The organism is Aestuariimicrobium sp. T2.26MG-19.2B (genome assembly GCF_950101875.1).
GTDB classification, from domain to species: Bacteria; Actinomycetota; Actinomycetes; order Propionibacteriales; family Propionibacteriaceae; genus Aestuariimicrobium; species Aestuariimicrobium kwangyangense.
In genome coordinates this window covers 1,147,333-1,202,747 of sequence record NZ_CATNLW010000001.1, presented here as the reverse complement: position 1 = coordinate 1,202,747, position 55,415 = coordinate 1,147,333, and the positions used below count along the sequence as shown (strand labels likewise).

Annotated in this window: 55 protein-coding genes, 1 tRNA gene and 2 pseudogenes (1 of these 58 running past the window's edge); 34 read left to right on the top strand and 24 right to left on the bottom strand. The window is 68.4% G+C overall.

Features of this window, described 5'->3' with window-relative positions:
• Window positions 1-145 precede the first annotated feature (145 nt).
• On the top strand, window positions 146-1,615 hold the full coding sequence (locus QQZ11_RS05345; protein WP_022908862.1) for an MFS transporter: 1,470 nt from the start codon (window positions 146-148) through the stop codon (window positions 1,613-1,615).
• Window positions 1,616-1,843: 228 nt separating this feature from the next.
• Here the strand turns inward: QQZ11_RS05345 and QQZ11_RS05340 are convergent, their stop codons facing one another.
• The 4 genes from QQZ11_RS05340 to QQZ11_RS05325 all read right to left on the bottom strand — a co-directional run bounded on the left by QQZ11_RS05340 (window position 1,844) and on the right by QQZ11_RS05325 (window position 6,222).
• Window positions 1,844-2,677, bottom strand: coding sequence for a sugar phosphate isomerase/epimerase family protein (locus QQZ11_RS05340; protein WP_284549119.1), 834 nt, complete (start codon window positions 2,675-2,677; stop codon window positions 1,844-1,846).
• Window positions 2,674-3,864, bottom strand: coding sequence for a dihydrodipicolinate synthase family protein (locus QQZ11_RS05335; RefSeq protein WP_284549117.1), 1,191 nt, complete (start codon window positions 3,862-3,864; stop codon window positions 2,674-2,676). Before QQZ11_RS05335 ends, QQZ11_RS05340 begins: the two co-directional genes overlap by 4 nt.
• A 2-nt stretch (window positions 3,865-3,866) precedes the next feature.
• Window positions 3,867-5,051: a Gfo/Idh/MocA family protein gene (locus QQZ11_RS05330; RefSeq protein ID WP_022908865.1), complete on the bottom strand. Its 1,185-nt coding sequence runs from the start codon at window positions 5,049-5,051 to the stop codon at window positions 3,867-3,869.
• Between the two features lie 115 nt (window positions 5,052-5,166).
• Window positions 5,167-6,222, bottom strand: coding sequence for a LacI family DNA-binding transcriptional regulator (locus QQZ11_RS05325; RefSeq protein ID WP_284549115.1), 1,056 nt, complete (start codon window positions 6,220-6,222; stop codon window positions 5,167-5,169).
• A gap of 315 nt (window positions 6,223-6,537) precedes the next feature.
• Here QQZ11_RS05325 and trxB point away from each other — a divergent pair, with 315 nt between their 5' ends.
• The 4 genes from trxB to QQZ11_RS05305 all read left to right on the top strand — a co-directional run bounded on the left by trxB (window position 6,538) and on the right by QQZ11_RS05305 (window position 9,050).
• Window positions 6,538-7,488, top strand: a complete 951-nt coding sequence (gene trxB, locus QQZ11_RS05320) for a thioredoxin-disulfide reductase (RefSeq protein ID WP_022908867.1) — start codon at window positions 6,538-6,540, stop codon at window positions 7,486-7,488.
• A 137-nt stretch (window positions 7,489-7,625) separates the two neighbouring features.
• Window positions 7,626-7,952: a thioredoxin gene (gene trxA / locus QQZ11_RS05315; RefSeq protein ID WP_022908868.1), complete on the top strand. Its 327-nt coding sequence runs from the start codon at window positions 7,626-7,628 to the stop codon at window positions 7,950-7,952.
• 155 nt (window positions 7,953-8,107) lie between these two features.
• On the top strand, window positions 8,108-8,593 hold the full coding sequence (locus QQZ11_RS05310; protein WP_026377597.1) for a hypothetical protein: 486 nt from the start codon (window positions 8,108-8,110) through the stop codon (window positions 8,591-8,593).
• A gap of 19 nt (window positions 8,594-8,612) precedes the next feature.
• Window positions 8,613-9,050, top strand: coding sequence for an OsmC family protein (locus tag QQZ11_RS05305; protein WP_022908870.1), 438 nt, complete (start codon window positions 8,613-8,615; stop codon window positions 9,048-9,050).
• Here the strand turns inward: QQZ11_RS05305 and QQZ11_RS05300 are convergent.
• Window positions 9,003-9,689 (bottom strand): GNAT family N-acetyltransferase, encoded by a 687-nt coding sequence (locus QQZ11_RS05300; RefSeq protein ID WP_284549114.1) that lies wholly within the window; start codon window positions 9,687-9,689, stop codon window positions 9,003-9,005. The two genes, QQZ11_RS05305 and QQZ11_RS05300, sit on opposite strands and share 48 nt — an antisense overlap.
• Between QQZ11_RS05300 and QQZ11_RS05295 the strand changes: the two genes are divergently transcribed.
• The 4 genes from QQZ11_RS05295 (at window position 9,688) to QQZ11_RS05280 (ending at window position 13,366) form a co-directional block, all read left to right on the top strand.
• Window positions 9,688-11,067, top strand: a complete 1,380-nt coding sequence (locus QQZ11_RS05295) for an aminotransferase-like domain-containing protein (RefSeq protein ID WP_446698816.1) — start codon at window positions 9,688-9,690, stop codon at window positions 11,065-11,067. The genes QQZ11_RS05300 and QQZ11_RS05295 overlap by 2 nt on opposite strands.
• A 26-nt stretch (window positions 11,068-11,093) precedes the next feature.
• Window positions 11,094-12,059: a D-alanine--D-alanine ligase family protein gene (locus tag QQZ11_RS05290; RefSeq protein ID WP_284549111.1), complete on the top strand. Its 966-nt coding sequence runs from the start codon at window positions 11,094-11,096 to the stop codon at window positions 12,057-12,059.
• Complete coding sequence (locus tag QQZ11_RS05285; RefSeq protein WP_284549109.1) at window positions 12,056-12,805, top strand: SURF1 family protein; 750 nt, start codon at window positions 12,056-12,058, stop codon at window positions 12,803-12,805. The genes QQZ11_RS05290 and QQZ11_RS05285 overlap by 4 nt, the downstream gene beginning before the upstream one ends.
• Before the next feature lie 75 nt (window positions 12,806-12,880).
• A complete protein-coding gene (locus QQZ11_RS05280; protein ID WP_284549108.1) occupies window positions 12,881-13,366 on the top strand; it encodes a DUF3817 domain-containing protein in 486 nt (161 codons plus the stop codon).
• A 79-nt stretch (window positions 13,367-13,445) separates the two neighbouring features.
• Here QQZ11_RS05280 and QQZ11_RS05275 read toward each other — a convergent pair whose 3' ends face one another.
• The 8 genes from QQZ11_RS05275 to rpmH all read right to left on the bottom strand — a co-directional run bounded on the left by QQZ11_RS05275 (window position 13,446) and on the right by rpmH (window position 19,058).
• On the bottom strand, window positions 13,446-14,375 hold the full coding sequence (locus tag QQZ11_RS05275; RefSeq protein WP_284549106.1) for a ParB/RepB/Spo0J family partition protein: 930 nt from the start codon (window positions 14,373-14,375) through the stop codon (window positions 13,446-13,448).
• A gap of 28 nt (window positions 14,376-14,403) precedes the next feature.
• A complete protein-coding gene (locus tag QQZ11_RS05270) occupies window positions 14,404-15,261 on the bottom strand; it encodes a ParA family protein (protein WP_446698834.1) in 858 nt (285 codons plus the stop codon).
• Window positions 15,262-15,534: 273 nt separating this feature from the next.
• On the bottom strand, window positions 15,535-16,191 hold the full coding sequence (gene rsmG / locus QQZ11_RS05265; protein ID WP_284549103.1) for a 16S rRNA (guanine(527)-N(7))-methyltransferase RsmG: 657 nt from the start codon (window positions 16,189-16,191) through the stop codon (window positions 15,535-15,537).
• A 37-nt stretch (window positions 16,192-16,228) separates the two neighbouring features.
• A complete protein-coding gene (locus QQZ11_RS05260) occupies window positions 16,229-16,858 on the bottom strand; it encodes a Jag family protein (RefSeq protein ID WP_446698833.1) in 630 nt (209 codons plus the stop codon).
• Window positions 16,859-17,015: 157 nt separating this feature from the next.
• Window positions 17,016-18,110 carry a membrane protein insertase YidC gene (yidC, locus tag QQZ11_RS05255; RefSeq protein ID WP_026377601.1) on the bottom strand — a complete coding sequence of 365 codons (1,095 nt, stop codon included), beginning with the start codon at window positions 18,108-18,110 and terminating at the stop codon, window positions 17,016-17,018.
• A 5-nt stretch (window positions 18,111-18,115) separates the two neighbouring features.
• Entirely contained in the window at window positions 18,116-18,592 is a 477-nt protein-coding gene (yidD, locus tag QQZ11_RS13595) for a membrane protein insertion efficiency factor YidD (protein ID WP_342395077.1), read from the bottom strand.
• The gene (gene rnpA, locus QQZ11_RS05245) at window positions 18,532-18,912 is read right to left on the bottom strand and encodes a ribonuclease P protein component (protein ID WP_284549102.1); all 381 of its coding nucleotides are present in this window, start codon (window positions 18,910-18,912) and stop codon (window positions 18,532-18,534) included. Before rnpA ends, yidD begins: the two co-directional genes overlap by 61 nt.
• Window positions 18,913-18,920: 8 nt before the next feature.
• The gene (gene rpmH, locus QQZ11_RS05240; RefSeq protein WP_022908883.1) at window positions 18,921-19,058 is read right to left on the bottom strand and encodes a 50S ribosomal protein L34; all 138 of its coding nucleotides are present in this window, start codon (window positions 19,056-19,058) and stop codon (window positions 18,921-18,923) included.
• Between the two features lie 498 nt (window positions 19,059-19,556).
• Between rpmH and dnaA the strand changes: the two genes are divergently transcribed.
• Window positions 19,557-21,017 (top strand): chromosomal replication initiator protein DnaA, encoded by a 1,461-nt coding sequence (dnaA, locus tag QQZ11_RS05235; RefSeq protein WP_284550169.1) that lies wholly within the window; start codon window positions 19,557-19,559, stop codon window positions 21,015-21,017.
• A 401-nt stretch (window positions 21,018-21,418) separates the two neighbouring features.
• Here the strand turns inward: dnaA and QQZ11_RS05230 are convergent, their stop codons facing one another.
• Window positions 21,419-23,758, bottom strand: a complete 2,340-nt coding sequence (locus QQZ11_RS05230) for a RecQ family ATP-dependent DNA helicase (RefSeq protein ID WP_284549101.1) — start codon at window positions 23,756-23,758, stop codon at window positions 21,419-21,421.
• Window positions 23,759-23,991: 233 nt separating this feature from the next.
• On the opposite strand from QQZ11_RS05230, the gene dnaN reads away from it, so the two are divergent.
• The 7 genes from dnaN to QQZ11_RS05195 all read left to right on the top strand — a co-directional run bounded on the left by dnaN (window position 23,992) and on the right by QQZ11_RS05195 (window position 30,739).
• Window positions 23,992-25,149, top strand: coding sequence for a DNA polymerase III subunit beta (dnaN, locus tag QQZ11_RS05225; RefSeq protein ID WP_284549100.1), 1,158 nt, complete (start codon window positions 23,992-23,994; stop codon window positions 25,147-25,149).
• Between the two features lie 154 nt (window positions 25,150-25,303).
• Window positions 25,304-26,215 carry a phosphogluconate dehydrogenase (NAD(+)-dependent, decarboxylating) gene (gene gnd, locus QQZ11_RS05220; RefSeq protein ID WP_284549099.1) on the top strand — a complete coding sequence of 304 codons (912 nt, stop codon included), beginning with the start codon at window positions 25,304-25,306 and terminating at the stop codon, window positions 26,213-26,215.
• Window positions 26,216-26,305: 90 nt separating this feature from the next.
• Window positions 26,306-27,463 carry a DNA replication/repair protein RecF gene (gene recF, locus QQZ11_RS05215; protein ID WP_284549098.1) on the top strand — a complete coding sequence of 386 codons (1,158 nt, stop codon included), beginning with the start codon at window positions 26,306-26,308 and terminating at the stop codon, window positions 27,461-27,463.
• Complete coding sequence (locus tag QQZ11_RS05210; protein WP_284549096.1) at window positions 27,460-28,071, top strand: DUF721 domain-containing protein; 612 nt, start codon at window positions 27,460-27,462, stop codon at window positions 28,069-28,071. Before recF ends, QQZ11_RS05210 begins: the two co-directional genes overlap by 4 nt.
• 69 nt (window positions 28,072-28,140) lie before the next feature.
• Window positions 28,141-29,553 (top strand): hypothetical protein, encoded by a 1,413-nt coding sequence (locus tag QQZ11_RS05205; protein WP_284549094.1) that lies wholly within the window; start codon window positions 28,141-28,143, stop codon window positions 29,551-29,553.
• Entirely contained in the window at window positions 29,550-30,131 is a 582-nt protein-coding gene (locus QQZ11_RS05200; protein ID WP_284549092.1) for a hypothetical protein, read from the top strand. The genes QQZ11_RS05205 and QQZ11_RS05200 overlap by 4 nt, the downstream gene beginning before the upstream one ends.
• Complete coding sequence (locus tag QQZ11_RS05195) at window positions 30,128-30,739, top strand: hypothetical protein (protein ID WP_284549090.1); 612 nt, start codon at window positions 30,128-30,130, stop codon at window positions 30,737-30,739. The genes QQZ11_RS05200 and QQZ11_RS05195 overlap by 4 nt, the downstream gene beginning before the upstream one ends.
• Before the next feature lie 41 nt (window positions 30,740-30,780).
• Here the strand turns inward: QQZ11_RS05195 and QQZ11_RS05190 are convergent, their stop codons facing one another.
• On the bottom strand, window positions 30,781-31,500 hold the full coding sequence (locus QQZ11_RS05190; protein ID WP_284549088.1) for a hypothetical protein: 720 nt from the start codon (window positions 31,498-31,500) through the stop codon (window positions 30,781-30,783).
• 301 nt (window positions 31,501-31,801) lie between these two features.
• Between QQZ11_RS05190 and gyrB the strand changes: the two are divergent.
• The 7 genes and pseudogenes from gyrB to QQZ11_RS05160 all read left to right on the top strand — a co-directional run.
• Window positions 31,802-33,748, top strand: a pseudogene (gene gyrB, locus QQZ11_RS05185) (DNA topoisomerase (ATP-hydrolyzing) subunit B); the annotation flags it as partial.
• A 179-nt stretch (window positions 33,749-33,927) separates the two neighbouring features.
• Complete coding sequence (locus QQZ11_RS05180) at window positions 33,928-34,239, top strand: DUF2853 family protein (RefSeq protein ID WP_284549086.1); 312 nt, start codon at window positions 33,928-33,930, stop codon at window positions 34,237-34,239.
• A gap of 380 nt (window positions 34,240-34,619) precedes the next feature.
• Window positions 34,620-37,367: a DNA gyrase subunit A gene (gene gyrA / locus QQZ11_RS05175; protein ID WP_022908896.1), complete on the top strand. Its 2,748-nt coding sequence runs from the start codon at window positions 34,620-34,622 to the stop codon at window positions 37,365-37,367.
• Entirely contained in the window at window positions 37,364-38,125 is a 762-nt protein-coding gene (locus QQZ11_RS13590) for a DUF3566 domain-containing protein (RefSeq protein WP_342395060.1), read from the top strand. Before gyrA ends, QQZ11_RS13590 begins: the two co-directional genes overlap by 4 nt.
• Before the next feature lie 157 nt (window positions 38,126-38,282).
• Window positions 38,283-38,356: transfer RNA gene (locus QQZ11_RS05165), tRNA-Ile, on the top strand.
• A gap of 127 nt (window positions 38,357-38,483) precedes the next feature.
• Window positions 38,484-38,663 (top strand): annotated as a pseudogene (locus QQZ11_RS13635) (cold shock domain-containing protein); the annotation flags it as partial.
• Window positions 38,664-38,720: 57 nt separating this feature from the next.
• Window positions 38,721-39,071 (top strand): DUF1294 domain-containing protein, encoded by a 351-nt coding sequence (locus QQZ11_RS05160; protein ID WP_284549084.1) that lies wholly within the window; start codon window positions 38,721-38,723, stop codon window positions 39,069-39,071.
• 12 nt (window positions 39,072-39,083) lie between these two features.
• Here the strand turns inward: QQZ11_RS05160 and QQZ11_RS05155 are convergent, their stop codons facing one another.
• Entirely contained in the window at window positions 39,084-39,647 is a 564-nt protein-coding gene (locus QQZ11_RS05155; protein ID WP_284549082.1) for a dihydrofolate reductase family protein, read from the bottom strand.
• Between the two features lie 111 nt (window positions 39,648-39,758).
• Window positions 39,759-40,751: an aldo/keto reductase gene (locus QQZ11_RS05150; protein WP_284549081.1), complete on the bottom strand. Its 993-nt coding sequence runs from the start codon at window positions 40,749-40,751 to the stop codon at window positions 39,759-39,761.
• Window positions 40,752-40,933: 182 nt separating this feature from the next.
• Between QQZ11_RS05150 and QQZ11_RS05145 the strand changes: the two genes are divergently transcribed.
• Window positions 40,934-41,344 (top strand): (R)-mandelonitrile lyase, encoded by a 411-nt coding sequence (locus tag QQZ11_RS05145; RefSeq protein WP_284549079.1) that lies wholly within the window; start codon window positions 40,934-40,936, stop codon window positions 41,342-41,344.
• 10 nt (window positions 41,345-41,354) lie between these two features.
• Here QQZ11_RS05145 and QQZ11_RS05140 read toward each other — a convergent pair whose 3' ends face one another.
• The gene (locus tag QQZ11_RS05140; RefSeq protein WP_284549077.1) at window positions 41,355-41,840 is read right to left on the bottom strand and encodes a YceI family protein; all 486 of its coding nucleotides are present in this window, start codon (window positions 41,838-41,840) and stop codon (window positions 41,355-41,357) included.
• Window positions 41,841-41,899: 59 nt separating this feature from the next.
• Window positions 41,900-42,235 carry a hypothetical protein gene (locus QQZ11_RS05135; RefSeq protein ID WP_284549076.1) on the bottom strand — a complete coding sequence of 112 codons (336 nt, stop codon included), beginning with the start codon at window positions 42,233-42,235 and terminating at the stop codon, window positions 41,900-41,902.
• 207 nt (window positions 42,236-42,442) lie between these two features.
• On the opposite strand from QQZ11_RS05135, the gene QQZ11_RS05130 reads away from it, so the two are divergent.
• Together QQZ11_RS05130 and QQZ11_RS05125 are read left to right on the top strand one after the other, a co-directional pair.
• Window positions 42,443-45,247: a helix-turn-helix transcriptional regulator gene (locus QQZ11_RS05130; protein ID WP_284550165.1), complete on the top strand. Its 2,805-nt coding sequence runs from the start codon at window positions 42,443-42,445 to the stop codon at window positions 45,245-45,247.
• A 20-nt stretch (window positions 45,248-45,267) separates the two neighbouring features.
• Window positions 45,268-45,861, top strand: a complete 594-nt coding sequence (locus QQZ11_RS05125; protein ID WP_022908943.1) for a YdeI/OmpD-associated family protein — start codon at window positions 45,268-45,270, stop codon at window positions 45,859-45,861.
• 104 nt (window positions 45,862-45,965) lie between these two features.
• Here QQZ11_RS05125 and QQZ11_RS05120 read toward each other — a convergent pair whose 3' ends face one another.
• Together QQZ11_RS05120 and QQZ11_RS05115 are read right to left on the bottom strand one after the other, a co-directional pair.
• Complete coding sequence (locus QQZ11_RS05120) at window positions 45,966-46,463, bottom strand: DUF2231 domain-containing protein (protein ID WP_022908944.1); 498 nt, start codon at window positions 46,461-46,463, stop codon at window positions 45,966-45,968.
• Window positions 46,464-46,466: 3 nt separating this feature from the next.
• Window positions 46,467-46,796 (bottom strand): COG4315 family predicted lipoprotein, encoded by a 330-nt coding sequence (locus tag QQZ11_RS05115; RefSeq protein ID WP_284549074.1) that lies wholly within the window; start codon window positions 46,794-46,796, stop codon window positions 46,467-46,469.
• On the opposite strand from QQZ11_RS05115, the gene QQZ11_RS05110 reads away from it, so the two are divergent.
• The 4 genes from QQZ11_RS05110 (at window position 46,795) to QQZ11_RS05095 (ending at window position 49,361) form a co-directional block, all read left to right on the top strand.
• A complete protein-coding gene (locus QQZ11_RS05110; protein WP_284549072.1) occupies window positions 46,795-47,100 on the top strand; it encodes a hypothetical protein in 306 nt (101 codons plus the stop codon). The genes QQZ11_RS05115 and QQZ11_RS05110 overlap by 2 nt on opposite strands.
• A gap of 224 nt (window positions 47,101-47,324) precedes the next feature.
• Window positions 47,325-47,909 carry an RNA polymerase sigma factor gene (locus QQZ11_RS05105; protein WP_022908946.1) on the top strand — a complete coding sequence of 195 codons (585 nt, stop codon included), beginning with the start codon at window positions 47,325-47,327 and terminating at the stop codon, window positions 47,907-47,909.
• Window positions 47,902-48,606 (top strand): zf-HC2 domain-containing protein, encoded by a 705-nt coding sequence (locus tag QQZ11_RS05100; protein WP_284549068.1) that lies wholly within the window; start codon window positions 47,902-47,904, stop codon window positions 48,604-48,606. Before QQZ11_RS05105 ends, QQZ11_RS05100 begins: the two co-directional genes overlap by 8 nt.
• A 113-nt stretch (window positions 48,607-48,719) precedes the next feature.
• On the top strand, window positions 48,720-49,361 hold the full coding sequence (locus QQZ11_RS05095) for a dihydrofolate reductase family protein (protein WP_284549066.1): 642 nt from the start codon (window positions 48,720-48,722) through the stop codon (window positions 49,359-49,361).
• Between the two features lie 208 nt (window positions 49,362-49,569).
• On the opposite strand, the gene QQZ11_RS05090 is transcribed toward QQZ11_RS05095, so the two are convergent.
• Window positions 49,570-49,935 (bottom strand): VOC family protein, encoded by a 366-nt coding sequence (locus QQZ11_RS05090; protein WP_284549065.1) that lies wholly within the window; start codon window positions 49,933-49,935, stop codon window positions 49,570-49,572.
• A gap of 107 nt (window positions 49,936-50,042) precedes the next feature.
• On the opposite strand from QQZ11_RS05090, the gene QQZ11_RS05085 reads away from it, so the two are divergent.
• Entirely contained in the window at window positions 50,043-50,690 is a 648-nt protein-coding gene (locus tag QQZ11_RS05085; RefSeq protein WP_284549064.1) for an NADPH-dependent F420 reductase, read from the top strand.
• A gap of 84 nt (window positions 50,691-50,774) precedes the next feature.
• Here QQZ11_RS05085 and QQZ11_RS05080 read toward each other — a convergent pair whose 3' ends face one another.
• Window positions 50,775-51,434 carry a hypothetical protein gene (locus QQZ11_RS05080; RefSeq protein WP_284549063.1) on the bottom strand — a complete coding sequence of 220 codons (660 nt, stop codon included), beginning with the start codon at window positions 51,432-51,434 and terminating at the stop codon, window positions 50,775-50,777.
• A 559-nt stretch (window positions 51,435-51,993) separates the two neighbouring features.
• Here QQZ11_RS05080 and QQZ11_RS05075 point away from each other — a divergent pair.
• Window positions 51,994-53,340, top strand: a complete 1,347-nt coding sequence (locus QQZ11_RS05075) for an anaerobic sulfatase maturase (RefSeq protein ID WP_284549061.1) — start codon at window positions 51,994-51,996, stop codon at window positions 53,338-53,340.
• Window positions 53,341-53,350: 10 nt separating this feature from the next.
• On the opposite strand, the gene QQZ11_RS05070 is transcribed toward QQZ11_RS05075, so the two are convergent.
• Complete coding sequence (locus QQZ11_RS05070; protein ID WP_022908952.1) at window positions 53,351-54,253, bottom strand: undecaprenyl-diphosphate phosphatase; 903 nt, start codon at window positions 54,251-54,253, stop codon at window positions 53,351-53,353.
• Window positions 54,254-54,398: 145 nt separating this feature from the next.
• Between QQZ11_RS05070 and QQZ11_RS05065 the strand changes: the two genes are divergently transcribed.
• Window positions 54,399-55,415: the 5' portion of an MFS transporter gene (locus QQZ11_RS05065; protein WP_284549060.1), read on the top strand. 225 nt of this gene lie beyond the right edge of the window; 1,017 of the gene's 1,242 nt are visible here — the first part of the coding sequence; its start codon is at window positions 54,399-54,401; the stop codon falls past the right edge of the window.

Sequence of the window (55,415 nt, the reverse complement as noted above, 5' to 3'; positions counted from 1 at the left end):
CTGCGGGCGCTCCCCCGGGCGCAGCCGGGGCCCTCGGGGCAACAGTTGGCACGGCCGGAGCAACAAGTGGCACGGGGCCGGTGACCCACCGCGGCCGGGGTCAAGCTGATGCAAACACCTCCCGCTGAGGAGACAGAGGAGAATCATGACCAACCCCACCACCCCGGCCGGGCACAACACTCCCGGACTGGTCCAGGCACCTGACGGTGACCTGATGACCCTGGGCGAGGACGGCGTCCGTCTCGTCCGTGAAGGCGAGAACAGCCAGGACGACCCCACTTTCGTCGCGCCGAAGGGTCGCACCGCGGCGACCGTCACCCTGGGCATCTCGCAGTCGATCGACAACTCCGAGGGTGGAGTGTCGAAGACCTTCTTCCCGCAGATCATGACGGCCTTCAACGTCGGCACCACCGAGGCCGGTCTGCTGAACGCCCTGGCCTCGGCCGCCCGCATGGCCTTCGGCCCGGTCTGGGCGATCGCCGCCGACCGCTTCGGCCGCAAGAAGGTGCTGTTCATCGTCACCGGCCTGTGGGGCCTGTGGACCCTGGCCACGGGTTTCGCCGGTTCGTGGACCCAGTTGCTGGTGCTCTACGGCATCGCCCTGGTCGGCACCGTCGCGGGTGAGCCCATCCTCAACGGGTTGCTCGGTTCGATGTACAAGGCGTCCGAGCGAGGACGAGCCTTCGGCCTGGTGCGCTCGACGTCGTCCGCCCTGGGCATCGTGATCACCCCCATCCTGGGTCAGTTCGGTGACAACCCCGACGGCTGGCGCTACGCCATGTACGCCATGGGTGGTCTGTCGGTGCTCTCGGGAATCCTGATCCTGATCTTCGTGAACGAGCCGAAGCGCATCTCGTCGTCCGAGATCGCCGAACTGCGCGAGGAGGCGGGGTTCTTCCGTCCCTCCGACGTGCCGAAGCTGTTCAAGATCCCCACCCTGGTGGGCATGGCGCTGATGCTGCCGCTGGTCACCTCGCTGGTGCTGTTCGGCTTCATGAACATCGTCTGGGCCCGCAACCTCGGCTACGGCGTCAAGAACGGTTCGTACCTCTACACCGCGTTCGCGATCGGCTCGACCCTGTCGGCGCTGCTCGGCGGCTTCCTGGCCGACCTGTTCACCAAGAAGTTCGGCAACAAGGGCCGCATCATGCTGTTCCAGCTCTACGCCGTGGCCTTCGCGACCATCGTCGCCCTCACCATGTACTTCGCCCGCTGGTGGGACTCCGACGTCAGCCCCCTGCCCAAGGGTGCGGTGTCGACCAACAACCCCAGCGTCACCTACTACCTGATGGTGTTCCTGATGGGTCTGATCTTCTCGATCGGCTTCTCGGGCTGTGTGTTGCCGATGGTCTCGTCGGTCGCCCCCCGGCAGCTCTCGGCGACCACCTTCGCCCTGCTGTTCTCACTGATCCAAGGTGCCCTGACCACGGTGTACAGCCTGGTCGTCGGCAAGGTGGCCGATGTCATCGGCGACCTGCAGCTGACGCTGTTGATCGGTGTCTCGGTGCCCTACCTGTTGAACGCCCTGGTCTGGTTCATCTTCTACAAGACCTATGACAAGGACGTGAAGCTGCAGGCCGAGCGCACCCGCCTGATCGAGGAGGGCGCCTTCTGATCGGCTGAGCCCTCCTGGCAGGGCGCGGCCTCACCGGCACCGTGAATGCGGGTGCCTCCGGATGGTTCGGGGGCACCCGCTCTGCTTGGTGCGAGCCGCATGACCTGCAGCGAGTGCACCCGAGAGGGCTTTCGCGTCCCGTTCGGGACGCGATGGCCGTTTCAGATGCACTGGCTGCACATGCACCGCCCGGCGGTCCGCCGCGGTGCCACGGAGAACTTCGGCAACTCAGCGGCCGGAGACCACCAGGTCGAGGTAGCGCTGCTTCATGGAGGCCACGACCTCGTCGGGATCGGATGCCCAGACATCGGCATTGAAGATCTCGACCTCGATGTCGCCCCGGTAGCCCGCCTGCTCGACCAGGCGCCACTGGGCGGCGAAGTCGATGTGGCCGTCGCCCATCATCCCCCGGCTCAGCAGGGTGTCCGCGGCCAGGGGCAGCACCCAGTCGCACACCTGGAAGCTGACGATCCGCTCACCCGCGCGGTTGACCTGCCGGGCCAGCTCCGGATCCCACCACACGTGGTAGCTGTCGACCACCACCCCCACCCACTCGGCCGGGAACTGTTCGGCCAGGTCGAGTGCCTGGCCCAGGGTCGAGAGCACCCCACGATCGGCCGTGAAGATGGGGTGCATCGGCTCGAGCCCCAGGGTGATGCCGTGATCGGCCGCAGCGGGAGCGAGCGCGGCGATCCCCTCGGCCATGCGATCGCGGGCACCGTCCAGGTCCTTGGAACCAGCCGGCAGGCCGCCCACCACCATCACCAGGGTCGGGGCCCCGATGGCGGCCGCGTCGCGGATCGCGCTGAGGTTGTCGTCGAGGGCGCGGCGGCGCTCCTCCGGGTCGTCCGAGGTGAGGAAGCCACCCCGGCACAGGGACGACACCCGTAGCCCGGCCCCCTCCAACAGCCTGCGGGCGCGGTCGACACCGATCTCGGCCAGCGGCTCACGCCAGACCCCGATCGACCCCAGGCCGTGCCGGACGCACAGTTCGATCGCCTCGGGCAGGGTGAGCGTGTTGGTTGTCTTCTGGTTGAGCGAGAGCCGCTCGAGCCCGGTCATCGCGCCCCGCCGGCCGGCTGGATGTCGAGGTCGATGCCCTGCACGGCGGCGAGCCGGGCGAACCGGTGGGCCGCGAGGTCGGGGTCGGGGATGAGCCCGGCTGCGGCGGCCAACTCCAGCGTGATGGCGTAGTGCGGCAGGCTGCGAGCCGACTGCAGTCCCCCCACCATGGTGAACGAGGGCTGGTGGCCGGTGAGCCAACTGAGCAGGGCGATCCCCGCCTTGTAGTGGTAGGTCGGTGCCGAGAAGATGTGGCGCGACAGGGGCACGGTGGCCGCGAGCGCGTGGTCGTAGGCGTCCTCGTCCCCGTCGTCCAGGGCGGCCAGGGCCGTCGCCGCAGCGGGTGCGATGGCGGCGAAGATGCCGAGCAGGGCGTCGGAGTGGTGACCCCCCTCCCCCTTGATCAGTTCCGGGTAGTTGAAGTCGTCACCGGTGTAGAGCCTGACGCCGGTCGGCAGCGCAGCGCGCAGCCCTCGTTCGTGGTCGGCGTCGAGCAGGGAGACCTTGATGCCGTCGACCTTCTCGGGTCGGCTGCGGATCAGGTCGAGCACGGTCGCGGTGGCGTCACCGACCTCGGACGAACCCCAGTACCCCGCCAGCGCCGGGTCGAAAGCGGGCCCGAGCCAGTGCAGCACGACCGGCTGGTCGGCGCGGTCGAGCAGGTCGGAGTAGACGCGCAGGTAGTCGTCGGCGTCACGGGCCACGGCGGCCAGCTGCCGTGAGGCCATCAGGATCGCCTGCGCCCCCGTGGACTCCACGAACTCGAGTTGCTCGAGGTAGGCGTCGCGCAGCTGGTCGACCGAGCGGGCGGGGCCGGTGAGCTGGTCGGTACCCACCCCGGCAGCGATCCGCGCCCCGGCCAGCCTCGCCTCGTCCGACGACCGGCTGACGAGCTCTCGGGTGGTCGCCCAGTCGAGTCCCATGCCCCGTTGGGCGGTGTCCATCGCCTCGGCCACGCCCAGGCCGTGGCGGAACAGGTGCCGGCGGAAGCCCAGCGTCGAATCCCAGTCGACGACTGCCGGTGCACCCGGGGTGTTGTCACCGTAGGGGTCGGCCACCACATGGGCCGCGGCGAACGCGACCCTCGTCCGGAACGGTGCGGTGGGCACCACCCAGCCCCGCGGATCGCCGAGGGTGACCCGTTCCAGACTCCCGTCGGCCCGCGGGAGATTGAGCCGTACGCCCATCGTCAGGCTCCGACTCGGTCGAGCAGGTCGTTCCCGGCATCGAGTCGCAGGTCACCCAGCTCGATCCGGCGACCCTCAGCGTGGGACTGCAGCGCGGCCTCGGCCAGACGGACCCCGCGGGCCCCGGCCATGAAGTCGTAGGGATGCTCACCCTCCCCCGCCCGGGACTTGAGGAACTGCTCCCACTGCGCCTTGAAGCCGTTGTCGAAGACCTCGTTGTCGGGCACCTGCGACCACTGCTCCCGGAAGGGCATGGGTTCGGCCACGTCGGGATTCCAGACGGGTTTGGGCGTGACCGAACGGTGCTGGACGACGCACTGGTGCAGCCCCGCGACGGCCGAGCCCTCGGTGCCGTCGACCTGGAACTCGACCAGTTCGTCGCGGTGCACGCGCACCGCCCAGGAGGAGTTGAGGGAGACGACGACGCCTCCGGCCAACTCGATCAGGGCGTAGGCCGCGTCGTCGGCAGTGGCCTGGTAAGGGCACCCCTGCTCGTCGACACGTTCGGGGATGTGAGTGGCGACCCGTGCGGTGATGGCGGTGATGGGTCTACCGAACACGTTCTCGAGCACGTAGCTCCAGTGCGGCATCATGTCGACCGCGATCCCACCGCCCTGCTCGGACCGGTAGTTCCACGACGGACGCTGGGCGGTCTGCCAGTCGCCCTCCCAGACCCAGTAGCCGAATTCACCCCGCACCGAGAGAACGCGACCGAAGAACCCGCCCTCGACCAGGCGACGGAGCTTGCGCAGCCCGGGCAGGAACAGTTTGTCGTGCACCACGCCCACCCGCACCCCGGCCTGCTCGGCCGCGCGGGCGAGCCGGAGCGAGGCCTCGAGCGACTCGGCGATCGGCTTCTCGGTGTAGACGTCCTTGCCCGCGGCGATGGCGCGGAGCAGGGACTGCTCGCGCACGTTGGTCAGTTGCGCGTCGAAGTAGATCTCGTCGTCGGTGGCCAACGCCTCGTCGAGGTCGGTCGTCCACCGCTCGATCCCGTGCCTGCCGGCGATCTCGGCGAGCTTGTCGGCATTGCGCCCCACCAGGATCGGGTCGGGCATCAGACGGGTGCCGTCGGCGAGGGCGACGCCGCCCTGTTCACGGATGGCGAGGATCGAACGGACGAGGTGTTGGCGGTACCCCATGCGTCCGGTGACGCCGTTCATGATGATGCCGACTCTGGTGACCATGCTGCTCCCTGGTTCCGGTGGCCCTCCGCTGTGGGAAAGCGCTTACCGACAGCCTAACGAGAAGCATCGCGTCGACACAACAGGTTCGGTCAAAGGTGTCCACCGGCCGTGCGGGTCAATCGCGGACGAGCGTCCGGGTGCTCTGTCGGAGGACGACCCGGCCGGTGATCGGCACCGTGCGCGGTGCCCCGGTCGAGGGCTGCAGCGCGAGGGCGGCGGCTGCTCGTCCGGCCTCGAACATGGGCAACGCCACCGTCGACAGGTGCGGATGGATGTCACGCAGGGTGGGCACGTCGTCGAAACCGGCGAGCGAGATCTGGTCGGGCACCCCGACCCCGGCCTCACGGCAGGCCGTCAGGGCACCCACGGCCAGCGCGTCCGCGGCGGCAAACACGCAGGTGACAGGATCGGACGTGGCCGAACCCGGCCCGTGCTCGGCCAGCAGGGTCTCCATCGCCGACGAGCCACCGTCACGGCTGAACGCCGAGTGCACCACCACAGGGGCAGGAGCCCCGGCAGCCACCACGGTGTCGACGAATCCCTGGGTGCGGTCGACCGGGGTGTGCAGGTGTTCGGGGCCCGCGAGGATCCCGAACCGTCGGTGCCCCAGGTTGAGCAGTGCGGCGGCGAGATCGGCGGCGCCCTCCCGGTTGGCGATCACCACGGCGTCACCACCCAGCATCGACTGGCCGAGACTGACGACCCGTCCCCCACTGGCCTCGACGGCCTGCACCTGCTCGATCAGGGCCTCGTTGAGCGAGGCGTCGATGGCCCTGGACCCCGCCAGCACCACTCCCCGCACCTGCTGGGCACCGAACATGCGCAGGAACTCCTGCTCGCGCTCGGGCGACCGGTCGGTGATGGCCAGGTTCACCAGGCATGACGACGCGGAGGCCTCGGCGATCACACCCGAGGCAATCGTGGCGAAGTAGGGATCGACGATGTCGGCCACCACCAGCCCCAGCACGTTCGTCCGCCCCCGCGCCATCGCCTGGGCCTGCACGTTGACGACGTAGTCGAGCTCGGCGGCGGCCTGCAGCACCTTCTCAGCCAGTTCGGGGTTCACCTGCCGGGTGCCCGAACCGTTGATGGCTCGCGACGCGGTGGCCAACGACACCCCCGCGCGCTCGGCCACCTGCTTGAGGGTGGCTCGTCCGGCCGATGTGGTCATCGGGCTCCTGTCAGAGGGCGGCACCCTGGATGGGTGGCATCGGGTGTGTGGGATCGGGGCAACGGGGGGATCCGCGCCAGATGGGGCACGTGAGCCGCCTCGCCGTCACCTGGCGTGACGAGAAGGCCTCTGGTGTGCCCCGATTGGCGCGGTTGGCAGCGCGAACATGCGCCAGCAGCGGGAACAATACGCGCTGTCGAGCGCCGGGGAATGAGGGGCCACGACAAGGTGTTGGCCTCAGTAGACTGATGCGCGCATCCGCGCATCCACCGCGGCCCTCCGCCACGGCACCAACGACCCTGAGGGAACCTCCACATGAGCGACGACATCCGCGACGTGATCATCATCGGATCGGGACCAGCTGGCTGGACCGCTGCCGTGTACGCGGCCCGGGCTCAGTTGAAGCCGCTCGTGATCGAGGGCTCGACCGATGCCGGCGGCGCGCTCATGAACACCACGGAGGTCGAGAACTTCCCCGGCTTCACCGACGGCATCATGGGCCCGGAACTGATGGCGAACATGCGCGCCCAGGCCGAGCGGTTCGGCGCCGAGGTCATCACCGATGACGTCACCGAGGTCGACCTGACCGGCCCCGTCAAGCTGGTCACCGACGGTGAGGGCACCGTCCACCGCGCCCACGCCGTCATCCTCGCCACCGGCTCGGGCTACCGCCGACTCGGCATCCCAGCCGAGGACACCTTCTCGGGCCGAGGCGTCAGCTGGTGCGCCACCTGTGACGGCTTCTTCTTCAAGGACAAGGAGATAGCGGTCGTCGGCGGTGGTGACTCCGCCGCCGAGGAGGCCACCTTCCTCACCCGCTTCGCCAAGAACCTCACCCTGATCCACCGTCGCGACGAACTCCGCGCCTCGAAGATCATGGCTGACCGAGTCGCGAACGACCCCAAGATCGACATGGCCTGGAACTCCGAGATCGTCGACCTGCAGGGAGAGGGCTCGCTCAAGTCGCTGACCCTGCGCGACACCAGGACAGGTGAGACACGACAGCTCGAGGTGCAAGGGCTCTTCGAGGCGATCGGCCACGACCCCCGCTCCGAGCTCTTCGTGGGGCAGGTCGACCTCGACGACGCCGGCTACGTCAAGGTCGCGCACCCCAGTACCCGCACGAACCTCACCGGGGTCTTCGCGTGCGGTGACCTGGTCGACCACACCTACCGCCAGGCGATCACGGCTGCCGGTTCGGGCTGCCAGGCTGCCCTGGACGCCGAGAAGTTCCTCGCGGACCTGCACGACGCCGCCCTCGCCTGAGGGCTTCCGCCACGTCGGGCGGCTTCGGTCTTCGTCGAGGTCGCCCCCGGTTTTGACAGACTCACTTGACAGACTCACTGGGCAGACTGGGACACACCACTCCCGGCTCCCCTCCCCCATCCTCCGGAAGGAATCCGATGTCGAACATCACCGAGGTCACCGACCAGACCTTCGAGCAGACCGTGCTGAAGTCGGCCAAGCCCGTGCTGGTGGACTACTGGGCCGACTGGTGCTCCCCCTGCAAGCAGATGTCCCCCATCCTCGACGAGCTGTCGGCGGAGTTCGGTGACCGGGTGTCGTTCGTGAAGATGGACACCAACACCAACCCGGTGGTGCCGGCGTCGCAGGGCGTCATGAGCCTGCCCACCCTCCAGGTCTTCGTCGACGGCCAGGTCGTCAAGCAGGTCACCGGGGGCAAGACCAGGAATGCCCTCGTCAAGTTGTTGGACGAGTTCGTCAACTGACGATGGCCGAACCCGGTCACCGCTCCGGCGGTGGTGAGCCTCCCCTCGTCCGACCCGTGCCGTCGGTGCGTCCAGCGCCGCTGGGCGGACGGAGGCGGCGTCCCGCGCGTGCGCTGCGGGAGGAGGAGCCGAACCGCCGCCGCACACTGGCCGTGATGCTGGTCGCGACGGTCGTGCTCGCCCTGGTGGCAGCCGCCGGGGCCTATCTCGTCAACCGGTGGACGCCGACGGCGACCCAGACGACCACGGTCACCCCTCCCCCACCCCGGGCAACCTGGGCGCTGGAGCTGCCGGTCACGGTCGGGGCCTATTCACGTGATGCCTCCGAGGGGGCGACCCCCAGTCTGGGGACGGATGGCAAGACCACCATCTCGGCTCGCTACTCCAAGGAGGGGCGGCAGGCGGCTGTCGTACTGATGAGCCGCCCGTACAAGAACCTCAAGGAATTCATGACCGTGGCGAACATGAACGCGGTCACCCCGCAGGGAGAGGCGTTGTGCGGCTTCTCCGGCGACTTCAACACCGAGGGCTGCGCGATCCAGCGTGACGACACCGTCATCCTGACCGTCGCCGTGGGCGACACGACCCGCACCGAGTTGCTCGCACTCGCCGACAACGTCGCCGCCCAGGTGGCCAGATGACCGACCGACAGGAGTCCCGATGACCAACGACCAGACCGCCAGCAACCGACGCAGCATCGACCTGACCCGGATCGAGAAGGGGCGATATCGCGCCACCAACTCCCGCGGCGGCAGCCTCGAGTTCGGTTCGGGTGGCACTGGGGAGTTCACGCCCGTCGAACTTCTGCTCGCGGCGATCGCCGGGTGCTCGTCGGTCGACGTCGACCTCGTCACGTCGCGCCGATCGGAACCGACCACCTTCCAGGTGACCACCTCGGCCGAGAAGTCCAAGGACGAGAACGGTGCGGCGATGCTGACCGACGTGCAGGTCTCGTTCACGGTTGACTTCCCCGATGACGAACAGGGACGCCGGGCGGCCGGCATGGTCGACCGCCTGATCCAGCTGAGTCACGAGAAGGACTGCACCGTCTCACGCACGGTCGAGCTGCCGACCGAGGTGACCTTCACCCGCGCCTGAGGGCTCGGGACGAGGCTGCTGCACCCACTCGGCCACCCGCGTCATCGCCTTGCGCCACTGGGGCTCGACGGCCACGGTGCGGTTCAGGTCGATCCGATGCCGTCGCGGGAGGTCGGTGGGCACGAATCCGACCGCTCCGAGGAATTCTGCCGACGGTTCGCAACAGGTGGGCGCCGTGCGTGCCGCGGACGCCTCGATGCAACGCACCTGCCCGGTCAGGCGCGCGGTTAGCGCCTGCACCAGGTGCCGTCCCCAGCCCAGCCGCGCATAGGAGTCGTCCACCCACAGCGCCAACAACGCCGCCGCGTCGGCAGTGCGGGGCGGAGCCGCCAGGGGATGACCCTCGGGGACGGCGAAACTGGGAGCCACCAGGGCATACGCGACCACCTCACCAGACTGGTGGGCTGCCACCCCGCACATGCCCAACCGATCCATCGCCAGCCGGGGCCAGCTGAGCTCCGCCACGGTCACGTCGAGGTGATCACCCGGGCACGAGGGGAGATCGGCCAGATCTGCGGGTGTGAGCGTGCTGATCCGCCTGACCATGTGCCTCCCGTTCCAACCATCTGCGGGCCCCTCCGACGGCGGGACGGTTCCTCGTCCCAAGCCCGCGAGGCCCATCGTATGTCGCTCACTCATGCGGCAGAGTGGACATGTGACTGACGACGACCTGACGACCCTGCCCGCGCCGACCCCTCGTGGGGGCGCCGCCGCAGCCGCCGGGCGTCGTCAGGACACCCGTCTCGACAACTATGTCGACAAGTACGCCGACCGCACCCACAGCATGCAGGCATCGGCCGTCAGGGCCCTGTTCGCCGTCGCCAACCGCCCCGAGGTGGTCTCGCTGGCCGGGGGGATGCCCAACATCGCCGACCTGCCCCTCGACGTGGTGGCACGCTCGATGTCGAACCTGGTCATGACCAAGGGCGCCCAGGCCATGCAGTACGGCTCGGGGCAGGGTGAGCCCGGCATCCGTGAGGCGATCACCGAGGTGATGGCGCTGGAGGGAATCCGCGCCCATCCCGACGACGTGGTGGTGACCTGCGGCTCCCAGCAGGCCCTCGACCTGGTGACGAGGATCTTCTGCAACCCCGGAGACGTTGTCATCGTCGAGGCACCCAGCTACGTGGGGGCACTGACCACCTTCCGCAGTTTCCAGGTCGAGGTCGTGCATGTCGCGATGGACGACGACGGTCTGCAGCCCGACGCCCTCGAGGCGGCGGTCGCGAGTGTGCGGGCCGCGGGCAAGGAGCCGAAGTTCCTCTACACGATCCCCAACTACAACAACCCCTCGGGCATCACCCAGACCTGGGAGCGGCGCACGGAACTGGTCGACCTCGCCCGGCGACTCGACCTGCTGATCGTGGAGGACAACCCCTACGGCCTGCTGTCACTCGACGCGGAGCCGATCCCCGCCATCCGGTCCATCGAGGACGAGCGGGTGCTCTACCTCGGCTCGTTCTCCAAGACCTTCGCACCGGGCTTCCGCGTGGGATGGGTGCTCGCTCCCCATGCGGTCCGCGAGAAGATCACCCTCGCCCAGGAGTCGGCGACGCTGTGCCCGCCGGTGTTCAGCCAGTTGGCGATCGCGGCCTACCTGAACGACCATGACTGGCAACAGCAGATCGTCAGCTTCAAGGACATGTACCGCGCCCGTCGGGACGCCCTGCTCGCTGCCCTGCAGGAGCACATGCCCGAGGGCACCTCGTGGACTCACCCAGCCGGAGGGTTCTTCGTCTGGGTGACCCTGCCCGATGGTCTCGACTCGCAGGCGATGCTGCCGCGGGCGGTCACCGCGAGGGTGGCCTACACCCCGGGAACCGCCTTCTACGCCGACGGTTTCGGGTCGGGTCACATTCGCCTGTCGTTCTGCTACCCGACCCCCGCCGACATCCGCGAGGGGGTGCGCCGCCTCGCCGAGGTGATGAACCGTGAACTCGACCTGCAGCGCACGTTCGGCGTCCATCGCCCGGCGCGGCACGGCATCGATCCCGGTCCGGCACCGGACCTCGCGTGAGCGACCACCAACCGTCAGGAAGCACCATGAGTGGAGGAACCATGACCGATCGTCCCGATGTGATCGTGTTGGCCGGCGGACTGAGCCACGAACGGGACGTCTCGCAGCGGTCGGGGCGTCGGGTCGCGATCGCGCTGCGCCAAGCCGGTCACACGGTGATCGAGTCCGACGTCAACGCCGGGGTGGTCGACCTGGTGCGCTCACACCCGGGCGCCGTGGTCTTCCCCCTGCTGCACGGCGGTGTCGGTGAGGACGGGGCCCTGCGCGAGGTCTTCCAGCTGCTGGGGGTGCCGTTCGTCGGAGCCACGGCCTCCTCATCCCGGGTGACGTTCGACAAGTCGATCGCCACCCCCGTGGTTGCAGCACACGGCGTTCGGACCCCGCGCCAGGTGGCCCTCCCCCACGAGATCTTCCGGGAACTCGGCGCCGCTGCCCTGGTCGACGCCATCGGCGAGACCTTGGGCCTCCCGGTGATGGTGAAGCCCGCTCGCAGCGGGTCCGCCCTGGGCGCTTCCAAGGTCGAGCTGATCGACGACCTGCCCTCGGCGATGGTGTCGGCCTATGCCTACGGCTCGGTCGCCGTCGTCGAGGAGTTCATCAAGGGAACCGAGGTGACCGTGACCGTGCTCGGAGAGGGCGACGAGGCGGAGGCGCTGCCTGCCGTCGAGATCCGTCCGGACTCGGGTGTCTATGACTACGCCTCGCGCTACACGGCCGGGTCGACCCGCTTCGTCACACCTGCCGAGGTGCCGGACGAGGTGGCAGCTGCCTGCGCGGAGCTCGCCCTGTCGGCGTACCGGGCCCTCGGGCTTCGTGATCTTGGTCGCATCGACATCATGATCAACTCCGCTGGCGAGCCCGTCTTCATCGAGGGCAATGTGGCTCCCGGCATGACCGAGACCTCTGCCGTGCCACTGGCTCTGAGCGCCGCTGGACGAGACCTGGGCGAGGTGTGCAGCGCGCTCGTCCGAGGTGCGGCGGCGCGCGGATGAGCGCGGTGGTCCCGTCAACCGGCGTGTCGACGCTCCTCAAGCGGACCATGATCATCCTGGTGGGGCTGGTGGTCGCCGGGGTGATGGTGGTGTTGGGGGTCTGGCAGATGGACACTGCCCGGCTCCACGGCAAGCAGGCGCTCGAGGCCCGCGCCGCGCAACCGGCGGTACCCCTGGAGAGCGAGGCCACCGGCACCAACGTCGACGCGCTCTACGGACGGCAGGTCACCCTGACCGGCTCGTACGTGCCCTCGTTGCAGGTCTACGTCGGGACGAAGTACCCGCTGCGCGTCCTGACGGCCTTCAAGACCTCCGACGGCCGCATCGTGGCCGTGGCCCGGGGTTCCGTGGCCTCGCCCTCGGTGGTCGTTCCTGCGCCCCCGACGGGGACCATCAAGCAGACGGGCCTCGTCCTTCCCTCCGAATCCGCGGTGAGAGGGTCGTTGCCCCTGCAGGACGCACGCCACTCCCCCATCGTCGCCGCCGTCCGTGTTCCAGACCTCGTGCAGACCTGGCCCACCCCGATGGTCAACGGCTTCGTGAGCCTCGGAGAAGCCGACGCACGCCTCAACGGCCTACCCACCCCCGCGGTCACGCTGCCGGATGGTGAGGAGTCGACCCGAAACGCCGGCTACGCGCTGCAGTGGTGGGTGTTCGCTGGAGTCGCTGTGATCGGCTCAGTGGTGATCGCACGTTCGGTCGATCGTGCCCCCGCGAAGGCCGGAGCCCGCCGTACGGGCCTCTGATCGGCGCGTCCCTCGCGTGTCGTGACCACGGATCAGCCTCCAGCCCGTTTCGTCTGGCTGGGTACGCTGTCGGACGTGAGCAATCCTTCGCACGAAGCCCCCGAACAGATCGAAGAGCAGTTGCAGACCCACACCGGTGACGAGGACTTCGTCCCCGGTTCGGCCTCCTCCGGGGGGCGGGAGGTCTACGTGGACGACCTGGACGACGACTCCATCCACCCGGACGACGTCTCGGCGATCAGGAAGTCGCTGCTCTTCTACCGCGTGATGGCCTACGTCGTCGGTGTGTTGTTGGTCGTGCTCGTCTGTGTGGGTGTTCCGCTGAAGTACCTGGCCGACGACGCCCGCGTGGTGACTTGGACCGGGGTGCCCCATGGGTGGCTGTACATGATCCTGATCATCTCCGCCGTCAATGTCGGCCGCCGCGTTCGTTGGTCGTGGACCCGGCTCATCCTGATCGCCCTGGCGGGCACGGTGCCGTTCCTGTCGTTCGTCGCAGAGCACTACGCGACCAAGAACGTCCGGGCAAAGCTGGCGCTGGTCCCACGGACCGACGGCTGAACGCGTTCGATTGATCGGCTTGTCATCTAACCGGTAAAGCACTAAGTGCTTTTATCGACATGAAGACGAGTCGCTTCTTTCAGGGGCGTTCGATGATTCGCATGACCCGCTCCAAGTCATCCTCGCTCGCGAACTCGATGGTGATCTTCCCGCGGTTCTTGCCGATGTCGACCTTCACCCGGGTGTCGAAGTGATCGCTCAGCTCACGCGACAGCTCGAGCGCCTTGGCAGACGGTTCGCGTGATCCTCGCGGACGGCTCGACCTGGTGCCCGTGCCCTCCCCCACAGTCACCAATTCCTCGGTGCTGCGCACAGACAGCCCCTCCGAGACGATGCGCTGGGCCAGCCTCTCCTGGGTTGACGCGTCGTCCACCATCAGCAGAGCGCGGGCATGACCCGCGGAGATCACACCCGCCGCCACTCGGCGCTGCACTCCTGACGGGAGCCTCAGCAAACGGATCGTGTTGGAGATCTGCGGGCGAGATCGTTTGATGCGGCGGGACAGCTCATCCTGGGTGCAATTGAAGTCCTCCAGCATCTGCTGGTAAGCGGCAGCCTCTTCGAGCGGGTTCAGCTGTGCACGATGGAGGTTCTCCAGGAGAGCGTCTCGCAGCAGGTCCGTGTCGTCGGTCCCGCGAACGATGACCGGGATCGACTCCCGCCCGGCAAGCTTCGATGCCCGCAGGCGTCGCTCCCCCATGATCAGCTCGTAGCCGTCTCCCACGTGGCGGACGACGACTGGCTGCAGCACGCCGACCTCTCCGATCGAGTCGGCCAACTCGCGCAACATCTCCTCGTCGAAGACGCTGCGCGGCTGCTTGGGATTGGGAACGATCGACTCGATCGGAACCTCCAGGTACCGCGAACCGTCCGCCAGCGCCGCGCTCTCGCCGTTCTCTCCGGTATCAGTGACCCTGTCGCCGCGCGTTTCACGTGAAACATCGTCGTCAGTGGGGCGGAACAACTCCCCCAGGCCCCGTCCGAGGCCTGTCTGCTTGGGCTTCGCCATGGTGGTCTCCTCGTGTGGTTGGCCGCCGTCAGGCGGAAAGACGTTCTGCCAGCTCGCGCGCAGCGCGCTTGTACGCTTCCGCGCCCGCGGAGCTCGGATCATAGGTGAGCACCGAACTGCCGAAGCTCGGCGCCTCCGCGACCCGAACCGAGCGCGGAATCGGAGTGTGAATGATCTGCTCCCCGAAGTGCTTCATGACTTCATCCGCGACCTGCTGCGAGAGTTTCGTACGGGAGTCGTACATCGTGAGCAGCACGGCCCCCAGGCGGAGATGGTCGTTCAGACCCACCTTGACCCGCTCGATGGTCCTCATCAACTGGGTCAGACCCTCGAGTGCGTAGTACTCCGTCTGGATGGGGACGATGATCTGGTCCGCTGCCACCAACGCGTTCAGCGTGAGCAGACCGAGCGACGGCGGGCAGTCGAAAAAGACCACATCGATCTCATGCGTCGACAGGTAGGAATCGAGAGCGCGCTTCAGGCGGCGTTCCCGACCGTGAAGGTTGACAAGTTCCAGTTCGGCCGCGGCGAGGTCGATGGTGGCCGGGATGACCATGAGGTGGCCCTCCTCGGTCGAGGGGACCGCATGCGAGGCGATGTCGTCGCCGTCAAGCAGTACTTCGTAAGTTCCCGGTGTGCCGGAGGAGTGCTCAACGCCCAGAGCCGTGGATGCGTTGCCCTGTGGATCCACGTCGATCACCAGGACGCGCAAACCGCCGGCCGCGAAGGCCGATGCGAGGTTCACCGTCGTGGTGGTCTTCCCGACTCCGCCCTTCTGGTTGGCGACCACGAACCGCACGGTCTTGGTGGGGCGTGGGAGTGGTGCATGTTCAACCGGGAGGGCGCGGCGTGGGGTCGTGGTTTCACGTGAAACATCAGCGGACACGCGACAACTCCTGCGATAGGGAAGGGGGCCCACCCAGACTAGCGTGATCGCGCAGAGGTTCCGCGGACCGCAACCCCGACAGGCGAAGGGCAACGCGCCTCAGGAAGTCGGCTTGCGCAATCCGCCACGCTAGGTGGAGCGGACAGCCACGGAGTGGCTCGAGACCGAGGGTTTCGACACTCGCCCCGTTCCTCGCCACTACTCAACCCACGTGCAACAGCACGTCGCTGGAAGGGCGAGCGCGCGAGCGTGTCGAGACCACGCCGCGTGACGTCAGCGGTGGACGATCAGCGCCGTCGTTGATTCGGCTGCGGGGTGGGCCCGCACATCCAGCACCTCTGCTGTCAGGTGCAGGCGGTCGAGCAGGCGGCTGGCCTCATCGACCTCGTCTGCGACCGAGGATCCCTTGAGCGCGACCAGGCGGCCCTGGGGGAGCCAGAGATGTTTCGTCCAGGCCAGCAGCTTCGGTAGGGGAGCGACGGCCCTACAGGTGACGACGTCGACGGTCGCCTTCCAGTCCTCGGCCCGGCTGCGCACAACCGTGACCCTGTCGCGAAGGCGCAGTTCGTCCACGGCCAGTTCGAGGAAGTTCGCTCGTCTCAGGAGCGACTCCACGAGGACGACCTCAAGGTCGGGGCGCAAGATGGCCAAGGGGATGCCGGGCAGCCCAGCCCCGGACCCGACATCCGCCATGGACACACCTTGGGCGATCACCGAACTCAGCGCCGCAGAATTGAGCACATGCCGGTCCCAGAGGCGGTCGAACTCACGCGGACCCAGCAGCCCCCACTCGATTCCACGACTTCTCAATATGTCTACATAAAGCTTTATGTATTTGTATCGATCTCCGAACACGGACTGCGCCACTTGCTCAGCAGACAGCCCCGACGCTGACGCATCGGGGCTGCTGCCATCGAACTGCTCGCTCATCGCAGGCTGGTCCGGGAACGCTGCACGAGGGTCCGTCTCACGCTGGCTGGATGACGACGCAGCGCTTGGGCTCGACGCCCTCGGACTCGCTGGTCAGACCGGCGGCCGCCACGGCGTCGTGCACCACCTTGCGTTCGAACGGGTTCATCGGCTGGAGACGCACCTTCTCACCGCTCTGCTTCACCTCGGCGATGGCGTCCTGGGCAATGTCATTGAGCTGCTTGACTCGCTTCTCGCGGTGCCCCGCAATGTCGAGCATCAGGCGTGAACGGTGACCGGTCTCGGTCATGACCGCCAAGCGTGAGAGCTCCTGGAGAGCCGCCAGCACCTCTCCGTCCTTGCCAACCAGCACCTCGGCCTCGGTCACGATCGACACGTGGGCGCGACCGCCCTCGGTGTAGGTGTCGATGTCACCGTCCAGATCGGCGATGTCGAGCAGCTCCTCGAGGTAATCGGCGGCGATGTCGCCCTCCTGGTCGAGTTCATCGCCCGACTCCTCGTCGTCCTCCCCGCCGTCCTTGTTGTCGACAGCGACCTCGTCCGCCCGGTCACTGTAGGCCTCCGGGTCGGCGTCGGTGGTCCGGGCGACAGCGTCCTCGTCCGGGACTGGGGGAGAGTCAGGGGACGCGGGCGAGTCAGGGGACGCGGGCGAAGCCGGCGACTCCACCGGCTCGGCGGACCCCGCCTCGAAGGGCTCGACCCGATCACTCTCGAACGGGCTCGGCTGCTCTGTCATGTGGTTCTCCTGTTCAGCACCTCGGCCGACTGTCCGTGGCCTCGGAAGGATCCTCGACACGGACGGCCCGTGTCGGTGGGGGAGTGGTTCAGTTCTTGCGCTTCGAGCGCGAAGCGCGGTTCGGCTGCTGGCGGGTGACGACGGTTCGTCCCTGACCGTCGGTGCGGGTCGTCTGACGCACAGTCTGACGCGTCACACCCTGGCGTGCCACCGCTGCCGTCTCGGTTCCGTCCTCGCCGACCTTGATGGCCATGTCGGCCACCTTGGGCTTGCCGAGACGCTTCTCACGGCGCTCACGCTCGATCTGGTCGGGGTCGAGCCCCTTGGCGCGCATGCGCTCCTGCCAGTCGACGTAGGCGGGCGTGTTCGGGGAGGGGTTGCGGTGGATCAGCAGCCACTGCTGCACGTAGGTCCACAGGTTGCTCGTCAACCAGTAGATGAGCACGCCGATCGGGATGTAGACACCACCGAAGGCGTACATCACCGGGAACATGTAGAGCATCATTCGCTGCTGTTGCGCCATCGGACCGGTGAGGGCCTCGGGCGGCATGTTCTTGCGCATGAGCTGCAGCTGGGTGAGGAAGAGCACGGCGGTCATCGCCACGATCAGCACCAGGCAGAGGATCTGGGTGGCGCCGAACCCGTTGCTGATCGGCCAGAACCGGCCAGCCAACTGGGCGCCGAAGATGTTGGCGTGCTGCAGCGAGTCCATCAGACCGGGGTTGTCGCGGAAGAACTGACCGCGAGGGACGCCGCGGGAGGCGCCGTCGAGCACGCGGAACAGTGCGAGGAAGATGGGCATCTGCAACAGCAGCGGCAGGCAGGAGGCGGCGGGGTTGATGCCCTCCTCCTTGTACAGCTTCATCATCTCTTGACCGGCACGCTCGCGGTCGTTGCCGTACTTCTCCTGGAGCGCCTTCACCTTGGGCTGGATCAGCTGCATGTTGCGGGAGGAGTTGATCTGGCGCACGAACAGGGGGATCAGCGCCAGTCTGATCACCACGGTCAGGCTGATGATGGCGAGCGTCCAGGCCCACCCCTCGTGCTGGCCGACGACCGGGAGCCACAGACGGTGGAACAGGGTCACCAGACCCGACACGGCCCAGTAGAGGGGCTGCATCATGGCGCTGATGATGTCGCGCAGGCTGCTCCAGATCGAGAGCAGAATCACCATGTTGATCAACGACGTCACAGAGTCACCTCAGGTTGTGCAGTGGTGGTGGGGCGTGGTGCCCCTGATGGTTCGGTGGTGGGCTCGGCGTCCGAGTGCCCTGGGATGGTGGCTTCAGCGGGTTCGCGCGATGCTTCGGCGGGGTGCGGCGTCGGGCCGGGGTCGGCCTTCTGCTGCTGTTCAAGAATCCATTGTGCCGCCTCAGGAGTGCCCGGCACGGGGTCGTATCCCCCCGCCGACCACGGATTGCACCGCAGCAGGCGCCAGATGATGAGGCCTGACCCCTTCAGGACACCGTGCACCTCGACGGCCCTCAACCCGTAGGCCGAGCACGACGGGTGGTACTTGCAGACATTGCCGTAGAGCGGCGAGATGAGCAGCCGCCACAGCTTGATGAAGCCGAGCAGCAACCAGGTGATCGGCCGCACGCGCCTCACGGTGCCGTCCCCCGCGCGGGCGTTGAGGTGGAGAGTCGTCTCACGGTGGCCTGCCAGGCACCGGCGAGGTCTGAGGCGAGAGTGTCGGACGTGGCGGAGGCGGCTGCCGGGAGCGCCCGCACCACGACGTGCAGATCGCTCGACGACTCGACGAGAGGACGACTCAGGTGCCTCAGTCGGCGCTTGACGCGGTTGCGGACCACGGCCCCGCCCACGGACTTGGACACAACAAAGCCCACCTGGGTCGAAGGGACTCCAGGAGGGCTGTGATGCGTGCGTGCATGCACGACAAGCGTGGGACGCGCGACCCGAACACCTTGGCGCACCGTGCGGCGGAAGTCGTCCGACGCCCGCAGGCGCGCGGCAACCGCCAACACCGGACGACTCAGGCGGACAGTTCGGCGCGGCCCTTGCGGCGGCGAGCGGCCAGGATGGCGCGGCCGGCACGAGTCCGCATCCGGGTGCGGAAGCCGTGGGTGCGGCTGCGGCGACGGTTGCTGGGCTGGAAGGTGCGCTTGCTCACGGGATTGCTCCGTAGGTGTGTCGTGGAACCTCGCCCGGACGGGCGCAGGGGGAAGAGGCCGCTGCTCGGCAGCGACTGGTCAACGATACGCAATCGGCTGGGCGCGGAGCAAACCGACCGGACCACCTCGAACCACCAGCAAAGAATTACACGCATGTAGTCCAGTCGACACGCCGTGGAAACGGGAAATGTTCGCGTCTCGCCTTGCAGCCGGGCAGTCCAGTCACTAGCGTTCACGGAACCAGCCCGTGTCTGCCATGGGCTCAACCCCCAGGTGCGACCGAGTGTGTACTCGCCAGCGCCTTCAAGGGTCACAACCACGGGTGTGACAGATCACCCCGCAGTTGTGGACAATGTCTGTGGACAACGTGTGATGACCCCTCTGATCCGATGGGGTGACCGCGGGTCCCCAGTTGTTGTCCACAGGCCGCGCACCCCCCGGGCGGTCGGTACGCAACGTGACAGCGGTCCGAACCGCGGAAGGAGTCACCCGTGTCAATGGAGGCGCGTTTCGGTCTGGACGACACGCCTCCGCAGGCACCGACTCTCGACAGTGCCTGGGCCGCCATCCTGGCCGGCTTCGACAAGGGTGGGCGGGCGTGGCTTCGCAGCGCGAAACCCCTGACCATTCACGATTCAACTGTCGTCATCGCCGTCCCCAGCGAGTTCCTGCGCGAGCGGCTCGAGTCGAACTACCGCTCCCAACTGGAGGAGAACCTCTCCGACCAGTTCCGGCGCGAGATGCGCATCGCCGTCACCATCGAACCCGACCTTGAGCTGAGCCTGGAGCCCGCCGAGGTCGACACCGGTGACGGTGACGTCGAGGTGACTCCCGGGATCGATGCGGAGCCTCGTCCACAGGCAACCGAGGCTGGGGACAGCCTTGTGGACAAGCAGGTGTTCGGGTCCTCGTCCTCGGGGGAGGAACTGCGGCTGAATCCCAAGTACACCTTCGAGACCTTCGTGATCGGGCCCTCGAACCGATTCGCCCACGCCGCCGCCGCCGCCGTGGCCGAGGCGCCGGGCAAGTCGTACAACCCGCTGATGATCTACGGCGAGTCAGGGCTGGGCAAGACGCACCTGCTGCATGCGATCGGGCACTACGTCAGCAAGTACTACCAGCGCGTGCGGGTGAAGTACGTCAGCACCGAGGAGTTGACCAACGACTTCATCAACGCGATTGCCGAGAACCGCGGCTCACAGTTCCGCCGCACCTACCGCGACGTCGACGTGTTGCTGATCGACGACATCCAGTTCCTGCAGTCGAAGATCCAGACGCAGGAGGAGTTCTTCCACACGTTCAACACCCTGCACAACGCACAGAAGCAGATCGTGATGACCTCCGACCGTCCGCCGAAGCTGCTGGACGCCTTGGAGCCACGCCTGCGCAGCAGGTTCGAGTGGGGCCTGATCACCGACATCCAGCCCCCGGACCTGGAGACCCGCTACGCCATCCTCAAGAAGAAGGCGGCGGCCGAGGGTTTGATGGCACCCGGCGAGGTGCTCGAACTGATCGCGTCCCGGGTCACCACCAACATCCGTGAACTCGAGGGTGCCCTGATCCGCGTCACCGCGTTCGCGAGCCTGAACCGGCAGAAGGTCGACCTGCCCTTGGCCGAGAAGGTCCTGTCTGACCTGATCCCCGAGGGAGGGGAGGGCCAGGTGACCCCGGATCTGATCATGTCGGAGTCCGCCGCGTACTTCGGTGTCAGCGTCGAGGAACTGATGGGCACCTCTCGCACCCAGGCGCTCGTGACCGCCCGCCAGATCGCCATGTACCTGTGCCGCGAGCTGACCGACCTGTCGTTGCCCAAGATCGGGGCTCAGTTCGGTGGCAAGGACCACACCACCGTGATGCATGCGGAGCGCAAGATCCGCGAACTCCTCTCGGAGCGTCGCGCCGTGTACAACCAGGTGACGGAGCTCACCAACCGCATCAAGTCCGCCGGGGCTCGCTGACTCCTGCCCTCGTCCCGCCCTTCCTGCCCTCGTCCCGCGCAGTTGCCCTGGGACTGGGGTGGGGCAGGTGCGCCCCATGCGGGCAACTGGTGCCGGACTGGGGCAACCGTGCTGCGTCGGGACGAGCTTGCCGAGAGATTCCAGTTGTCCACACCCTCGCGCACCCCAACTGTGGATGGCGGGGGACACGCGTCCCCATGCGGCCGCCCTCCACAGGTCAGGGCTCGTCGTCCCGTGCTCGTCCACAGGCCACCAACAGGACGAAACCCCGTCCGGTCACGCCGAACGGGGGTTGTCCACAGGTTCCACAGCAGAGAAGACGAAGACGACAACACATACATCTCCATCTGGAGTAAAGGTCAGTGGGCGGGTGGATGTGGGAAACCGCAGCGATGCACCGATCAGCCGACCGCAGCCAAGGCCAGGGGGAGCACCGCATCTGCTCCGGCCCGCCGCAGCAGTCGTCCGGCGATGGTGAGCGTCCAGCGCGAGTCGACCAGGTCGTCCACCAACAACACCGGACCATCGAGCGTCGCCAACTCCCGGGCCATCGCCTCAGGAACCGAGAACCGATCCCAGAGGTCCCGCACCCGGTAGGCGGAGTTGGTCGAGCCACGCAACGCCTCGGCGTGCGGGGACAGCTCCAGCGGCCCGATCAGTCGGAGCCGTCCGGCATGGGCCACACCCTCCGCCAGCGACTGCACCAGACGCGGACGAGTCACGCTGGGGACCCAGACCACGGCGACGGGACGTTCGTCCCACTCCCATCCCGCCAGCACCCGGATGACCCCCTTGGCGAGTTCGGGCGGAACCTGGGCGTCCAGGGGTCGTCCGTCGGCGTCGGTCGCGAAGACCTCACGCAATCGAGCGCCCCAGCCGAGGTCGGACCGCCGGGCCACCACTCGTCCCGGTGCAACCTGGTCATCGGGGGAGAGCTTGCCCTTGACCGGCTTGCCCCCCTCCCTCACGCCCAGGCTGTCCAAGCCCGTCGGCCACAGGGCTCGGGGCGCCAGTTCGACCCCGACCCGGTCCAGGGAGTCCTGCGCCCGCTCGAGAGTCGGAACGGTGATCTCGGTGGGGTACCAGGGACCGGCGCACAGATCGCATCGTCCACACGGTTGGGTGTGGGGGTCATCCAGTTGGCCAGTGATGAACGCCATCCGACAACCAGGTTCCACGTCGGGACGAAGATCCTCGTAGGCCAGCATCGCGTCCTGCTCGGCGACCCTCGCTGCCGCGATCCGGTCGTAGCGTTCGGCGTCATAGGTCCACGGGTGACCCGTCGTCGTCCACCCACCCGTGACGTTCTCGACGGCCCCGTCGACAGCCAGCACCTTGAGCAACAGTTCGAGGGGACCGCGTTTGAGGTCGACCCTTGCCTCGAGGGCAGCGACCGACAGCGGACGACCGGCGTCGGCGAGGGCCCCGACCACCGCGTCGGCCTTGGCCTGGGTGGGCATGGCGTTGGTGGCGAACCAGTGCCAGATCTCGCGATCCTCGACACCGGGCAGGAGCAGCACGTCGGCGCTCTCGGTGGCGCGGCCGGCTCGTCCGACCTGTTGGTAGTAGGCGACCGGCGAACTCGGGGCTCCGAGGTGGACGACGAAGCCGAGGTCAGGCTTGTCGAAACCCATCCCCAGGGCCGACGTGGCCACGAGCGCCTTCACCTCGTTGGCCTTGAGCGCCGCTTCGGCGGCCTCCCGTTCGGCCCCGTCGGTGCGGCCGGTGTAGGCGAGTACCCGGTGACCGCGTTCAGCCAGGAACTGCGCGGTCTCCTCTGCGGCAGAGACAGTGAGGCAGTACACGATCCCGCTCCCGGGCAGTGCCTCGAGGTGCTCGGCCAGCCACGCCAGGCGTCGAGCCGGCAGACCCACATCGAGCACCCCGAGCCGCAGTGACTGGCGAGCCAGGGCACCGCGCAGGGTGAAGACCTCGTGCCCACCCGCCGCCATCTGCTCGGCCACGTCGGCCACGACCCGTTCGTTGGCGGTCGCTGTCGTGGCCAGGATGGGAACCTCGGAGGGGAGCGCCGCGATCAGGTCTCGGATGCGCCGGTAGTCGGGACGGAAATCGTGTCCCCAGTCGCTGATGCAGTGGGCCTCGTCGATGACGAGCAGCCCGCAGCCAGCCACCAGCCGGGGGAGTTGCTCGTCCCGGAACCGCGGGTTGACCAGCCGCTCGGGGGAGACGAACAGCACGTCGACCTCGTCGGCGTCGAGCGCCCGCTCGACCTGGGACCACTCGGTGGCGTTGGCCGAGTTGATCATCGCCGCCCGCACACCTGCGCGCTCGGCCCCTGCCACCTGGTCGCGCATGAGGGCCAACAGGGGCGAGACGATCAGCGCTGGGCCGGCACCTGCCCGCCTCTGCAGCAGGGCCGAGATGAAGTACACCGCCGACTTCCCCCAGCCGGTGCGCTGCACCACCAGCGCCCTGCGGTGGTCGGCGACCAATGCCTCGATCGCCTCGAACTGTCCGGGGTGGAAGTGGGCATCCGCGCGGCCAGTGAGTGCAGCGAGCGCCGTTCGGGCCTCGTCGGCGAGACCCTGCCTCCCGCGCTGGGCCACCCGCGGTGAGGGTGTCGCCCTGTTCGTCGAACGGGAGCGTCCCGGTGCGGGAACGGCCAGTTGCCAGTCCTCAGGCGGCATGGTGTCGCCGAATTCGTCCGGTGGGGCATCGAAGGGTTCGTCCGGTGGCGTCGGGAAGTCCATGGGCTGGTCGTTCCCGTTCGTCGGAGTCATGGCCCCACTCTGACAGCCGACCCTGACATTTCCGGGCGAGCCTTCGGTCCGACCTGCCCGAGCACGTGCCGCAGCCTCCGTCTGCCACCAGAGCTCGACCCTCAGGTACCACTGGAGCGGCGAGTCGTGCCCGACCCACCCGGCTCGATATGCTCGGACGGCGCCTCTGGGCGCTCTCCTCCGTGGCACGGCTCTCCACAGCAGCAGGCCACTTCCACCGCTAAGGGGTTGCAGTGAAGATTCGACTGGATCGCGATGTCATGGCCGAGGCCGTCGCGTGGGCTGCGCGCAGCCTGCCGTCTCGTCCGTCCGCCCCGATTCTCGCCGGCCTGCTGATCAAGGCCGAGTCGTCCGGTGTGACCATGTCGAGCTTCGACACGGAGACCTCGGCGCAGATCCAGGTGAAGGCCAACGTCGTCGATGAGGGTGAGGCGCTCGTCTCGGGCAAGTTGCTCGCCGACATCGCCCGCTCGCTGCCCAACAAGCCGGTCGAGCTGACCGCCGAGGGTTCACGCATGGAACTCGTGTGCGGCTCTGCCCGGTTCACGCTGCAGACCTTGCCCGTGGCCGACTACCCCAATCTTCCCGAGATGCCCGCCGCCACCGGGAACGTCGAGTCCGACGTCTTCAGCCAGGCCGTCGGCCAGGTGGTCGTCGCTGCCGGCCGCGACGAACTGCTGCCCGTCTTCACGGGGGTGCGCGTCGAGATCGAGGGCGAGACCCTGTCGCTGCTCGCCACCGACCGCTACCGGATGGCGCTCAAGGAACTGCCGTGGAGCCCGGTGGGGTCGACCGCCGACGGCGCCGCGCTGGTTCCTGCGAAGGTGCTGGCCGAGACCTCCAAGTCGATGACCTCCGGCGAGTCGGTGACCCTGTCCCTTGCGAACTCCGGAGTCGGCGACGGCATGATCGGGTTCGAGGGCGACGGAGCAGGCGGCACCCGCCAGATCACCACCCGCCTGCTGAACGGCGAGTTCCCCAAGGTGCGCCACCTGATGAACGTCAATGCCGCGGTGAGCGTGCGTGCCACCACCGCCGACGTGATCGCCTCGGTCAAGCGCGTCGCCCTGGTGGCGGAGCGGAACACCCCGCTGCGGATGATCATCGGCGACGGTCAGATCGCGCTGGATGCGGCCACTGGTGACCAGGCCCAAGCCACTGAGGCCATCGAGGCCGTCGTCGAGAACCATGCCGGCGGCGAGATGATGGCCGCGGTCGGGTTCAACCCGCAGTACCTGGCCGATGCCCTCGGCGCGCTCGACACCCCCTACGTGTACTTCGCCTTCACCGCCCCGGCGAAGCCCTGCCTCATCCAGGGCCTGGAGCAGTTGGACGGTGACCCCTTGGGCGACTACCGCCACGTCATCATGTTGATGCGCCTGCCCAACTGATCCTCGGCGTCCCCCGGTCAGGAACGATGCCCACCGGGGCACCGACGCAACTCCGGTCGCCGTCCGGACCGTGTGGAACACTGAACAGGGCAGTGCAGCCCAGGGGCGCCAGCGCTCCTGAGTGCTCGACTCGTGACGACTGGAGGTCGTGGACATGCAACTCGGACTGATTGGCCTGGGCAAGATGGGCGGCAACATGCGCGACCGCCTGCGCGAGAAGGGTCACACGGTGGTCGGGTATGACCGCAACCAGGACCTGTCCGACTCCAAGGACCTCGCCGACCTGGTCGGTCAACTGACCGAGTTGCCCAAGGTGATCTGGGTGATGGTGCCCGAGCAGGTGGTGAAGTCGGTCGTCACCGAGCTGAAGCCGCTGCTGGGTGAGGGTGACATCGTCATCGACGGCGGCAACTCCAAGTGGCTCAACGACAAGGTGCACGGCGCCGACCTGGCCGAGTCCGGCATCCATTACCTCGACGTCGGTGTCTCCGGGGGTGTGTGGGGCAAGCAGAACGGCTACGCCCTGATGGTCGGCGGCGAGAAGGCCGATGTCGACCACGTGATGCCCATCTTCGAGGCCCTCAAGCCCGACGGGGAGTACGGCTTCGTCCACGCCGGAACGCTGGGTGCCGGCCACTTCACGAAGATGGTGCACAACGGCATCGAGTACGCCATCATGCAGGCCTACGCCGAGGGCTGGGAGGTGCTTCGCAAGGCCGAGGAGGTCACCGACGTCAACGCTGCCTTCGAGTCGTGGAAGGAGGGCACCGTCATTCGTTCGTGGCTGCTCGACCTGATGGTCAACGCGCTCAAGGCCGACCCCAACCTCGACGACATCGCCGGTGTCGCCCACGACTCGGGCGAGGGACGCTGGACCGTGCAGGCCGCCATCGACCTGGGGGTTCCCACACCCGCCATCTCGGCCGCCCTCTACGCCCGTTTCGTCTCCCAGCAGGACGACTCGCCAGCCATGAAGGCCGTGGCCGCCATGCGCAACCAGTTCGGTGGCCACGCCGTCGAGCAGGGACGACCCACCCAGACCAAGCCGACCCCACCGACCCAGTGAACGACCCGGTGGACGACCCGGCACCTGGGCCGTCCCCCGCACCCGTCGCGGAGACCACGCAGTCGGCACAGTAGAGACCCGGGAGGGGAGATGTACGTCGAGCACCTCTCCCTCGCCGACTTCCGCAGCTACACCTCCGCCGAGGTGCCGCTCGCTCCCGGCGTGACCGTCTTCATCGGCGCGAACGGCCAGGGCAAGACCAATCTGGTCGAGGCCGTGGAGTACCTGAGCAGGCTGGGGTCGCACCGGGTTTCGTCCGACGCCCCGCTGGTCAGGCTCGATGCCGAACAGGCCATCGTCCGGGGGCGCGTGAAGGCCGGTCGTGCCGACGGACGCAGCCTGCTGCTCGAGGTCGAGATCAACCCCGGACGAGCCAACCGCGCCCGCATCAACAAGGCCCCCCTGGCCCGCACCCGGGAGTTGTTGGGGGTGCTGCGGACCGTCGTCTTCTCACCCGAGGACCTGGCGATCGTCAAGGGCGACCCCAGTGATCGTCGGGCCTTCATCGATGCGGTGGTGACCACTCGTTGGCCGCGGATGGCAGGGGTGCGGGCCGACTACGACCGGGTCGTGAAACAGCGCAACAGCCTGCTGAAGGCGATGTCGGGCAGGTCGTTGCACCAGGCCGACGCCGAGGCGGTGGCGACCCTTGAGATCTGGGACGACCAGGTCGCCACCATCGGTGCTGAGTTGCTGCTGGCCAGGCTCGACTCCCTGGCCGAACTGATGCCGATCGCGACCGAGGCCTACGCCGACATCGCGCCCCAGAACAACGTGGTCACGGCCGACTACAAGACCGCGCTCGACCTCAGCCGCCCCGAGGGGGTCGACGCGCTCACCCGGGACGACCTGGCCGACCGCCTGCGGCAGGCGATGGCCGAACGGCGCCGTGACGAGATCGCCCGCGGGGTCTCGTTGGTCGGACCGCACCGCGACGACGTCGTGTTCAACATCGGGCGGCTGCCCGCCAAGGGGTACGCCAGCCACGGTGAGTCCTGGTCGCTGGCGCTGGCCCTTCGCCTGGGGACGTTCGGACTGCTGCAGGCCGATGGCATCGAACCCGTGCTTGTGCTCGATGACGTCTTCGCCGAACTGGATGCCACCCGGCGTGAGCGGTTGGCCGAGTCGGTGTTGCGCGCCGAACAGGTGCTGGTCACCGCTGCGGTCGGCGCCGACGTGCCGGCGGCCCTGGCCGGACGACGGTTCCGCGTCCGACACGGACTGGTCGAACCCGAGGACGAGTCATGACCGACCTGCCCGATCCCGGCCTCGAACCGGACCTCGATCCCGACGTGGTGGCCGAACGCCGGGCCGAACAAGCAGCCGAGGACGAACAGGCGTGGCGTGAGCACGACGAGCTCGGAACCGACCTGGCCAGCCAGATCGCCCATCGGGTCGCCGCCGGCGGGGCGGTGAACCTGCCTCCCAGCCGCGGCATCCGCAAACGTCGCCGACGCGCCGACCCGGTCAACCTGCGCTCCGGCTCCCACCCGGACGACCGCGACCCCCAGGAAGTGGGAGCCCTGCTGGGCCACCTGGTGAAGCAGCGTGGGTGGGGCAAACAGCTGAGCGTCCGCACGCTGCTGACCAGCTGGCCGGCCCTGGTGGGCGAGGTCAACGCGGCCCACTCCGCCCCCGAGGGCTATGACGCGGGGGTGCTCACGGTGCGGGCGGAGTCGTCCACCTGGGCCACGTCCCTGCGTTCGATCGCCCCCCAACTGGTGGCCGAACTGAACCGACGACTCGGCGACGGGACCGTCGTCCGCATCACCGTCGTCGGCCCGAGCGCGCCCAGCTGGAAGCACGGGCCCCGAGCCGTGCGCGACGGACGAGGGCCTCGCGACACCTACGGCTGAGCCGCGGGGGAGTGCGGTGGTCTGGATCGAGGGCGAGGGGGTGGCACGCGCGCTGGCTACGATGCCCGCATGAAGGACGTCGCCGCGTGGGGGAACCATGTCAGCGCGATGGTCTTCGGTGCCCTGCGGGTCTGGTGGACCCTGCTGCCCCAACTGTTGGCCGTCAACGCCCTGGGCTATCTCGGCCTCAAGGCGGCGCTGGTGGTGGCACCGTCCATCTCGAGCCAGCACGCCTGGCTGGCGGTGGTCGTGCTTGCGTTCGGTCTGGTGCTGCAGTTGTCTGCGGTGATCGTCTCGTTGCGGCTGATCGGTCGGGCCCTGAACGTCAGCGCCCTGCTGCCGGACGACGCGGTCACCGACGACCGGGACACGTCAGCGGCCCACCTGCTGGCCATCACCCTGCTGCCCTTCCTCGGCATCTACTCGGTCTTCGGACGAGTGCAGGACGTCGTCAACTCGCTGATCGCCAATGAGGTGGTGATCCGTGGTCTGGGCGAGCGCTCCGTGATGTCGACCCTCAGCCCGCGCACGGCCCACCAGTTGATGGTGGTCTCGATCGTGGTCGTGGTCGCCTACGTGGTGCGCCGCGGTGTCGACCTGCTGCACGAGAAGACGGACTTCCGCCCCCTGGGGCTGCTCGCGGCGATGATCGAGGCCTTCTTCATGCTGGTCTTCCTGCTGTCGGGCACGAGCCTGCTGCTGCGGCTGTGGTCGTGGTTGGGCGACCGGGCCTTCGCCGCGTGGTGGCGCACGGTGGCCGAGGGGTGGCGCACCTCCGCAGCCGAGGTCTCGCACCTGCTGCCCAGGGTTGTCTCGTGGCTGTGGCACCAACTGGCCGACCTGCTCTGGCCGCTGTTCAAGTCGGGGCTGGCCGAGCCGCTGCTGTGGCTGGCCGTGGCAGCGCTGGTCTACGGCAGTCACGTGCTCAGCCTCGCTGAGGTGTGGCGCCAGGGAGAGCCCCTGAGTGCCCATCTCGACCGGGAACACCGCATCGACCTGCGCAGGCGTGCCAAGCGGGAACACGTGCAGGCATCCAACCTGGCCCGCCGCACGTGGCTCGAGGTGCAGGAGGCCTTCTTCGGCGACGTCGACGACAAGTACCTGCCCACCTTCCAGTCGCTGCGGCTGGTGCTCGGCACCGGCCTGCCCTTCCTGGGGGCCTACGTGCTCTGCTATGCCCTGTTCAACTCCGTGGAGGAATCGCTGCTCCGGCTGGTGCTGGGCTGGATCGGCACCCGCGACAGCGTGTTCTGGGTGGCCTGGCTGAGCCTGATCAACCTGTTCACCAGCGTGGTGGGCGACTCGCTCAAGTACGCGCTGCTGGGCGTTGCCTTCGTCCGCACGCTGCAGGCCTTCCGGACCCGCGCCGATCCCAGCGCCCTCTCGGGTGACCCCGAGGTGGGGGTCCCGGTCGAGCAGGAGCAGCGGCCGGTTGCTGCGGGCTCGGTGGGTGCGCCGGCTGCCGTCGGGGGCCGATCATGAGGACCGGACGACGCGTCTCCCTGCTGGGGCTGGTCGTGGTGCTGGCGGCACTTCTGGCGGCTGGCTGGATCACCCAGTGGACGAAGCAGGACCCGCCGGTGGAGCAGCTCACGGCTCGTCCCGACCAGGAGGTGGTGATCAACGCCGACGGTCAGTCGGTGCGCTTCATGGAACTCACCGTCGGCCAGCTCTACAGCGACGGACGACGGGCACAGGCCACCCGGGCCCGCTACCTGCTGGTGACGGTGCGGCTGACCACCCCCAGGCAGCGCTCGATGATCTCGTTCGACTGTGAGGCCCAGCAGGGCGGCGACAAGTACCGGCCGATCGGGCTGGGCCGCACCAACTTTCCCGAACCGGGGCAGCGGACCTCGTCGGCGATCGCCTTCGAGTTCGACCCCGATCGTGCCGCCGAGCTGCGCATCGTCTGCAAGGAGAGCACCACGATCATCTTCCGCGACAGCACCGTCACCTTCGACCCCGGCTTGGGACGGGAGTCCGGACGAGCGCTGCTGCGGGCCTCGTCCGGGCGAGTCGTCGAAGAGGTCGACGCCACCACCGAGCCGATCCGCCCATGAGCACCCCTGCGCCCTCGAGCCGGTTCCCGCCCCCGGTCCAGGCCCCGCCCCCGGACCAGTTGCCGCCGCGGGCGTGGGCGCCGCCGGCCCCACTCCCCGCGGTGCGCCGGTTCCGCGACTGGTGCTTCGCCGTTGCCGTGCTGACCGTGGCCGCCGTGCTGTGCACCGGCTGGGCGGTCTGGGTCGAGACCCGCACCGGCACCTATCCGGTCGGCGTGCAACAGGGCGGCACCTTCACCGACCAGACCACGGGCATGCAGTTGTCGGTGCTGTCCTGGCGGGTCAGCCGATGGCTGCCGGACGGCGACAAGGTGCAGGTGGCACCGCAGGGCATGGTCTACCTGACGGTCGTGGCCCGGTGGCGGTCGGTGGGAGGCGAGGGTGGCTGTTCACTCGAGGTGGTCGGCCGAGGGCAGGAGACCTGGGACGAGACCGAGTACGTCGACGACCTTCCCTACTCGTGCACCAGCGAGGAACGCGCGCTCGGTTCGGGCGTCGTCTACCAGAACTTCGTGCTGCCCGAGGCGAAGCTGGGTGAGGTGCGCGGGGTGCGGGTGCCCCAGTCGATGCGGGTGAAACAGGGTCCGCTGCTTCGTCCCCCCGCCTGAGAGTCCCCCGGCCTGGGAGCCCCCCGGGTGGCCCGGACGGGTCAGGGGTCGGTCGTCTTCGGGTCGCGGACGACAGCGGGCACGCGCATGACGGTGGTGCGGGTGCCGAGCTTCCATCCGGACCCTCCCTGCTGGCTGAGGTCCTCGGCGCGGTAGCGCAGGTCGGCGACCAGCAGCACCACCTCCGACTCCACCGGTGTGCCGGGGTCGTCGAACTCGAAGCTCAGGAAGCACGGGACCGGCGGTGCTCCCGGGGTCAGCGAGGAGTACTGCGTGGACGAACCCAACTGCCTGGCCTCGCCGAAGTAGACCAGCGTCTGGGTGCTGACCTGGCGGGTGTTGGGCCGTGCGGCGAGGATCGCGTCGTCCAGTTCGTGGCCGGCGGTCTCGGGAGCGTTGACGACGGGGGAGTGGTGGCACGACCCCGAGATGGCCAGCTTCCACACCTTGTCGTACCTGTCGTTGCTCCACTCGGCGAAGCGTGGCGTGATGGCGACGGTGCCGGTGGTGATGGTGCTGCCGAAGGCCACGCGGGTCTGGGTGTCGCGTGCCTCGTCGAACCCGTGCAGCGACCAGACGAGCCCCACGACGATCGTCAGGGCCAGTACCGGGGTGACCACCTTCACCCATCTGGGTGCGAGGCTCCACGAACGAGGAGGTCGCCAGTCGGGGTCGAGGTCGTCCGGATCGGCCCAGATGCTGCCGTCGACCACGGGGGACGAGGCGCCCGCTGCCGCCTGCGACCACTCGTCCTCGTCCATGCGCGGCAGTCTAGGTCGCGACCGTGCCATCGACCCCCTGCACGGGCCTCTGGCTTCGATGTTCGGGCGTGTGAGTGGGGTAGAATGGACGAGTTGTGCGATGCGCCGTCAGGCACTCCCTGAGCGGCGCTCGCTGTGCCAAGCAGAGGAGCACGTGCGCGTGAGCCAGAACCATCAGTTCGATGCCACCATCGATGAGGCCGCACTCAAGGCCCAGCTCGACACTGACGAGCAGCCCATCGAACTCGACGACACCGAACGGATGGAGGGGCTCATCGAGCACGGTGACACCTCGGTCGCCGCGGGCTCCTACGACGCCTCGTCCATCCAGGTGCTCGAGGGTCTCGAGGCGGTGCGCAAGCGTCCGGGTATGTACATCGGATCCACCGGTGAGCGCGGTCTGCACCACTTGGTCAGCGAGATCGTCGACAACGCCGTCGATGAGTTCATGGCCGGCTACGGGGACCGGATCCGGGTCGAGCTGCTCGACGGAGGAGGTATCCGGGTCGTCGACAACGGGCGCGGTATCCCGGTCGACGTGCACCCCATCGAGGGCATCCCCACCGTCACCCTCGTCCTCACCAAGCTCCATGCCGGCGGCAAGTTCGGTTCCGGCGGCTACAAGGTCTCCGGCGGTCTGCACGGCGTCGGTTCGTCCGTCGTGAACGCGCTCTCCTCGACGCTGACCGTCGAGGTCGAGCGTGACGGGTCCCGCTACGCCCAGACCTTCCACCTGGGTGTGCCCGAGGCGCCGCTGGAGAAGGTGGGCACCTCGGACGCGACCGGCACCACGGTCACGTTCTACGCGAGCGATGAGATCTTCGAGACCACCCAGTACTCCTACGAGACGCTGGCCACCAGGTTCCGCGAGATGGCCTTCCTGAACAAGGGGCTGGCCATCGAGATCATCGACCTGCGCGAGGGCCACGTCGACGACCAGGGCGCCCCGATCCGCGAGGAGTTCCTCTACCTCAACGGCCTGATCGACTACGTCACCTACCTGACCGGCAAGAAGGACGTCGTGCACCCGTCGGTGATCGCCGTCGAGGCGCACAAGCCCGAGGCGGGCATGGGCGTCGAAGTGGCACTGCAGTGGAACACCTCGTTCCAGAACTCGGTGCACACCTTCGCCAATGCCATCAACACCCACGAGGGCGGCACCCACGAAGAGGGCTTCCGCGCCGCGCTGACCAACACGGTCAACAAGTGGGGCGAGGCCTGGGGAATGATCAAGAAGCGCGAGGACCGCGTCTCGGGTGACGACGTGCGCGAGGGCCTGACCGCCATCGTGTCGATCAAGCTGTCCGAGCCCCAGTTCGAGGGCCAGACCAAGACCAAGCTGGGCAACACCGAGGCCCGGTCCTTCGTCCAGCGTGTCGTGAACGACCGTCTGGGCGACTGGTTCGAGCGCAATCCGGCCGAGGGACGAGAGATCGTCCGCAAGTCGCAGGCCGCGGCGCTGGCCCGCATCGCCGCCCGCAAGGCCCGCGACATGGCCCGCAACCGCAAGGGGCTGCTCGGTGGTGGGGGACTGCCCGGCAAGTTGGCCGACTGCTCCTCGACCAATCCGGCCGAGTGTGAGGTCTTCATCGTCGAGGGTGACTCCGCAGGCGGTTCCGCCAAGGGTGGACGTGACCCGCGCACCCAGGCGATCCTGCCGATCCGCGGGAAGATCTTGAACGTCGAGAAGGCTCGACTCGACCGCATCCTGCAGAACAAGGAGGTCGAGGCGATCATCAACGCCCTCGGCACCGGTGTGCAGGAGGACTTCGACCTGGCCAAGCTCCGCTACCACAAGATCGTGCTGATGGCCGATGCGGACGTCGACGGGTCGCACATCCGCACCCTGCTGCTGACGCTGCTGTTCCGGTTCATGAGCCCGCTGATCGATGCCGGCCACGTCTACCTGGCCCAGCCGCCGCTGTTCCGGCTGCGCTGGACGAACTCGCCCCACGAGTTGGCCTACACCGACCACGAACGTGACGTGCTGCGCGAGGCGGGGCTCGCTGCCGGCAAGAAGTTGCCGACCGTGAACCCGATCCAGCGCTACAAGGGTCTCGGTGAGATGGACGCCTCCGACCTGTGGGAGACCACCATGGATCCCGACGGTCGCATCCTGCTCCAGGTGACCCTCGAGGACGCTGCCCGCGCCTCGGAGATGTTCGCGATCCTGATGGGTGAGGACGTCGAGTCGCGGCGCGCGTTCATCCAGCGAAACGCTCGCGACGTGCGCTTCCTCGACATCTGAGGCCTGTTCAGCAGTCGCGAACGCAGGCAGCTGTGCTTTGCGAGCTGACAACCCCGGACGCCACCGTCCGGGGTTGTCCGCCCCGTCGTCGAATGTTGCCCGAACCGGTCACATGGACGACGAATTCGGTCGAAGATGGGGGTGCGTCCAACGAGGGGCGCACACCTGAAAGGTCTTCGATGGACTACCTGGCAGACATCAAGAAGTACTCCGCGCAGGCGAACGAGGCAGTGGTGGCGAAGATGGCGCGCACCTACGCCCTCGCGCTGCAGAAGCAGGACTCCCGCACGGTGTCGTTCTCCGACCCGGCCGAGCTCGAGCGGGTGCGCACCAACTACGTCAAGAAGAAGTTGGGAGTCGCCGACTCGGACGAGTCCATCGATGCCGCCATCAAGAAGGTCGGGGCCAGCATCCATGGTCAGAAGAACCGGCTGACGGTGTACTACCTGCTGGCCGAGCACTACGGGAAGCTGTCGGTCTTCGGGGGCTGAGGTTCGTCCGGGGCTGCCCGCGTTCCGTCCCAGTTGCCCTCGTCAGGCGCACCTGCCCTGCCCCTCGACGGGGGCAACTGCACCCAACGAGGGCAGCTGATCCCGTGTGTGGGCAACTGGACGACGGCGGCCGCCAGCATCGCGCCGGACGTGGGGCAGGTGGTCCGGTATGGGAGCAACGCCACGAGTGGCCAGCCGGCACAGGCGGCACCCACGGCCAGGGCTGACCATCGTCCGACCACACCCCCTACTACGCGCGGGCGCGCGCGGAACAAGGTGTCGTCACGGGGGGTGCGGTAGGCTGGACGCGATCAGCGCGCCCGGGCCTTTCGCCATTGGTGGGCGCGCATTCGTCCAACACGTGAGGACCTCCCACCCACATGACTGACACTCCCGACGAGCCCACCCCCGGCACCGACGACATCCGCGACGAGGCGTCAGGCACCGCACCGGGGCAGGCAGCCGAGACGCAGTCCTTGGTCGATGACATCGAGGCCCCCAACCACGGCCGCATCGAGCCGATCGACCTGCGCGACGAGATCCAGAAGAGCTACCTCGACTACGCGATGAGCGTGATCGTCGGACGAGCGCTGCCCGACGTCCGCGACGGTCTCAAGCCCGTGCACCGCCGCGTGCTCTACGCGATGTACGACGGCGGCTACCGTCCCGACCGCGGGTGGAACAAGTGCTCCCGCGTCGTCGGTGAGGTGATGGGTCTCTACCACCCCCACGGTGACTCGGCGATCTACGACACCTTGGTGCGCCTGGCGCAGCCGTGGGTGATGCGCGCCCCGCTGGTCTCGGGGCAGGGCAACTTCGGTTCGCCCGGCAACGACAAGGCCGCCGCCATGCGGTACACCGAGTGCAAGATGGCTCCGCTCGCCATGGAGATGGTGCGCGACATCGACCAGCAGACGGTCGACTTCAAGCCCAACTACGACAATCGCGAGCAGGAACCCACCGTGCTCCCGGCACGGTTCCCCAACCTGCTGGTCAACGGGTCAACGGGCATCGCGGTCGGCATGGCCACGAACATCCCCACCCACAACCTGCGTGAGGTGTCCGAGGCCGTTCTCTGGTCGCTGGCCCACCCCGAGGCCAGCGAGGAGGAACTGCTCGAGGCCGCCATGGCCCGCATCCAGGGCCCCGACTTCCCCCAGGGCGCCCTGATCGTCGGCCGCAAGGGCATCGAGGACGCCTACCGCACCGGCCGAGGCCTGGTCACCATGCGCGCGGTGATCAAGGTCGAGGAGGACAAGAACGGACGACAGCTCCTGGTCGTCACCGAGCTGCCCTACATGTGCAACCCCGACAACCTGGCGCTGAAGATCGCCGAGCTGGTCAACGCCGGCAAGCTGTCGGGCATCGCCAACCTGGTGGACGAGACCTCAGCCCGCACCGGCCAGCGGCTCGTGATCGTGCTCAAGCGGGACGCCCAGCCCCGCGTGGTGATGAACAACCTGTTCAAGCACACCCAGCTGCAGGACACCTTCGGCTGCAACATGCTGGCCCTGGTCGACGACGTGCCCCGCACGCTGCGGCTCGACCAGTTCATCAGCCACTGGGTGACCCACCAGCTCGAGGTCATCCGCCGCCGCACCGCCTTCCAGCTGCAGGAGGCCGAGGCTCGCGCCCACATCCAGCGCGGTCTGGTGAAGGCGCTCGACAAGCTGGACGACGTCATCGCCCTGATCCGGGCGTCCCGCACCACCGAGGCCGCCCGTGAGGGCCTGAAGGACCTGCTCGACATCGACGACGACCAGGCCAACGCCATCCTCGAGATGCAGCTGCGCCGCCTGGCCGCCCTGGAGCGGGAGCGCATCGTCTCCCGCCTGGCCGAGCTCGAGGCCCAGATCGCCGACCTGGCCGACATCCTCGCCCGCGAGGAGCGCCAGCGCGAGATCATCTCGACCGAGCTGACCGAGATCGTCGACAAGTACGGCGACGAGCGCCGCACCCAGATCGTCGCGGCCGACGGCGACTTCTCCGACGAGGACTTCATCCCCGACGAGGACGTGGTCATCACCCTCACCCGCGGCGGCTACATCAAGCGCACCAACACCGACCAGTACCGCGTGCAGCGTCGCGGTGGCAAGGGAGTCCGGGGAGCGAAGCTGCGCGCCGAGGACGAGGTTGACGCCGTCTTCACCACCACCAACCACCACTGGATCCTGTTCTTCACCACCATGGGCCGGGTCTACCGGATCAAGGCGTGGCAGGTGCCCGAGGGTGGACGTGACGCCAAGGGCGGCCACGTCGCGGGACTGCTGAGCTTCCTGCCCGACGAGCGGATCGCCCAGGGCATCCAGATCCGCACCTACGACGACGCCCAGTACCTGCTGCTGGCAACCCGGAAGGGTCTGGTCAAGAAGACCGAACTGGCCGCGTACGACACCCCCCGCCAGGCCGGCGTCATCGCCATCAACTTCCGCGACGAGGACGACGAACTGATCGGTGCCGACATCGTCGGCCCTGAGGACGACGTGCTGCTCATCTCGAAGAAGGGCCAGGCGATCCGTTTCTCGGCGGCGGACGACCAGGTTCGTCCGATGGGGCGTGCGACCTCCGGCGTGACCGGCATGAAGTTCCGCTCCGACGACGAGTTGCTGTCGATGGCGGTGATCCGCTCCGACGCCGACGAGGACTCGCTGTTCGTCTTCACGGTCACCGACGGTGGCTTCGCCAAGCGGACCGCTGTGTCCGAGTACCGTCGCCAGGGTCGCGGCGGCCTGGGCATCAAGGCCATGCGCCTCAACGAGGACCGCGGGTCGCTGGTCGGTGGTCTGGTGCTGGGCGAGACCGACGAGGTGATCGCCATCAAGCAGTCCGGGCAGATCACCCGGTCGTCGGTCAGCGAGGTCGCGGCGAAGGGCCGCGACACCATGGGCGTGAAGTTCGTCGGCGTGCGGGGCGAGGATTCCGTGATCGCGATAGCGCTCAACCCGGAGGCACGCGCCAACCAGGCGTTGGGTGTCACCGAGGTCGACGATTCGGACGAGGGTCTGACCGAGGATGGCGGAGAGTCGGAGTCCACGGAGGCTGTGGACGACGATGCTGCCGGTAGCGTGGGCACGACGGAGACCGCTGACCCGGAGCCCGAGGGCGCCGACCAGGAGGATGAGCAGTGAGCGACAACACCCGCCCCGGCGGCCAGCCGCCCTCCTTCGGTCAACCCCCGGCCCAGCCCGCCCGACGGGGCGGCGCCAGCGTCCCGGGGACGAACGCGGCCGGCCGGCCCGGCTTCTCGGCCCCCGTCCAGGGGAGCACCGTGACCCCGGGTGGCCGAGCACCAGCGGACCCGACTGAGCCCAGCTTCGGCGAACGGGCGGCTGACCGTGCCAAGGATGTGTTCGGCTCGGCCCGTGGTGCCATGTCGAGCGCCGCCACCTCGGTGTCATCGGCCGCCTCGACCGCGGTGTCGTCAGTCGCCTCGACCGTCAGTGGTGACACCGACCGGGCCAAGGACGCGGTGCCAGGTGCACCGGCGGTCGCGGCCCGTGCTGGGTCGTCGCGGCGGACCCGCAAGGCGCGCCTCCGGTTGTCGCGGATCGATCCGTGGTCGGTGATGAAGACCGCGTTCCTGTTCGGGATCGCCGGCGGCATCATCTTCTTCATCAGCATCTGGGTGCTGTGGGGCGTCATCGTGGCCTCAGGGGTGTTCGAGAGCGTCAACCGAGCGGTGAACGACCTGCTCAACACTCCTGGTGCTGCCGACCGCTTCCACCTCGAGGACTACCTGAACGGCAACCGGGTGCTCGGCTTCGCGGCCATGATCGGTGCGGCCGACGTGGTGATCTTCACGGCTCTGGCCACGCTGTTCTCGTTCCTGTACAACCTTGCCGCCACCGTGATGGGTGGCCTCGAGGTCACCCTCGCCGAGGACTGACGGGCTGCTCCCGACGTCGGTTGAGTGCGCGCGGGGACGCCGGTTGAGTTGGGCGAGGACGAGTCCGTGTCGTAACCCCTCCGACGTGCTCCCAGATTTGGGTCGACGCCGACGGATCCGCTAGAGTTTCCACTTGCGTGACCGCCTCGGCGGTGACGGGCCTATAGCTCAGTCGGTTAGAGCGCTGCCCTGATAAGGCAGAGGTCACTGGTTCAAGTCCAGTTAGGCCCACCCTTTGCAACCCGCCCCTGACAAGGGGCGTTGTTGTTTCAGATGGTTTTCAGATTGTTGAAAGCCAGCGGCAGCGAGCAGTTGGTCGCGACTGGGTGATCGCCAGTTCAGCAACCCCGGAGGCAGGGTGAGGCAACACGGTGTCGTGACCCGCTGGAATGACGTGCGGGACTTTGGCTTCATCACGCCCAACGCCGGTGGTCCCCAGGTCTTCGTGCACGTCAGCGAACTACCGAAAGGTTCTCGTCCGGTGGTGGGAACAGCCGTCACCTACAGGGTCCAGGCCGACGATCGTGGGCGGCTTCGGGCCACCCAGGTCGACTGCGGAGGACGTCCGGGCCAAGCCCGCCGAGGAAGACATGGCGTGGGCGCTGCCGCAGCCGTGTCTCTCACCTTCCTGGCCGTGGTGGGCGCTCTCGCCGCCGTGAAGGTGCTCCCGATCGCAGCCTTGCTCGCCACTTTGCTGATGAGCCTCATCGCCGTCGTCCTGTACCGCCGGGACAAGTCGGCTGCACTTCGAGGCGCGTGGAGAACGCCCGAGTCGACGCTGCACGTGGTTTCTGTACTGGGCGGATGGCCCGGCGCGCTGATCGCCCAGAGGCTCTACCGACACAAGACCAGCAAAAGACCGTTCCAGATCGTGTTCTGGTGCACGGTCGTGGCCAACGGAGCATTGCTGGTCTGGCTCGCCTTCCCGCCGCCCTTCGACATCTGAGCAGTCGAGGAGTCAGTGCGAGCGGACGGAGTACCGCACGTAGACGACCCCGTTGTCGAACCGCCGCTCGTCCAACAGCTCCAGGTTGAGACGCAGACCGCGCGGCAGGGCTGGCTTCCCCCCACCCACCGCCACCGGGCAGAGCAGCAGTACGCACTCGTCGACCAGGCCGTGCCGGAAAGCCTCCGCGGCAATCCCCGCGCCGCCGATGCTCAGATCCGAATCGCTGCGTTCCTTGAGCAGCCGCACACCCTCCGGATCGAAGTGTTTCTCGATGCGGGTCCGCGCGGTCGACACCTGGGTCAGGGTCGAGGAGTAGACGACCTTGTCGGAGGCACGCCAGATCTGCGCGTAGTCACGAACCACGTCCGGCTCGTCCGCCAACCAGTCGTCGTCCTCCCAGACGCGCATGGTCTCGTACATGCGCCGTCCGTAGAGGGACGTTCCGATGCTGCGCTCGTGGTCGTTCCAGAACGCGTGCACCTGCTCATCCGGCACCGACCAGTCGAAGGCTCCGTTCTCGTCCTCGAGGTACCCGTCGAGTGAGACGTTGGCCGCATAGATCAACTTGCCCATGACACCTCCGCGAGATCAGGGCTCCAGCTTGCAGCGTTCAGCGCCCCCCGACAAGAGCGACCACGTCATCCTCGCGGTGGCACACCTATCCCCGGTGGTCCGCCACTGCGTTCAGAGGTTGGTCTGCGCCTCCAGGAATTCGGGGTAGCGCCCGCCCTCGATCTCGATCGCATCGGAGGCTGCCGTGAGAGCGTCCACGTCGGCTGCCGTCAGCTCGACATCCGCCGCGCCGGCGTTCTCCGCCAAGCGATGGGGCTTGGTCGTGCCGGGAATCGGCACGATCCATGGCTTCTGGGCGAGCAGCCAGGCGAGCGCAACCTGTCCCGGGGTGGCTCCCTTCGCGTCGGCGACAGACGTGACCACCTCGACGAGGGCGAGGTTCTTGGCGAGTGCCTCGGGAGCGAACCGGGGAATCTGGGCGCGAAGGTCCGTGCCCTGCTCGAACGTTGTCGAGGCGGCGACAGTTCCGGTCAGGAAGCCCTTGCCGAGTGGGCTGAACGGGACGAACCCGATGCCGAGCTCCGCGCAGGCGGCCAGCACACCTTCCTCGGGGCGCCGCCACCACAGGGAGTACTCGCTCTGGATGGCCGTCACCGGGGTGACGGCGTGGGCGCGGCGGATGGTGGCCTCGGCGGCCTCCGACATGCCCCAGTGCTTGATCTTGCCGGCTCGGATGAGCTCTCCCAACGCGCCCGCGAACTCCTCGATCGGCACCTCGGGGTTCACCCGGTGCTGGTAGTAGAGATCGATGACGTCGACACCGAGCCGCTGCAGCGAACCGTCGACGGCCGAAGCCACCTCGTCCGGGAGCAGCATGCGTCCGGTGGGTCGGCGCTCGGCCGGATCGATGTGCTGGGCGAACTTGGTGGCGATCACCACCTGGTCACGGACGGGTGCCAGCGCCTCACCGACCAGTTCCTCGTTCGCGTGCGGGCCGTAGATCTCCGCAGTGTCGAAGAAGGTGACTCCCAGGTCGAGGGCACCGCGGATCATCGTGATCATCTCGCCGCGGTCAGGTGACTGGCCGTAGCCGCCGGTCGTGGTCATGCAGCCCAAACCGATGGCTGAGACCTCGAGGCCTTGTCCGAGTGTGCGCAGGTGCATGGGGTCATTCCTTCGTCGTTGTCAGCACATCCCGAGCCACTGCTCGGTGCTCCATGCTGTCCACCGTAGGTCCCCGATTGGCCCTGAGGCAGTCCCTGCCAGTACACCCCTGCCAGGACACCCTTGGCGGTAGGCATGGTGGTGACAGACTCCGTGACAGGCCACACCAAAGGGAAGCCACCATGCAGATCACTCCCAGCTCCATCGACACGGTCAAGGGACCGGACGACTGGTTCACCGGCGACGTCTACATCGACACCGTCGCCGATGCGCCCGCCCCGTCACGGCTCTCGGCAAAGCTCGTCCACTTCACGCCCTCGGCCCGCACCCACTGGCATTGCCACCCCCTGAGCCAAACCGTCTTCGTCACCGAGGGTGTGGGCCTGTGCCAACGTCGCGGGGGGCCGATCGAGGTGATCCGGCCCGGCGACAGGGTGCTGTTCGAGGCGGACGAAGAGCATTGGCATGGCGCTGCGCCCAACCGGTTCATGGTGCATCTCGCCATCAACGAGGCGGACGCCGACCATGCCGTCGTCCACTGGCTCGAACCCGTCACCGATGCCGAATACGGCGCAGCGCCGCCCATCCGCTGAGCCTCAGGTCTCAACCGCCCGTCGACGTGCCCGTGCGTTCGAAGAGCGCGGCCACGTCGATGTCAACGAGGCGGCCGATGATGAAGGTCGGCACCCGCATACCCAGTCCCGTGCGATCGAGCCGGGCGGTCACGTGTACCTGCGCGTGGTCCTGGTCGGTGGTCGTCCCGCTCACGTGCAATTCGAGCGGGCAGGACGCCCCACGCGCCGACAGGGTCGACGGCACCGTCCACTGCGTCACCTGGGGTGTCGTCGGGCCGGTGTGCACGCTGATGACCGGATGGCCCACACCATCGAGCAACGATGGCTTCTGCAGGTCGCGGTCACGGTGGGCACTGCCGGTGTCCACCCTCGTCAGGTCGAGGTCGACCCGGGATGACACCACGGATCCATCCGCGTCGGTGACGACCCAACCAGCGGTGATCGGTAGGGTGCCCCGGGTGGTGGCGACCAGCTTGTCCCGCACCGAGAAGGTGGCCGTCGAGGACTCGGGCACAACGGTCCACCTGGAGTTCTCGCTCGGCACCGACGTCAGGTCAGGCCCGGACGGGGCGTTCATCGCGCGCCAGCCCTGTGAGCGACGAACGCCTCGGCAACGGTGTATCGCTCCACCCGGGAGGGCCCCGGCAGCAGCGCTGGGTCCTCACCGGGCACCAGCTGCGAGGTCATGACGACCTCGGCGAGCAGGTCGAGAGTGGACTCCGAACCGGTGACCAGCAGGATCGCCCGGCCACCGTCGGCCTGGCGCAGGTCGTAGCGAGCCACGATGTCGTCACGCAGGCGCTGGTTCGCATCGATCAGCGGTCTGATGCGTTGGGTGTCGGCGAGTTCGGCGGCCGCGAGCAGCTCGGGCGATTGCGGTCCATCGAAGATCATGAGTTGGGCGTGCATGGCGACTCCTTCGGGTTCACCGGTGGTGGGAATGCCTCCACGGTGCGCCGCGAACGACCCGCACGCCTCAGTGCTGCCACCGAATTCGCCACTGAGATCTCCGCCCCGCCCTGGTCATCAGGGATGGGACACGTGATCGGGTCCCGGGACGCATGAATTCGGGCGTCCCCCGGCATCCCGCGGCGTGACAATGGTCACGTGGTCGCGATGGTGGGTCGCTCCGCCCAGCTTGCTGTCATCGACGACGCGGTCGCCGCCGCGTCGGCCGGTCGAGGCGGGCTCGTGCTGGTCACCGGAGAGGCCGGGATCGGCAAGACGATGCTGGGCCTGGCGGGCATCGAGAGGGCCGCCGCCGTGGGTCTGCGCACCGCTCATGGCTTCGCCGTGGACGACACGGGGGCCCCGGCTCTGTGGCCGTGGAGTCGGCTCGCGCGACAACTGCCCGAACTCGACACGGTGGTCGTCGCCGTGAAGCAGGCCGATCTCGACAACGACGCCGGACGCTTCGGGGTGGCAGAGGCGGTCGTCGATGCCCTGACCCAGGCCGCCGAGCCGTCCGGTCTGCTGGTGCTGCTCGAGGATCTGCACTGGGCGGACTCCCTGTCGGTGGCGGTCCTCCGTCACGTCGCCTTCGACCTGCCCCATTCGCGGGTTGTCGTGCTGGCCACGGCCCGGGATGACGCAGCGACCGCGTTCGGGCGCGCCCTTCCCGATCTGCTGCGTGGTGGCGGATCGGTGCTCGTCCGGTTGACGGGTCTCGACGCGGGGGCCGTGGCCCAGTGGCTGTCGAGCGACCCGTCGCTGACGGGCTGGGGTGCTCTGGTCCACGAACTGGTGTGCCGGACGGACGGGAATCCCTTCTTCATCCACGCCGTCACCTCCCAGGCGCCGCCCGCGTCGGGTGACCTCGACGACGTGCTGGCTGAGCGGCAGGACATCAGGGGCCTGCTCGCGGCGCCGCTGCTGCAGCTCACCGACGAGGCGCGTGACACCCTGATCACCGCTGCCCTGATGTCGGAGCGGCTCTCACCGACCCTGCTCGCCGCGGCGTGCGGGCGCACGGTCGCACAGGTCACCGACCACATCGCTCAAGGTTGTCGGGCCGGACTGTTGCAGCACCGCGCCACCGGACTGTCGTTCACCCACGCGCTGGTGCGTGACGCCGTCATCGCCGACACCGAAGCCCACCATCGCTCTGCCAGGGAGGCCTCGATAGCGGCGGCCATGCAGTCCAGTGGGGACGAGCTGTTGGTGGGTCCCAGCGCAGTGCACTGGGATCGGGCCGAGGGACATGCAGCCTCGGTCAACTGCCGCGACGCCGCCCGAGCGGCCGCCGCCCGGGCCGCGGCCGTCCACGCCCACGAGGAGGCGGTGGCGTTCGCGCGGATGTGTGTCCGACACACCCGTCGACTCGACCACGACGACGCCGAGCTTGCCGAGTGCCTGGTGGAGTTGGCCGGTTACGAATGGCTGGCGAACCAGGTCCCGGCAGCCGTCGACTCCTGTGTGGAGGCTGTCGACGTGGCGGAGGCGGCGGATCGTCCCGACCGGATGGCGCGCGCCGCCCTCGTCCCGCAGGGCATCGGCTCGCGTGAGGTGGCGCGTGTCGTCGCCGGTCTGTGTCGGCGAGCCCTGTCCCGGGTGCCTCCGGAGGACCTCACGACCAGGGCCCGTCTGACCAGCCAGATGGCCGTCGCTGCTGCCGAGGATGCCGTGGATGGGAGCGCCGACGCCTTGTCTGTCGCGGCCCTGACCTTGGCCCGCCGTTCGCATTCGCCCACCGCGGAGCTGGACGCCATCGCGGCGCGACATCTCGTGCTCTCCTACCCCCAGACCATCGACGAACGAGTGCCGCTGGCCGAACGAGCCGTCGAACTGGGGCGCTCGTCCACGACGGCGATGGGAACCCTCTGGGGCCACCTGTGGCAGGCCGACATCGCGTTGCAGCGGGGCGACCTGGTCGCTCTCGACGACGCCATCGTGCAGATCGCACGCGTCGCTGGCCGACGTTCCTCACCGGTGGCCCGCTGGCACGAGCATCGGTTGAGGGGGTTGGTCGCTGCCGTGTTGGGAGACTTCGACGGGGCCAGAACCCAGGCCGAGGCCGGCCTCCGGATCGCCGATCGAACCGGGGATCGGTCCCTGATCGGGATGTACCACATCGTCTGCGTCCAAATGGCCCTGCTCCGGGGTGACCCGGGCGAGATCACCGAGCCGGGGCTGCGCGTGCTCGAGGAGGCCACGGGCATCCCGCTGGTGCGCGCCAGTCTGGCCCGCGCCCTCGCCCTGGCAGGCGATCGCGGCCGGGCGGTCGCACTGCTGGCCACCCTGGCGGATCTTCCCGAGCGTGTTCCGGTGGGGCCGCGGTGGATGGGCACCTTGGGGCAGATCGGTCTGGCCGCCGCTGCGCTGGACGACCCTGACCTGGCCCGCAGGTGCCACGCCCTGCTCGCCCCCACCGCGCCTTGGTACGGCGCTGATGGTGGTGGGACGCCGTTCTACTCGGGATCGAACGAGTACCCCCTCGGGGTGATCGCGGTGGCTGCGGGTCAGCGGGACGTCGCCGCCGACCACTTCTCACGAGCCATCACCGAGAACCAGCGGATCGGGGCTCGTCCCTATGTCGCACTGGCCAGGCTCGGGCTCGCGGAATGCCTGGAACACGATCCCGCACCGTCCGCCGGACATCGGTCGGGGACACCGACCGTGCGGGAGCTGGCCGCGGCCGCCGCTGAGGAGTTCCGGCTGCTCGACATGCCCGGCCCCCTCCTGGGCGCGGAGCGGCTGCTTGCCCGTCCCGCTCCGACCGACGCTCCCTTGCTCACCACGCGGGAACTCCAGGTGGCGCGGTTGGTGGGCCAGGCGCACACCAACCGGCAGATCGCCGACCAACTCGTCGTGTCGGTGCGCACCGTCGAGTCCCATGTGCGCAGCGCGCTGGCGAAACTGGGGTTCAGTACGCGCACCGAACTCGCCCTGTGGGTGCGAGCGCGATCGGACGGCCGACCCTGAACTCCGGTTAGCCTGCCGCCATGGCTGAACTGGAGGAGCTGGTGCTCGCCGATTCCGAGGAGCTGCACGCCTGGCTGCTCGCCCACCACGACACGTCCCCGGGCGTCTGGCTGGCGTTGACCCGGAAGGGCGGCACCGTCACGACCCTGACCTGGCAGCTCGCCGTGGACGAGGCGCTCTGCTTCGGCTGGATCGACGGGCAGGCCCGCAGCCGCGACCAGGAGAGTTCCTGGATTCGGTTCACGCCTCGCCGACCACGAAGCATCTGGTCGCGTCGCAACGTCGAACACGTCGCCCGGCTCGAGGCTGAGGGAAGGATGCTCCCCGCCGGCCGCGCCGCCGTCGAGGCCGCGAAGGCCGATGGCAGGTGGGCAGCCGCGTACCCACCACCCTCGGAAGCGGAGGTGCCGGACGACCTACTGGCCGCCATCGAGGCGGTGCCTGAAGCCCGGGCCATGTTCGAGGTGCTCACCAAGTCCAACCGCTTCTCGATCATCCATCGCGTGAATGCGGTCAAACGGGCCGAGACCCGTGAACGGAAGATCAGGGAGTTCGTGGCCATGCTCGCCCGGCACGAGACGCCCTACCCCCAGAAGGCCAAGCCGGCGGAGTAGTGGCGCGCCATCCATCGGCCAACGCGCCCGTCCCTCGCCCGGACCTGTGGGGTTCGTCCGGACGAGGGCGGGGGGCTGCGGGCCACGCATCGCAGGTTCTGGGATCAGCGACCTCCCCACACCAGGGTGGCGCCCGAGTGGCCGACCAGGGTGACCAGCACCAGCGAGGCCAGCGCACTCACCACGACGACCACCGTCGAGGCCAGACGGAGCGTCCGGCGATCCTGCGGTGGTCCGACGCCAAGGGTTCGTCGTCCCGACCGTCCGCCGGCGATCGCGGTGCCGCTGTCGGACCACACCAGAGCGGCGAGCGAGAGGGCCAACACCAAGGCGGGCCACGGTGCCCACAGGCCCCACATGCGGTGCGTCGCGAACTGGGGGCTCGAGCCGATCCCGATCTGGGACGCGAGCGCTGGACCGGTGAGCCTGGCCGCCAGCGCCCCTGCCGCGCCCGCCGCCGCGAAGGCCACCGTCAGCCAACCGAACCGGGCGCGGAGCCCCGGACGCCAGCTCAGGACCAACCCTCCCAACGCCGACAGCGGCACCAGCACCACCGCGACGTGCACGATCAGCGGGTGCAGCGGAAGTCCACCGATGTTCATCGTCTACTTCTTGATCGGGTTGCCGTCGCGGTCGAGCACGAACCAGACCGAGCCGACATTCTGTCCGGTGGTGTCGCCCTTGGCCTTGTCGTTGAACCAGTAGTAGAGCGGCCAGCCGTTGTAGGTGGCCTGCTCACGACCGTCCTTGCGGGTGAACGAGCCCAACTTGGAGTCGTCGACCCCGGCCCCGGCCTTCGGCTTGCCCAGCAGGGGTGGCCACTTGACCAGGCAGTCGCCCTCGCAGGCGCTGGTGTCGGGGGCGTCCTTGGTGAACATGTAGAGCGTCATCCCGGTGCCGTCGACCACGATCGAGCCCAGCGAGGTGTCTGACATGGCGAGCGTCAGCGTGTCGCCCATGGGAGCGGACGAGCTGCCGGCCGAAGAACTGGAGGCGGAATTGCCCGACCCGTACTGGCCGTCACCGGCGGCGCTCGACGACTGCATCGACGAACTCGAGCTGGGCACGGTGTTTCCTGCGGACGGGGTCGCTGCCGGTGAACTGCAGGCCGCCATCGCGAGCACGACGACGGCACTTCCGGCGAGCACCCGGATGCGGGACGCTGTGGTGGTGGGGAGCGGACGCCCCATCACGCGAGGCGCCCGGTGGGGGTCAGCGGCCCGGATGAGGGCTGAGTGAGTGGGAGCTGGGTGGGTGAGAGCTGTGTGGGTGAGAGGTGAGTGGGTGGAGCGATTTGTTCGGGTGAAGAGAGCGGACACCATTCCTCCTGTGAATCGTCGGCCCGGTGTTCACCGTGGCCGCTGCCGTTCCCAGTGATACGGCTGCAGCGTCCGCAGGGATTGCGCCGACGACAGATTGGTCTCCGCGCAATCCCTGGGACGGGTTCATCCGTAGATCAGCATGTGACCCTCTTCTCGCTCGCCGATCGGGCGCCGGACGCTGCCCTCGTGGCTGGTCTGGTGGTCAACGACGACGCGGCCGCGGCAGCATTCGTCCGACGGTTCGAGGGACGGGTGTTCGGGCTGGCGCTGTCGATCACCCGCGATCGGGGGCTGGCCGAGGAGGTCAGCCAGGAGGCGTTCCTGCGGGCCTGGCGGGCGGCCGCAGTGTATGACCAGCGGCGGGCCTCGGTGCTCACCTGGTTGTTGGCGATCACCCGCAACGCCGCGATCGACACGATCCGCACCCAACGCTCGACCCCGATCGACGGCGAGGTGATGGAGCGTCTGATCTCGACCACGCTGAGCGGCAACCCCGACCAGTCCGGTGCTCGGGTGGAGCACCTGGACGCCGCCGAGCGGCTGCGGGCACTCCCGCCGGAGCAGGCACGAGCGGTGGTGCTGGCGGTCATCGCCGGACACACGGCCCAGCAGGTGGCCGACCTGGAGGGGATCCCCTTGGGCACCGCGAAGACGAGGATCCGCACCGGACTACGGCGTATGCGTGCCACCGTGGTGGCTGAACATTCTGAGGTGGACGATGACTGAGCGGCATCCCGACGACGACGCGCTGGTCGATCTGGTTCTGCAGACCCCGGAGCCGGACGAACGCGCCCGGCTGAGCGCCCACCTGGCTTCCTGTGACGCCTGCCGCTCCCGGTACGCCGAGCTCTCGGACGGAGCCCAGCAGGTGCTGGCCGCCGTTCCCTCGATCGCACCCCCGGCGGGATTCTCCGGACGAGTGCTGCAGGCCATGCAGTTGGGCGAGGAACCCGTTGCAGCGGTCGCCCCACCCCGCGCCCTTCGGGTAACGCGACCTCGCTGGACGAGGGGGGTGCTCTCGGTGGCTGCCGCCCTCGTGGTCGGCCTGGGGGTCGGGATCGGCGGCACGATCGTCGTCCACGACCGGCAGCAGCCGGTTGCCGTCAGTCCCACAGCGGTGCGGTCAGCGGCGGCGTTGGTGACGGCCGATGGCACCAGCGTTGGCACGGTGGGACTGACCACCATTGCGGGACGACAGGTGCTGGTGGTGACCGTCACGCGCGCGAAGCCCGGCAAGAGCTACGACTGCGTGGTGGTCGGTGGCGATGGCAGGCGCCGGACCGTCGGGTCGTGGACGCTGACCTCGACCTACGGGGCGGAGACGGCCGCTGGCACCTGGGCGGTGGATGTTCCGGCTGGTGGGGTGCAGGGCGTGGAGTTGGTGACCAGTGAGGGCAGGGTGTGGTCGCAGGCGGCCTTCTAGACCGTCAATCCCCGAGTGGCTGGGACGACAACCCGGCAGGCTCGGCGAGCGCCGCGTGGTTGTTCGTCTACGGCATGGTCACCGCTGCACCACCTGAGGTGTAGGAACGTCCCATGGCCATCACCAGGATCCACAACTTCTCCATCTCGCTGGATGGCTTCGCCACCGGCGAGCCCCAGTCGCTGGAGGCTCCGTTCGGGCACGCCGGGCACAAACTGCACGAGTGGATGTTCGCGACCCGGTCGTGGTCCCCGAAGGGAGCCATGGGCGCCGACAACGCGTTCGCCGAGCGCCACGGTCCGGGGATCGGCGCCGAGATCATGGGCGCCAACAAGTTCGGCCCGCCCGGGTGGCAGGACGACCCGGAGTGGCGTGGATGGTGGGGCGAGAACCCGCCCTTCCATACGCCGACCTTCGTGCTCACGCATCGGCCGCTGCCGCCGATGCCCATGGAGGGTGGCACCACCTTCCACTTCCTCGAAGCGTCACCGCAGGAGGCGCTGGCGGTTGCCAGGGATGCCGCGGAGGGTCAGGACGTGCGCATCGGGGGCGGGGCGAGCGTGGTGAAGGACTTCCTTGCTGCAGGCCTGGTCGACCACATGCACCTCGTTCAGGTGCCGCTCATTCTGGGACGAGGCGTTCGGCTCTGGGACGGTCTTGAGGGGCTGGAGCAGGACTACTCGATCGAGGCGGTCTCCACTCCGAGCGGGGTCACCCACTTCACCTTCTCCAGGAAGGCGCCTGTCGCTGACTGACGAGCACCTGCCGGCGGCGCAGCAGGTTGCGCCAAGACAGATCAAGACCCGCGAGGTGCGTCGCCAATGCCGATCTTGAGGCAACCTGCTGCGGAATCGGCCGCCTCGGGCGCCTCGCAGGAGGAATGGCCACCGAGAAACAGCGTCGGACGGGGCAGCTCACCGCACGCTTCCGTTCGGCCCGGTGACCGCCCATACCTCCCATGGCTCACTTGCGCTGGCAGACCATGAGGGGGTTGCCGTCGGGGTCCTCGAACTGGACGAACGACACGCTCCCGATGTCCTCGACGTCCGAAGTGATCGTGACCCCCAGCCGCTGCAGGTGCTGCACGGTTGCTTCGATGTCATCGGTCCACCAGAAGAACCGGGGCGGACCGGAGGGGTCGAAGTTCGGCTGATTCGCGTCCAGACAGAGCCGCGTCTGACCGTCGCACGGCAGATCGAGGATGGTGTCGCCGTGCGAAGCAGTGCTGGGCTCGCCCCCCAGCAGGTCGGCGTACCACCTTGCGGCTGCGTGGAGATCGCGCACCGGGATGAACACCTGACCGATGATGCGCTGGATGGGGCTCGTCACGTCCGTCAGGGTAGTGGCGCCGGACATCACCAGTCCCGCCGAGGCACAACTCCCCGATCTTCAGGCGTCACCCGGAATGCTCGATCACCCACCGCGGTTGACCAGACATGACAACAATCGGATTGATCGGGGCCGGACACATCGGCTCACAGGTGGCACGACTCGCAGTGGCCAGCGGCTACGACGTGGTGATCAGCAACTCCAGGGGTCCCGAGACCCTCGCTGATCTGGTCGCCGAACTCGGACCCAAGGCACGCGCCGCTACCCCCGTCGAGGCCGCGAAGGTTGCCGACATCGCCGTCGTGACGGTGCCGCTGAAGGTGATCGACACCATCCCCGTCGACGAGCTCGCGGGCAAGATCGTCATCGACACCAACAACTACTATCCGCAGCGTGACGGGCAGATCGCCGAGCTGGACGACGAGTCCACCACCACGGCAGAGCTGCTGCAGAGGCACCTGCCGACCTCGAAGGTCGTCAAGGCGTTCAACCACATCTACTCCGCCGAACTGACCACGCACGGTCTGCCCGCGGGCACTCCTGATCGGCGGGCGCTCGCCCTGTTCGGGGACGACGCCGAGGCAGTCGCCACGGTCGGCAAGCTGCTCGACCAGTTCGGTTTCGACGCGGTCGAGGTCACGCCGCTCTCGGAGGGATGGCGCATTCAGCGCGACACCCCTGGTTACGGACCCCGCCTCAACCGCGAGGGACTGACCGAGGCCTTGGCGCAGGCACGCCGCTACCGCGACATGTGAGCGGACGGGTTCGTCCCGGGCGGGCGCCGGATTCTCGACACGGCGCTCGTCCCCCTCGCTCCTACTCGACCGAGGGCACGCAGTTCAGGCCGGAGTGAGCCGGGCCACCGTGCAGGAGTTCGCCCTCACCTTGGCCGGCAGGTCGGCGAAGGTCTGCTCACACCACGAGGTGACCTCCGCTGAGCTGGTGAAGCCGCCGTCGAAGACCGTGACGTAGTAGGGCCGTCCGTCACGGGTGGTGATGCCGCGCCCGAAGCTGGTCGACAACACCAGGCGCACGCTGCCGCTGAACCGTAGGTCGTCACGCAGCTGCATGTGCTGGTCGTAGATGTCGGGCCAGGTCCAGGCTGCCGCCCCACTCGGCGGGGGATCCAGTGGGTCGACCGTGCCCAAGGCCTTCGACGCCAACTGCGCCACGTAGTGACCGTCGAACGAGACCTCCGGCGCGTCACTGCGCACCAAGTCGTCCAGACCCTGCTTGGCCAACTGATCGGCGCTCAGGGTCGGCGTCGGAGTCGGGGTGGGAGTCGGTGCGGACGAGGCCGCCTCGGTGGGTGTGGGTGTGACCACGGCTGAGGTCTCTTGCGCGGTCGCGGACGAGGCCTCGGTGGCCACGGCGCTCGTGACCACGGGACTCTGGCTCGCCGCCGCCACCGCGGGCCTGCTCGCCGCCCCACGCCTGAGGAAGATGATCACACCGATGGACGCGATCAGCGCCACGGCGAGTACGGCGGCCACCACCACGAGCAGGGGAGTGGCCCGTCCACGAGACGGTGGTGCGGACGCGTACCCGACCCCCGGGCCCGGCTGCCTCGGCCCGAAACCTGACGGTTGCGGGTAGCCCGGGCCGGGCGCCGGGAAATGCTGGGCAGACCCCGGTTGGCCGGGTCCGTAGCCCTGGGGACCAGGGCCGTACCCCTGCGGCGGCGGGGGATAGCCGTGTTGGCCCCCGTATCCCGGTTGACTCCCGTGTCCCGGTTGACTCCCGTATCCCGGTTGACTCCCGTGTCCCGGCTGGCCGTAGCCCTGACCGGGTCCTGCGGGCGGACCCTGGGGGCGAGTGGGATCGCCCCAGGCCTGGCGGTTCGGATCCGCAGGCCATCCGGCCCCTTCGTTCTGATTGCCCTCGTTGCTCACGGACAGACCCCTATCGGCCCCGTCGGCCTCGATCGGCACCCTCAGCGCCGAGCCGAACGCCACGATGCTAGCGCCGGGCGCTGCCCCGGGAACCAGCCACCCCGGCCTGCGAACCAACACGCGCGGGAATAGCCTGAATGGGCCCGAACAGCCGAGGAGAGGGCCCGTGAGCACCGCCGCCACACCCGTTCCACCACCAGTTCCGCAACCACGCGCTCTTCCGCGACCAGGCCTCGCTCCACGAGCGTCCGCCATCGGGCTGCCGACCCCGACCGAGTCGCGTCGGCGTCGTCCGTTCTCGTTGCTGGCCAAACCGACCGGGGCGGCGTGCAACCTCGACTGTTCGTACTGCTTCTTCCTCTCCAAGGAGGTGCTGTGGGCGGGCTCCGACCAGCGGATGTCCCACGAGACCCTGCTCACCTACCTCTCGGCCTACCTCGACTCCCAACCGGACGGCCCGGTGACCGTGGCCTGGCAAGGAGGGGAGCCGACGCTGCGCGGACTGGGGTTCTTCCGTGAGGCGGTGCGCCTGACCGAGGAGCTGGCTCGTCCGGGGCAGCGGGTGGAGCACGCGCTGCAGACCAACGGCACCCTGCTCGACGACGAGTGGGGCGAGTTCCTCGCCGAGCACCGCGTGCTGGTCGGCATCAGCATCGACGGGCCCGAGCACCTGCACGACACCAACCGGGTCAACAAGGCCGGCCGCGGAACCCACGCCCAGGTCGTCCGTGGCTGGCGGGTGCTGCAGCGCCACGGCGTCGACACCAACGTGTTGTGCACGGTGAACTCGGCCAACGCTGACCACCCGCTCGACGTGTACCGCCACTTCCGTGACGAACTGGGAGCGCGGTTCCTGCAGTTCATCCCGATCGTCGAGCGGGTCGCCGAGGGGGAGGACGAGGTGGCCGAGGCCGGGTGGCGCGACTCCTCGGGCGAGCACGTGCTCTACCGCCAGCACGGCGAGGGCGTCACCTCGCGCAGCGTGCGTCCGGTGCAGTGGGGCACCTTCATGTGCACGATCTTCGACGAGTGGCTGAGCCGCGACGTGGGTGAGGTGTTCGTGCAACACGTCGACGCCGCGCTGGGAGCCATGTTCGGGCGCTACTCCCTGTGCGTGCACGCTCCCGAGTGCGGGGGAGCGCTCGCCGTCGAGCACACCGGCGACGTGTACTCCTGCGACCACTACGTCGAACCCGAGCACCTGCTGGGCAACGTGCACCGCGACCGCCTCGTCGACCTGGTCACCTCGCCGCGGCAGCGAGACTTCGGACGATCCAAGCGCACCGCCCTACCCCAGCAGTGCCTGGACTGCCGGGTGCGGTGGGCCTGCCACGGAGGATGTCCCAAGGACAGGTTCGACCTCACCCACGACGGGGAACCCGGCCTCAACCACCTGTGCGAGGGCTACCGGATGTTCTTCGGGCATACCGAACCCCACCTGCAGGTGATGGCACGGCTGATCCAGCGCGGACGACCTGCCGCCGACGTGATGGCGGGGCCGATGCCGCGGTGATCGGGCCGCCTCAGCGCGCCAGGAACCAGACCAAGCTGCCGAGACCGGCGACCAGGCAGTAGAAACCGAACGGACGAAGCGATCGCTTCGAGACGTAGCGCGTGAAGAAGGCAACGGCCACGTAGGCGCCGATGCCGGCCAGTACCGCGCCCAGCAGGGCTTGCCAGCGGATGCCGTCCCCCAGCGGGCTGAACAGGTCGGGCAGCTTGAGCACACCGGCGGCGAGGATGACCGGGGTGGCCAGCAGGAACGAGAAGCGGGCCGCGTCCTCCTTCTTGAGCCCCTTCAGCAGCCCCGCGCACAGCGCGGCCCCGGAACGAGAGATGCCGGGAGCCAGCGCCAGGATCTGCGAGGAACCGATCAGCAGGGTCTGCCCCCAGGTGAGGTTGGCCAGCCGGGCATCGGACTCGGGACCGCTGACCCTCTCGTCCACGTAATCGGGCTCCACGTCGCCACGACGCCGGACGATGGCGTCGACCAGCAGGATGATCAATCCGTTGACGGCCAGGAATGCGGCGGTCGGCAGGGGGCGGCCCAGGTTCGTCCGCAGCCAGTGCTCGAAGAGCAGACCCACCAGCCCCACCGGGATGGTGCCTACGATCAGGCGCCAGATCAGCTTCTCGTCCGGGGTCTGCATGCGTCGGTGGGCGATGCTCGTGAAGAACCCTCGGATGAGGCGCACCCAGTCACGTCGGAAGTAGAGCAGCAGGGCGATCGCGGTGGCCACGTGGGTGGCGACGATGAAGGCGAGGTAGGTGGACTCGGGGGCGGAGACGTCCATGTCGCGGTGCCAGTGGCCGCCCACCCAGGCCGGCAGCAGCACGCTGTGGCCCAGGCTCGAGACGGGGAAGAGTTCGGTCACTCCCTGCAGGAGTCCGATGATGGCGGCTTCGAGCCAACTCAGGTGATTCACAGCCGCCAGAGTGCCACCCGATGCTGTGGATCAGGTGCGCCACTCCGCGGACCTCCCCTCACGCGCCCCGCGGATTCACCCGCACCCGATGCGCATCCATGAATACTTGATGCCCATTCAGTTCGCTCGGGCCTAGGCTTCTGCGGTGAGCACCCCCCAACTCGATCGCCACGCCCTGGTCAACTGGCGCAACGCGATCATCACCGCCTTCGCCCTCGGCGGCGTCGCGAGCGCGGCCTTCGGAGCCCGTCTCCCGAGCATCCAGGCCGACCTGGGTGTCTCCAAGGGCACCTTGGGCACCATGCTGATCGGCACCACCGTCGGTGCCCTGGCCGGACTCGCGTCGTCCGCGTGGATCCACCGCACGTTCGGTGCCCGCACGGGCATTCGAACCAGCCTGTTCATCGTCGCCGCCGGCGTGGCCCTGATCGGGCTCGGCGCCGGCGCGCTGCACTCGCCGGTGATGGTGATCCTCGCGCTGGCCCTCACGGGCTACGGCATCGGCTCGCTCGACGTGATGATCAACGTCGAGGGATCGATGGTCGAACGACAGTTCCGCAAGACCCTGATGCCGCTGATGCACGCCGCCTGGTCGGCGGGAGTGATCGTGGGGGCCGGCATCGGGGCCGGCAGCGCTGCTCTCGGACTACCGGTCGAGTACCAACTGCCGCTGCAGGGTGCGTTGGTCGCGGCCGGTGGGTGGGTGTTGTCGTGGGGCGTCCCCTCGCACGAGGCACCCGAGACCCCGGCCGAGAAGGTCACGTGGGGAGAGCGCGCCCGCGGCATCCTCGCCTCGGTCAAGGACGTGCGTCTGGTGCTGATCGGTCTGGTCATGCTGGGCTCGGAACTGGGCGAGGGCTCGGCCAACAACTGGCTCACGCTCGCGGTGCGCACCGAACACCTCCAGCCCGAGGCCATCGCCGGCCTGTTCCTGGTGCTGTTCGCCGCCTCCGAGACCTTGGCCCGTGCCTTGGGCGGCCCGGTCGTCGACCGGATCGGACGAGCCCGGGCCGTCCGTGTCACGAGCGTGCTGGGGCTGGCCGGGATCGCGTTGTTCATCCTCACCGACCACTGGCTCCTGGTCGCTGTGGGCGTGCTGCTGTGGGCGTTCGGTGTCTCGATGGGGTTCCCGCTGGGCATGAGCGCAGCCGCCGACTCGGGC

What these genes read in the sequence shown, in the direction of transcription:
- QQZ11_RS05200 (WP_284549092.1), top strand. Translation starts at nt 29,550, where the DNA reads ATGAGGACCGGACGACGCGTCTCCCTGCTGGGGCTGGTCGTGGTGCTG.
- QQZ11_RS05195 (WP_284549090.1), top strand. Translation starts at nt 30,128, where the DNA reads ATGAGCACCCCTGCGCCCTCGAGCCGGTTCCCGCCCCCGGTCCAGGCC.
- QQZ11_RS05295 (WP_446698816.1), top strand. Translation starts at nt 9,688, where the DNA reads ATGCGGCAGAGTGGACATGTGACTGACGACGACCTGACGACCCTGCCC.
- QQZ11_RS05180 (WP_284549086.1), top strand. Translation starts at nt 33,928, where the DNA reads ATGGACTACCTGGCAGACATCAAGAAGTACTCCGCGCAGGCGAACGAG.
- QQZ11_RS05300 (WP_284549114.1), bottom strand. Translation starts at nt 9,689, where the DNA reads ATGAGTGAGCGACATACGATGGGCCTCGCGGGCTTGGGACGAGGAACC.
- rsmG (WP_284549103.1), bottom strand. Translation starts at nt 16,191, where the DNA reads ATGAGCGAGCAGTTCGATGGCAGCAGCCCCGATGCGTCAGCGTCGGGG.
- QQZ11_RS05145 (WP_284549079.1), top strand. Translation starts at nt 40,934, where the DNA reads ATGCAGATCACTCCCAGCTCCATCGACACGGTCAAGGGACCGGACGAC.
- QQZ11_RS05340 (WP_284549119.1), bottom strand. Translation starts at nt 2,677, where the DNA reads ATGACCGGGCTCGAGCGGCTCTCGCTCAACCAGAAGACAACCAACACG.
- QQZ11_RS05120 (WP_022908944.1), bottom strand. Translation starts at nt 46,463, where the DNA reads ATGAACATCGGTGGACTTCCGCTGCACCCGCTGATCGTGCACGTCGCG.
- QQZ11_RS05130 (WP_284550165.1), top strand. Translation starts at nt 42,443, where the DNA reads ATGGTGGGTCGCTCCGCCCAGCTTGCTGTCATCGACGACGCGGTCGCC.
- QQZ11_RS05330 (WP_022908865.1), bottom strand. Translation starts at nt 5,051, where the DNA reads ATGGTCACCAGAGTCGGCATCATCATGAACGGCGTCACCGGACGCATG.
- gnd (WP_284549099.1), top strand. Translation starts at nt 25,304, where the DNA reads ATGCAACTCGGACTGATTGGCCTGGGCAAGATGGGCGGCAACATGCGC.
- QQZ11_RS05100 (WP_284549068.1), top strand. Translation starts at nt 47,902, where the DNA reads ATGACTGAGCGGCATCCCGACGACGACGCGCTGGTCGATCTGGTTCTG.
- dnaA (WP_284550169.1), top strand. Translation starts at nt 19,557, where the DNA reads ATGGAGGCGCGTTTCGGTCTGGACGACACGCCTCCGCAGGCACCGACT.
- QQZ11_RS05095 (WP_284549066.1), top strand. Translation starts at nt 48,720, where the DNA reads ATGGCCATCACCAGGATCCACAACTTCTCCATCTCGCTGGATGGCTTC.
- QQZ11_RS05285 (WP_284549109.1), top strand. Translation starts at nt 12,056, where the DNA reads ATGAGCGCGGTGGTCCCGTCAACCGGCGTGTCGACGCTCCTCAAGCGG.
- gyrA (WP_022908896.1), top strand. Translation starts at nt 34,620, where the DNA reads ATGACTGACACTCCCGACGAGCCCACCCCCGGCACCGACGACATCCGC.
- QQZ11_RS05345 (WP_022908862.1), top strand. Translation starts at nt 146, where the DNA reads ATGACCAACCCCACCACCCCGGCCGGGCACAACACTCCCGGACTGGTC.
- QQZ11_RS05335 (WP_284549117.1), bottom strand. Translation starts at nt 3,864, where the DNA reads ATGGGCGTACGGCTCAATCTCCCGCGGGCCGACGGGAGTCTGGAACGG.
- QQZ11_RS05135 (WP_284549076.1), bottom strand. Translation starts at nt 42,235, where the DNA reads ATGCACGCCCAACTCATGATCTTCGATGGACCGCAATCGCCCGAGCTG.
- trxB (WP_022908867.1), top strand. Translation starts at nt 6,538, where the DNA reads ATGAGCGACGACATCCGCGACGTGATCATCATCGGATCGGGACCAGCT.
- QQZ11_RS05310 (WP_026377597.1), top strand. Translation starts at nt 8,108, where the DNA reads ATGCTGGTCGCGACGGTCGTGCTCGCCCTGGTGGCAGCCGCCGGGGCC.
- QQZ11_RS05155 (WP_284549082.1), bottom strand. Translation starts at nt 39,647, where the DNA reads ATGGGCAAGTTGATCTATGCGGCCAACGTCTCACTCGACGGGTACCTC.
- QQZ11_RS05110 (WP_284549072.1), top strand. Translation starts at nt 46,795, where the DNA reads ATGGCGAGCGTCAGCGTGTCGCCCATGGGAGCGGACGAGCTGCCGGCC.
- QQZ11_RS05115 (WP_284549074.1), bottom strand. Translation starts at nt 46,796, where the DNA reads ATGTCAGACACCTCGCTGGGCTCGATCGTGGTCGACGGCACCGGGATG.
- QQZ11_RS05275 (WP_284549106.1), bottom strand. Translation starts at nt 14,375, where the DNA reads ATGGCGAAGCCCAAGCAGACAGGCCTCGGACGGGGCCTGGGGGAGTTG.
- QQZ11_RS05305 (WP_022908870.1), top strand. Translation starts at nt 8,613, where the DNA reads ATGACCAACGACCAGACCGCCAGCAACCGACGCAGCATCGACCTGACC.
- recF (WP_284549098.1), top strand. Translation starts at nt 26,306, where the DNA reads ATGTACGTCGAGCACCTCTCCCTCGCCGACTTCCGCAGCTACACCTCC.
- QQZ11_RS05125 (WP_022908943.1), top strand. Translation starts at nt 45,268, where the DNA reads ATGGCTGAACTGGAGGAGCTGGTGCTCGCCGATTCCGAGGAGCTGCAC.
- QQZ11_RS05150 (WP_284549081.1), bottom strand. Translation starts at nt 40,751, where the DNA reads ATGCACCTGCGCACACTCGGACAAGGCCTCGAGGTCTCAGCCATCGGT.
- trxA (WP_022908868.1), top strand. Translation starts at nt 7,626, where the DNA reads ATGTCGAACATCACCGAGGTCACCGACCAGACCTTCGAGCAGACCGTG.
- QQZ11_RS05190 (WP_284549088.1), bottom strand. Translation starts at nt 31,500, where the DNA reads ATGGACGAGGACGAGTGGTCGCAGGCGGCAGCGGGCGCCTCGTCCCCC.
- QQZ11_RS05230 (WP_284549101.1), bottom strand. Translation starts at nt 23,758, where the DNA reads ATGACTCCGACGAACGGGAACGACCAGCCCATGGACTTCCCGACGCCA.
- QQZ11_RS05290 (WP_284549111.1), top strand. Translation starts at nt 11,094, where the DNA reads ATGAGTGGAGGAACCATGACCGATCGTCCCGATGTGATCGTGTTGGCC.
- QQZ11_RS05205 (WP_284549094.1), top strand. Translation starts at nt 28,141, where the DNA reads ATGAAGGACGTCGCCGCGTGGGGGAACCATGTCAGCGCGATGGTCTTC.
- QQZ11_RS05325 (WP_284549115.1), bottom strand. Translation starts at nt 6,222, where the DNA reads ATGACCACATCGGCCGGACGAGCCACCCTCAAGCAGGTGGCCGAGCGC.
- QQZ11_RS05210 (WP_284549096.1), top strand. Translation starts at nt 27,460, where the DNA reads ATGACCGACCTGCCCGATCCCGGCCTCGAACCGGACCTCGATCCCGAC.
- QQZ11_RS05085 (WP_284549064.1), top strand. Translation starts at nt 50,043, where the DNA reads ATGACAACAATCGGATTGATCGGGGCCGGACACATCGGCTCACAGGTG.